Consider the following 43,595-nt stretch of genomic DNA (forward strand, 5'->3'; position numbering starts at 1 on the left):
GGCCAATCGACATTCAGAAGATGACGTGCCGAAAACGGTGGTTTTGTGTGACCCGGAGCGCAGCATACTAACGGTACGTGAGCACCGGAAGCACGCGAAACCGCCGTTTGCAGGCCGTCAGGACTGAATGTCGATTGGCCCTGAGGCGCGCGCCGGCGGTGCTGGCGACCGGGCCCTTGCGGGTCGCGCGTCACGGATCGCGCGACGGGTCCGCCTCCGCCGCACCGCGATCCGCCTCCCGCTTGTCCGCCTTGGCTTGCGCCTTCTTCGCGGATTCGGCGGCCTTGGCCCGTTCGCGCTCGCGGCGCTCGAAGTCGTAGTTCGGTTTGCGTGGTATGTCGGTCGCTCCGCAGGGGCATTGGGTCGCGCGGGGCGCGCGACCTCTGGAACCCTCGCCCACCGGCTACACCGATCCGCGCTGCGCGACCAGTATCGCAGCGCCCGATGCACGGTGCTGCCGCGACACCGCCCGGATGCGACGCTGCAAAGCATGTCGGCGCCTGCGCAGGGGCTGCATGCACCCGGCGCAAGACATGGCACGCGCGCTCACGCTGTTGGCGCACGAACTACAACCATAATGATTTATTAGGTATTTTTTAGCCCGATCCGCCGAAATTTCCGTGCGAGGGAGGAGCTTTATGGTTCCGAAGGACGGAACGCCAACTCTGTGCGCATGCTTGGGTACCCAATACGATACTGCCATCTCCCGCCCGATACGCAAGATATGGGCGGATCGGACCGGCGCCGTATTGATCGAATTCGCGATCCTGATCCCGATCCTGATGCTCTTCAGCTTCGGCATCATCTCCTATTCCTGGTGGTATCTTCTCGCCAACGGGGTGCAGCATGCCGCCAGCGACGGCGCGCGCGCGTCGATCGCGGGGCTGGACGCCGCCGAGCGGCAGACGATGGCGATCAACAAGGCGACCGACAATCTGAAGGCGATCGGTCGCTACGACATGCGGCAGGCGCAGGTGAGCGTCGTCGAACAGGCGAACCGGCTGACCGTCACCGTTACCTATGACGCGGGCAGCGACGCGAACCTGAGGCTGCCGTTCGTGCCCGCGCCGCCGTCGCGGATCGTCCAGCGCGCCAGCATCCTGCTGGGCGGATTGTGATGCGCCGCGACGCGCGCGGGCTTCTGGCGTCGCGAAAGGCCAGCGTTTCGGTTCTATCGGTCTTCCTCATCCTGATCTTCATGGGCGGCGCCGCCACCGCGGTCGATTACGGCTCGCTGGTGATGCGCAAGCAGCAGTTGCAGGGCCTCGCGGATCGCGCCGCGATGGTCAGCGTCGGCACCGCCAATGCGGCGACCACCGCCAGCCAGCTAATTGCGGTGGAGGGGGCGTCCGGCGTCACGCTCGTCACCGCGCAGCCCGGCAGCTATTCCGCGGATCGCAGCCTCGCCCCCGCGGCCCGGTTCCGGGCCGGCGCCGACGAACGCACCGCGGTGCGGGTGGTGCTCGGGCGGCGGGTGCCGCTGTTCTTCGCCGGCGTGCTGACCGGCCGGCGCTATCAGGACCTGCAGGCGACGGCGACCGCGGCCCGCACCGGCGAGGCGGCGATCAGCATCGGATCGCGGCTCGCCAGCGTGCAGGGCGGCGTGCCGGGCGCGTTGCTGTCGTCGCTCGCCGGGGTCGATCTCAACCTGTCGGTCGCCGACTATAACGCGCTGGTCGACGCCAATGTCGATATCCTCGCGCTGTCGCGGCTGTTGCAGACCCGCGCCGGCGTCAGCCTGGGATCGCAGGGTGGTACCGCGGCGGCCAGCGTCGAGCTGCCGACCCTGGTCACCGCGATGGCGGATGCGGCGACGTCGCCGGGTGCCGCCGCGGTGCTGCGGCGGGTCGCGCTGAAGGTGCCGGCGACGCGGGTCGACGTCCGCCGGCTGATCGACCTCGGCACCAGTGCGGCGCCGCCGCCGGTCAAGGTCGCCGCCGACGCGCTGCTGCGCGAGGCACTGATCGGCACCGGCGGCGACCGGCAGGTGACGCTCAACCTCGGCGCGCAGGTGCCGGGGCTCGCCTCGACCGGCGTCCGGATGGCGATCGGCAGCCGGTCGGCGACCTCGCCGTGGATCAAGGTCGGCCGCGACGCGTCGGTGACGGTGAGCACCGCGCAGATGCGGATCGGCGTGACCGCGCGGATCGACGTGCTCGGCATCGGCCTCGCCGCGGCGGAACTGCCGATCGTGATCGAAGGGGCGAGCGCGGAGGCGCGGCTGGCCGCGGTCACCTGTGGCAGCGACGGCGCGAGCGTCTCCGTCGATGCGCGCGCCTCGCCCGGGCGGGCGATGATCGCCTCGGTCGCCGATCCGGCCTTCTATGCCATGGAGACGCCGCTGCCGTCGCAATATGCCACGCTGCTGAACCTGCCGCTGACCAGCGTGAAGGGGCTGGCGGACATCCAGCTGGCCGGATCGACCTGGCAGCGGCTGCAATTCTCCGCCGCCGACATCACCGCCAATGCGGTGCGGACGGTCAACGCCTCGTCGCTGACCGGCGGGCTGGTGGCCTCGCTGTTGCAGCGGCTGGATCTGCGGATCACCGCGCTGGGGATTCCGATCAGCACCTCGCCGCTCACCACGCCGCTGCTCACCGCCTTGTTCGGCGCCACCCCGGCGCTCGACCTGCTGCTCGACCAGGTGCAGCAGGTGGCGGGCATCCGCGTCGGGCAGGCCGACGTGCGGGTGCCGGGTGCGCGCTGCGGCGTCGCCGCGCTGGTCGGCTGAACCGCGCCGACCGACCGGATCGCCGCACGATCGCGTCGCCGTACCCTGCCGGGCTGGACAGGGCGGTGCCGCATCCCTATCCAATGATACAACATATCATTGGAGACTGCCATGCAAGGCGACGCACGCCTGCCGGTAACAGTGCTGTCGGGCTTTCTGGGGGCCGGAAAGACGACGTTGCTCAATCACATCCTCGCCAACCGCGGCGGACGGCGCGTGGCGGTGATCGTCAACGACATGAGCGAGGTCAACATCGACGCCGATCTCGTCCGCGGCGGCGAGGCGGCGCTGTCGCGGAGCGAGGAGGCGCTGGTCGAGATGACCAACGGCTGCATCTGCTGCACGCTACGCGACGATTTGCTGGCCGAAGTGCGGCAACTCGCCGAGGCGGGCCGGTTCGACAGTCTGGTGATCGAAAGCACCGGCATTTCCGAACCCTTGCCGGTCGCCACCACCTTCTCGTTCCGCGACGAGGCCGGCGCCTGCCTCGGCGACGTCGCGCGGCTCGACACGATGGTGACGGTGGTCGACGCGCTCAACCTGCTGTCCGATTACTCGAGCAGGGATTTCCTCGCCGACCGGGGCGAGAGCCTGGGCGAGGACGATACTCGCAGCCTCGTCGGGCTGCTCGCCGAACAGATCGAGTTCGCCGACGTGATCGTGGTCAACAAGGCCTCGTCGGTGTCCGCCGAACAGCTCGCGACGGTGAAGAAGCTGGTCGCCAGCCTCAATGCCGATGCGCGGATCGTCGCCTGCGACCATGCGCAGGTGCCGCTCGACGCGATCCTCGACACCGGGCTGTTCGACGAGGAGCAGGCGAGCCGCCACCCGCTCTGGGCCAAGGAGCTGTACGGCTATGCGCAGCATCAGCCGGAAACCGACGAATATGGCATCGAAAGCTTCGTCTATCGCGCGCGCCGCCCGTTCGATCCCGCCCGGTTCCACGCCTTTCTAACCGATGGCGGCCTCGATCACGTCGTGCGCGCGAAGGGGCATTTCTGGCTGGCGACGCGGCCCGACTGGGTCGGCGAGCTGGCGGTCGCGGGCAGCGAGACGATGACCTCGCGCCTCGGCCGCTGGTGGGCGTCGATCCCGAAGCACCAATTGCCGGACGACGACGAGCGGTTCGAACGCTTCGTCGCGGGCCATTGGGATGCGATATGGGGCGACCGGCGGCAGGAGCTGGTCTTCATCGGCATCGGCATGGACGAGGCGCGCATCCGCCGCCGGCTCGACGCCTGTCTGGTCGGCGCGGCGGCGTTCACCCCGCAGCTGTGGACCGACATGCGCGATCCGTTCCCGACGTGGGGCGAGCGCGTGGCAGAGCCCGCGTGATGGCGACGACGCTCGCCGATCCGGTCGCGCGCGGCGATAGCGCGGACGTCCTGCAGACCATCCTCGCTCCCGATCGTGCGCTGGCAATCTGGGATCGCGCCCTCCCCGCGGCGCTAGTCGCCGACCTTGCGGCGCTGGACCCGGACAGCGTCGACGACATCGATGCGGTCGTCCACACCGACAGCGCGACGATCGCGGTCGCAGTGTTGCTCGGCGGGGCGGGCTACGACCAGGCGACCGCGCTGATGCTGGCGACCGAGATCGGCCTGTCGGCGGACCATCTCGCCCGCCTCGCGCCGGTCGAGCGGCTGCGGATCCGGCTGGAGATCGTGACGACGGATGCCTGCCGCTGCTTCCACGCCGACCGGGTGACGCTGCGGCTGCTGGTCACGCTCCACGGCCCGGGAACGCAATGGATCGGGACCGCCGATCCGGACGCGGTCGAGCAGGTGCCGACCGGCGCCGTCGCCGTCTTCAAGGGGCGGCTGCTGGTCGAAGACCCCGCGATCCTCCATCGCTCGCCGCCGATCGCGGGGACCGGCCGGCACCGGCTGATGCTTGCGATCGACCCCGTCTAGCGCCGCCGTCCGCTCAGGCCGCCGCCGCGTCGGCGGCGAGCGCGCGCCGCAACGCCGCCACCTCGCGGTTGAGCGCGGCGAGCCGGTCGGGCGTCATGCCGCTCCGCTCGACGATCATCGGCGCGAGGCATCCCGTTTCCGCCCAGCGCACCTTCCCCGCCTCGGTCAGGCGGACGCGCACCTGCCGTTCGTCGGCGGGATTGCGCAACCGCGTGACCAGCCCCGCCGCCTCCAGCCGCTTGGCGAGCGGGGTGATCGTGCTCGGCTCCAGCGCCAGCCGCTCGCCAATCTCGCCGATCGCGCAGCCCTCCTCGGCCCCGTTCAGCACCTGCAGCACCAGGAATTGCGGATAGGTGATGCCGAGCCGGTCGAGCAGCGGCTTGTAGGCGCGGTTGATCGCGATCGTGGCGGCGTACAGCGAGAAACAGAGCTGTTCGTCGAGTGGCAACGGTTCGGGCATCAGGGGTTCGGGCATCAGAGCTCTCCTAAGCGACCCATAGCACGCAAAAGATTATCGCGGCAAATAGCTGGACAAGCCGATCCGCCGCGTCTAGATGCTTATCGCGATAATCAATTGGAGACACCGCATGTCGATCGACGTCAAGTACAGCACGATGGCCACCGCGACGGGCGGCCGCGACGGCCACGCCCGGTCCGAGGATGGCCGTTTCGACGTGAAGCTCTCGACCCCGAAAGAGCTCGGCGGCGCCGGCGGCGACGGCAGCAATCCCGAGCAGCTGTTCGCGGCGGGCTATTCCGCCTGTTTCATCGGCGCGCTGAAGGTCGCCGGACAGCAATTGAAGGTAAAGCTGCCCGACGACGTCGCGGTCACCGCCAAGGTCGGCATCGGTCCGCGCGCGGCGGGCGGGTTCGGCATCACCGCCGACCTGACCGTGTCGCTGCCCGGCATCGAGCGCGAGGCGGCACAGCGGCTGGTCGATACCGCGCACCAGATCTGCCCCTATTCGAACGCGACGCGCGGCAATGTCGACGTGGGGCTGACGCTCGCCTGACGTCCCCGCATTCTCCTCGACCCGGCGCGCGCCGTCACGCGCGCGCCGCGGCCTTCGCGCCCGCCGCGGTGGCGAGGCCGAAGACGAGGTGATTGGCGGTGTGCATGCCGATCGTCGTCGCATCCGATTCCCATTCGGGCCGCTTCAGCCCGAGCAAAGGACCGGCGACCCAGTGCGCCACCGCGTAGAAGGCGAGGCCGAATGCGATGCCGCTGGGGAGGACGCCCGCATCCTCATTGACCGTCGCGGCATAGATCGCGCCCGCGGCTGCCGACAGCAGCAGATGCCCGCCCTGGATCACCGCCTGCTCGCCGGACGACGGCAGCGCATCGTCGGGCGGCACCGTCACCCCGAGGCCGCGCGCACCGGCGCGCTCCAGCATCGCGAGTTCCGACGGCGTCCCGCTCTTCCGCTCGCCCGCGATCAGCATCGCGGTGATGCCGAGCCCCGCGACCAGTCCGCCGGCGATCGCACCGGCCATCCGTCTGCCGTTCATATCCTGCCTCTCCCGGAATCGTCAGCTGAGCGGCGGCTGACCGTTCGACGCGCTCAGGCCGCCATCGACGGGCAGATTGACCCCCGTCACGAACCGCGCATCCTCGCTGGCGAGGAAGGCGATGACGCCGGCGATATCGTCGGGCTCGGCACCGCGGCCCATCGGAATGCGCTCCTCGAACTTGGTGATCAGCTCGGGCTGCTCCTTCATCCCCGCGGTCAGCGCGGTATAGGTCAGCGACGGATTGACCGCATTGACGCGGACGCCGTGCGCGGCCTCGTCCATCGCGAGCGCGCGGGTGAAATTGGTCACCGCACCCTTGGCCGCGCAATAGAAGCTGTGGTTCCAGTCGCCGCCGAGCCCCGACACCGACGAGACGTTGACGATACAGCCCTTCGCGGCACGCAGGGCGGCGATCGCCGCGCGGCTCATGTGGACGACGCCGTACAGGTCGGTTTCGATGACCTTGGTGAAGGCCGACAGATCGCCCTCGTCCAGCTTGCCGAGATGATCGACGCCGGCATCGTTGACCAGCACGTCGACGCGGCCGAACCGCGCGATCGCCTGCGCGACGAGCGCGTCGCAGGCCGCGGGATCCCGCACGTCGGTGACGCGCGTTTCGACATCGTCATCGAGGCCGGCGGCGACGCTGGCCAGCGCGTCGCCGTCGACATCGCCGAGGACCAGCGTCGCACCCTCGGCCGCGAAGCGTCGGGCGGCGCCCTCGCCGATCCCCGACGCCGCGCCGGTGATGAGGACGACCTTGTCCTGAAAGCGCCGGGGGGTGGCTGGATGGGTCATGCGTGTCTCTCGTCTGTAGGGGTCGGGATCATGGTCGATGCGATGGCGCGGCACCGCCATCAGGCAGAAGGTTCGTGATACGGGCAGGCGTTGACCCGCGCGCGGAAGTCCGCCGAATGGCGATAGGGTTCGTTGCGGGCGCGGTTGATGTTGCCGAGCGGCTGGTGCGCCGCGATCCCCGTCCAGATCGCGAACCGCGTCTCCTCGTTGATCTGCTGCACCTGCGCGGCATCCCAGCTGTCCTGCGCCGCGACGCGGACGGTGCCGACCTTGTGGAACGGCGCCTCCGCCTCGTCCCATTCGACCGTCGGGTCCTCGATCGGCTGCCGTTCGAGGTCGCGGCACAACTGGACGCGGAACTCCCATTCCGCGTCGATCCCGACCATTTCGCTGCGGACGTCCTCGCGGATCGCATCCTCGCGCCCGTCGACATGGATCGTCTCACCGGTCAGCGCGGTCATCGCCGGCGCGACCGGCTTCAGGCTGAACTTGGCGATATAGTCGCCGTAGCGGAACGGCGTGACGCTGTAATAGGTCTCGCCGAGCGGCTCAACATTCGGCGCACCGCCCAAAGAATTGATCGCCGCGCTCTCGATCCCGACCGCCTCCAGCACCCCGCGCACGCCGCGCAGCACCGAGGACATCACCGTCTTCGTGCCCTCGATCCGGTCCGTGGTCTTCGCCAGCAGCTTGAGGTTGCCGAGGAACTTGTCCGCGGTCTTCGCCTGAAAGACCGTACCGTTGACCATGACGAAGTCCTGCGCATTGCCTTCCGAACCGGGCAGGCGATCGCCGTCGACGTCGAACACCTTCATCGCCAGGCCGCGCGGCAGGCTGATCGCATCGGGCAGCAGATCGCCGGCATTGGTCGACAGGCGCAGCAGCACCTTGTGCGTGCCCGGCGCGGCGAACAGACCCTGCGCCAGTTCGGGCGACAGGCCGGCGTCCACCGTCAGCTCGCCGGACAGCACGCCATGCGCCTTGGCATGGACCGAGCGGACGGCATGGCCGTAATCCTCGGCGGTCCGTTCGAGGATCACGTCGAACGCGGAACAGAGCTGCTGCACCGTTTCGCGTTCGTCGGGCTGGATCGTCTCGACATCGGGGTGGTAGCGGACGGGGGCGTCGGTCATCGGAGCTATCCTTGTCTGGCAGGAGCGGGGTTCAGCGGCGCGCCGGCGGGCCGGCCAGCGCCGCCTTCAGCCGGGCGACCGCCAGATCGTTGGCATCCTTCGCGCCGCGCACGACCTGCGCCATGCCGAAGAATTCGTGCGTGACGCCCGGATAGGTCTTCTGCTCGACCCGGACGCCCGCCGACCGCATCGCCGCGGCCAGGGTTTCGCCATCGGAGCGGAGCGGGTCGATCTGCGCATTGATGATCGTCGTCGGCGGCAGGCCGCGCAGGTTGGCGGCGACGAGGTTGAGGCGCGGGTCCTGAGCGTCCACCTTGCTGGTCTGGTAGTAATAGCCGAACCAGCCGAGCATCGGGGTGTTGAGCGGCTTCGCATTCGCCGAATCGCGGCGCGACGGCAGCGTCATGCTGCTGTTGGCGATCGGATAGACCGAGACGATGTGACGCGGCACGGTCAGGCCGTTGTCGCGCGCATAGATGGCGGTCGCGACCGCCAGATTGCCGCCGGCGCTCTCGCCCGCGACCGCGATCTTCGCCGGATCGCCGCCCCAGCTCGCGGCGTTCTGCAGCGTCCAGCGATACGCGGCGGCGGCGTCGTCATGCTGCGCGGGAAACTTGAATTCGGGCGCGTGGCGATATTCGACCGAAACCACGATCGCGTTCAGCGCCTTCGCCATCGCGCGCGGCGCGGCGTCATAGGTCGCGACATCGGCGATTACCCAGCCGCCGCCGTGATAATAGACGACCACCGGCAGTTTCGCCCCAGCCGGTGCGGCCGCGAGCTTGTAGACGCGGGCGAACTGCTTGGCATCGGCGCCATAGGGTACGTCCTGCGTCGTCACCGTCGCGTCGGGCGTGGTCGGTAGGCCCTTGCTCGCCATCACCGCCTTGGCGCCGTCGGCGGCAGACGGCTGCGTGCGCGCCTCCGCCGGGGTCAGCGTCTCGATCGCCTTGCCCCCAAGCCCCGCGAGCGCGTCCAGCACCGCCTGCATGTCGGGCGACGCCTTGGCCGGCTGCACCGGGGTGGCCGGTGGCGCGGGCGGCGGCGGCGCGGCGGGCGACCGGGCCGACTGGGCGGACACGCCCGCCGAGGCGGTGAGCAGCGCGGCGGCGAACATCGCCCTCGGCATCGGGCGGCTGGACGGAATGGACATAGGCTCTCCTGTTGTATCGAAAGGTGAACAGACGGCCGCCCGCAACGTTTCTGTACGATACCGGGCAAAGTGCGCCCGGCGGCAGCGAGCGAGCGGAACGAAAGTCATGTCCAACGTCACCCCGATCACCGACCATGGCGGTCCCGACCCGGCGACCCCGGCGGCGGACCGGGTGGGCAACCGGCTGCTCGCCAGCCTGTCGGCGGCGGATCGCGCGCTGCTGACGCCGCATCTGGAACCGGTGTCGTTCGCGGTCGGCGACGTCATCACGCATGCGGGCGAGCCGATCGAGAGCCTGTGCTTCCTCGAACAGGGGATCGCCGGGGTGCTCGATTCGCTGGAGGACGACCGGCGCTATGCGATCGGGCTGGTCGGCGCGGAGGGATTCCTCGGCTGGCCGCTGCTGCTCGGCGACGACCGCTCGCCTTATGACGTGACGATGCGCGCCGAACGCGGCCAGGCGCTGCGCATCGCCGCGCCCGCCCTGCTCGACGCGGTCGAGGCCAGCGCGACGCTGCGGTCCGCATTGCTCCGCTTCGTCCACGTCTTCATGCTGCAGATGGGGCGGACGATCGTGTCGTCGCTGGCGCATCCGATCGAGCGGCGCATGGCACGCTGGATCCTGCTGTATCACGACCGCGTCCAGGCGGACGAGATCAACATGACGCACGAGGAATTCCGCCTGATGCTCGGCGTCCGCCGCAGCAGCGTCACCGATGCGATGCACCGCCTCGAGGAAGAGCGCGCCATCCGGGCGCTGCGCGCGAAGATCGTCGTCCACGATCGCGCCAAGCTGATGCAGCTGGCCAGCGATACCTATGGTCGCCCGGAACAGGAATATCGCCGGCTGATGCATGCGCCGGCCAGGGCGTAACGCTCCGGGGGTAGTCAGCCCTAGCCGTAGACGCTGGCCGTCGCCGCCCGGTCGTGGCGCGCGATGGCGCGGCGCAACGCCTGCCGGAAGCGCGACGCCTCGCGGGTCAGCGCCGCCTTGTCGAAGCACGCGGTCGCACCGCGCTTGATCGATTCCCGGGCGACCGCCGATCCCTTGGTGGTCGACGACGACAGCACGACGATGGGCGCGTGGCGCGGCCCGCCGAAATCGTCGAGGAACGCCAGCCCGCCGATGCCCGGCATATGCAGATCGAGGGTGATGACGTTGGGCTTGAGGGTGCGCAGCAGCACTTTCGCCTGCTCCGACGAGGCGGCGACGCCGACGATCTCGGCACCCGGATCCTGGATCACGATCTGTTCGATGATCGCCCGGGCGGTAGCGGAATCCTCGATAATCAGCAGCCGGATGCAACCCACCTGAACAATCCCGCGCTGTCGGCCCGCCATCGCGGCGAGCGGCCTCCACTTGGTATCGGGCGACAGCTAAGCATATGTAAAGTCATAATTTCCAATCCGACCTGCGCGCCGGCGCTTGCCGAACGGATCGCAATCCCCACCTCAGACGGATGAGCCCCGACGACCCGGACGACATCGCCTATCTGCGCCGGCGGGCGGCCGACGAGCGCGCCGCCGCCGACGCGGCCGCCTGTATGGCGCGCACCGCGCATGCGGATCTGGCGGATGATTATGCGGATCGCGCGGACATGCTGGCGGACGACGCCGCCGCGCGGGACGCGGACCTCGGGGCGCTGCTCGGCCGGATCGACTGAGAATGCGCCGCAGCCGGCGCCAAGACAGCCCCGATCACCGGATACGCGTGCGGTCGGGGCTGTCCTGCTGTCCGTGTGGCCTGATGGCTCACCCGTCGGGCATAGGCGCGATCTGGTTAACGTCCGGTAACGACGCGCGGGTCATCCCGCCCCCGCGGCTGCCATTCTCGCGTGTCGCGCGTTGGATAAGCCATGGATACATCGGCAGATAATCCCGGACTTCCGGAGCGGCTCGCGGCGGCCGAGGCGGCGCTCCAGCACAGCGAGGCGCGGCTTGCGGCGCTGCTCGCCAGCGTTCCCGTCGGGGTGGCGATGATCGATGCGGAGGGCCGGATCGTCACCTCCAACGCCGAATATCTGCGCTTCTGCCCGACCGGTGTGATGCCGTCGCGCGACCGGACGCGCGTCGCGCGCTGGCGCGGCTGGGATGCGGAGGGCCGCAGCCTGCTGCCGGCCGACTTCCCCGGCGCGCGCGCGCAACGGGGAGAGAGCGTCGTGCCGGGGCAGGAAATGCTCTACACCGATGACGATGGCGACGAACTGTGGGTGCGCGTCGCGACCGTGCCGGTCCGCGATGCCGCCGGCACCGTCACAGGACAGGCAAGCGTCATCAGCGATATCGACGCGCTCAAGCGCCTGTCGGAAGCGCGCCGCGAGGGCGAGCGGAGCCAGGCGCTGCTGTTGCAGCTGAGCGACGCGATCCGGCCGCTGGACGATCCCGCGGCGATCGCCGACTGCGCGGTCGACCTGCTCGGCGCCTATCTGGCGATCGATCGTTGCACCTATGTCGAATTCATCGAGGATGACGACCGGCACCATATCGTCGTCGCGGCGGAGTATCGCACCGCCGACACGGCCAGCTTCGTCGGGCTGCACGATGCCGGGCAGTTCGGCGACGACCTCACCCCGCTGCAGGCCGGGCAGGTGGTCGCGGTCGCCGACGTCGAGCAGGAGGCCGACGCGGACGCGCTGCGGGCGAAATGGCGGGATCTGGACATTCGCAGCCGCCTGGGCGTGCCGGTGATGAGGAACGGCCGGCTCGTCACCGCGCTGACGGTCCAGCACCATGCGCCGCGTGCCTGGAGCGCGGGCGACGTCCGCCTCGTCCGCGAGGCCGCGGAGCGGACGTGGGTCGCGGTCGAACATGCCCGGGCCAAGGCGCGGCTGCGCCGCAGGGATGCGGCGTTGCGCGAAGCGCAGGCGCGCGCGCAGCTGCTCGTCGACGGTATCGCGATCGCGACGTGGGAGGCGCCGAGGGACGGCAAAGTGACGGTCGACAGCCCGAGCTGGCGCCGCCTGACCGGGCAGAGCTACGAGGCGTTTCGCGGCTTCGGCTGGATGCAGGCGATCCACCCCGACGATCGGGCGCCGGTGACGGCGCAATGGCAGGACGCGCGCGACCATGATCGCAGCACCAACCTCGAATATCGGCTGCGGCTGCGCGACGGCACGTATCGCTGGGTCAATGCGCGCGCGATCCCCTTGCTGGACGCCACCGGCCATGTCGAGAAATGGGTCGGCATGAACATCGACATCGACGCGCGCAAACGGCTTGAACGCGCCGTGACCGACAACGAACGCCGGATGCGCGCGCTGGTCGACGGGGGGCCGCAGCTGCTCTGGCGCGCGTCCCCGGGCGGCATGTGGAACTGGGCGAGCCCGCAATGGGCGGCCTTCACCGGGCAACCGGAACGGGCCAGCCATGGCGCGGCGTGGCTGGCGATGCTCCACCCCGACGATCGCGCCGCCGCGGAGTGGGCGTGGGCGCAGGCGGAGGCGCGGGGCGGCTTCGACATCGAACACAGGCTGCGGCGCGCGGACGGCGTCTACCGCTGGTTCAGCACGCGCGCCGTGCCGGTGTGCGACGACCATGGCGCCATCGTCGAATGGCTCGGCACCTCGAACGACATCAACGCCCTGCGCGAGGCGCAGGACCGCCAGGACGTCATGGTCGTCGAGCTGCAGCACCGGACCCGCAACCTGATCGCCGTCATCCGGTCGATCGCGGACCGGATGATCGACGGCGCCCCCTCGCTCGCGGCGTTCGAGGCCGGGTTCGGCGAGCGGCTGTCGGCGCTGTCCCGGGTGCAGGCGCTGCTGTCCTGCACCGCGACCGGCCGCCGCGTGACGTTCGGGGAGCTGCTCGATGCCGAGCTGCTCGCGCATGGCGCCATCGGCAGGCACGGCGGCGACGCGCATCTGACGCTCAGCGGCCCGGCGGACGTACCGCTCCGCTCCGGTGCGGTGCAGAGCCTCGCGCTGGCGATCCACGAGCTGGCGACGAACGCGGTCAAATATGGCGCGCTGCGGGGCGGGCGGGGCCGGCTGGCGATCGCATGGCATGTCGCTCGCGAGGCCGACGGCGTGCCGTGGCTGCACGTCGACTGGCGGGAAAGCGACGTCGACCTGCCCGTCCCGACCGGCACGCCGCCGTCGGGGGGATACGGGCGCCAGCTCATTGAACGGGCGCTCCCCTACCAATTGGGCGCGCGCACCGAATATGCGTTCACCCGCGATGGCGTGCATTGTAGGATCGCCGTGCCGGTCGTCTCGACACGCACAGACAAGGACAATGAGGATGGCTGAAGCGCTGTTGCAGGATCGCTGCCTTCTGGTGGTGGAGGACGAATATACCGTCGCCGAGGCGATGGAACGCAGCCTGCGGCGCGCGGGCGCCATCGTCATCGGCCCGGTCCCGTCCGTCGCGCAGGCGCTGGCGCTGCTCGACCGCGAGAGCGCGATCGACGGCGCGCTGCTCGACATCAACCTCGGGCGGCACAAGGTCTATCCCGTCGTCGACCGGCTGCTCGCCAGGGGCACGCGATGCATCTTCACCACCGGCAACGATCCGGCGGACGTGCCGGCCGCCTATGCGCATGTCGCCCGCTGCGAAAAGCCCGTCGGCCTGTCCTGCGTCGTCGAGGCGCTGCAGGCGGGCGACGGCGCCCATGGCGCGACCGGGGCCACGACGCAGCATTTCCTCGTGCTGCAGCATATGCGCGACCAGCTGCTGGCGCAGATCCGGCTGGCGGAAGAGCACGACCAGACCCTGCTCGCCGCCAAATTGTGCGAGGCCGTCGACGTCGTCGAAGCGTCGTTGCAGAACTGACCGGAGCGACGGCATGCAGGATGCGTTCAGGGATCAGCGCCCCGTCGACGGCGACGAGGATGCCCTCGCCCGGGCTGCGCGTGCGATCCTGTGCAATCGCCGGCTGCGCCGCGCGCATTTGCCCGACGATCTGTTCGGCGAATGGGCGTGGGATGCGCTGTTGACGCTGTTCGTCGGCGACGCGGCGGGGCGGCGGTTTACCGGCGATCTGCTAGCCCGTGAGCTGGCCTGCCCTGCCCCGACCATGATGCGCTGGATCCAGCATCTGCTGACCGCGGGGCTGGTGACGTGCGACGGCCGGCGCGACCTGACGTCGCCGCTGACGCTTTCCGCACAGGCGATCACCGCGCTCGAAGGCTATCTGACGGCGACGCTCAGGGCCGCCGCCCGCCCGGTGTGACGGGGCACGCCCCTTACGTCACGCGTTCCGCATCGCGGATCAGGCCGCCGAGATAATCCTCCATCGGGCCGACCGCATCGTCGTGCAGCACGATATGCGGCCCCGCGTGCACGATCTGGTTCTTTTCGGCAAGATAGGCGAGCCAGCGCTGGCCGACCGCCGGCCGGCACCCGACCGTATCGAACACCGTCGCGGCATCCACATCGCTGCCGGACCCGCGGTTGATGTACAAAGCGAGCAGGATCTCCCACGCGAACTCGTCGAACAGCGCCGGCGGAAACAGAGCTTCGCGGCGATGACGCGCTTGCAGGATATCGGACGCGTATCGTGCATAATCGGTCATGTGATCGCATCCCGTTGATAACCCACCATCCTCCTTTTCGCGATGAGCACAAGGGAATCCTGTGGCGGGCGCCGCTCGCCCCCCGTCAGAACAATCCGTCGTCGTCGTCATCCTCGTCGTCGGCCACCGTGGGGCCGACGTCGTCCATACCGGGCAGCAGGAACGCCGCGTGGATCGCACGCTCCTGCGCCATCGTGTACATCGCGCCGACCCGGGGCAGCAGCTCGCGCAGCATGGCCTCGGCATCGGGGGTCATCGGCGCGGGCGGGGTGCGCCCGGCCAGCGTCCCGGCGGCGAGGCCCAGCGCGGCGGTGACGGCATCCTCCTTCGCCAGTTCCGCGGTCGTGGCCATCAGCAACGCCCCCAGATGCCGGGCGTCGTCGCTGCCCTCCATCGAGACCAGGCCGGTGCGCTGGCAGGCGTGACGGACGACCGCGAGCGCGGCGGCGAGCGTATCGCCCATGTCGCGTCCGTCCGACGCCTGCGCGTCCGCCTCGTCGAGCAGCGCCGCCTCGACCGCCTTGAGGTCCGCGATCACCTGCGCCACGCATTCGGTGGTGCCGGCCAGCCGACAGGCATAGACGTCCACCTCGACCGCGATCACCGCCACCGCCTTGCCAATCGTGCCGTGCCGGCGGCACAACAGCCGGGTGTTGGTGGCGATGTCCTGCACCTGCAACCGGATGCGCTGGACCCTGGCGAGACGCCGGGTCAGCCCGGCGACGGTGTCGGTGATGATCCCGACCATCGCGGTCGACTGCCGCTCGGCGTCGCGCAGCCGCCCGGTGACGCGTTCGACATCGGCGATGCCGCGTTCCAGCCGGTCGAGGAAATCGCGACCGCCGCCGTCGCCCTGTTCGACGATCAGCGCGAGCAGTTCGTCGGTCTCGGGCACCAGATCGGCGAGCGAGGCCAGCATCGCCGCGATGTCGCGCGCGAAATCGTCGCGGGCGCCCTCGATCTGCGCCGCCAGCAACCGGTCGATATGGCCGGCCACCGCCGGATCGGGCGGCGCATCGCCGCCGGATGCCTCGAGCAGCTGCAGCGCGGCGACGACATGCTCCAGCCGCTGCCGCGTGCTGTCGCCGACCTGCAGCGCACCGAGCACCACCGCGACCTTGCCCTGCACGCGGCGCGCGATGGCGGCGACGGTGCGCGCGACGACGGCGACCCCGGCCAGATGCGCGGCCAGCGCGGCGGCATCGCCGGCGAGGCGCGCGGGGATCTCCGGCACCACCGTCGCGCTCTCCGCGGCGAGCAGCCGGTCGGCCTGCTGCACGTCCGCGACCGAGCGCATCAGGTCCTTGAGCTGGGCGATGAAGCCGGCCAGTTCGCCTTCGCCGACCGACAATTTGCCCGCCATCCCCTCGACGAAATCGACGAACTGGTCGGCGCCGGACGCGGCGATCTTGATGTTGACGCCATAGATGTTCAGCACGCGCAGCGTCTGGTGCATGTCGAGGACATGCTCGCTGAGCTCGCGCGAGATCCGGCCGACCGCGGCCATGCGCCCGGCGCGTCCGGCCTGCCGCGCGGGCAGCGCGTTGAGGGCATCGGCGACGCGGCGCAGGTCGGTCACCGCCACTCCCGCGGTGCGCTCGTCGAGCGCGGCGACGACATCGTCGAGCCCGCCGATGACGCGATCGATCATCCCGACCGCATGGGCCAGCGCGGTGCCGGCGCGCAGGAAACGCGTGTCGAGCCCGGCGGCGAGCAGCGCCAGTTCGGTGCGGATCGGGCAATCGCCCGGCGCCGGCGCGGGATCGTCGCCGACCGGCACGGCGGAATCGATGGTGATGGTCTGGTGTAGCATGACGCCCCCTTCGTTCTGGCGCTATCGCGCCGCGGCGAGCAGCAGCTCGTGTGCGATGGTGCCGAGCGGCGCGATCCGGTCGGCGGCGCCGCGCGCGATCGCTTCCTTGGGCATGCCGAACACGACCGAGGTCGCCTCGTCCTGCGCGATCGTGCGCGCGCCCGCCTGCTTCATCTCGAGCAGCCCGCGCGCGCCGTCGTCGCCCATGCCGGTCATGATGACGCCCACCGCATTGGCGCCCGCATTGCGCGCCGCCGACCGGAACAGCACGTCGACCGACGGCCGGTGCCGCGACACCAGCGGCCCTTCCTTCACCGCGACGACATAGCGCGCGCCCTGCCGCTCCAGCATGGTGTGGCGCAGCCCGCCGGGCGCGATCAGCACGTGGCCGCGCATCACCGTGTCGCCATGCTCGGCTTCCTTGACGTCGACCTCGCACAGGCTGTTCAGCCGCCGCGCGAACGCCTTGGTGAAGCTTTCGGGCATATGCTGGACGACGACGATCCCCGGCGCGTTGGCGGGCAGCGCCTCCAGCACCGCGCGCAGCGCCTCCGTCCCCCCGGTCGAGGCGCCGATGCACACCACCATCTCGGTCGTGCGGCTCATCGCGCGGCCGGTGGGCGGCGGCAGCACGGCGTCGGCGGTCAGCTTCGCCGCGGGCGCCGCGATACCGCGCCCCGCCCGCCGCGCGCCCAGCCGCGCCGCCGCGGCGCCCTTCACCGTCTCGCAGATCTGCGCATGCGCCTCGGCGATATGGTCGGCGACGCCCATCCGGGGTTTCAGGATGATGTCGACCGCGCCGGCCTCCAGCGCCTGGAGCAGTGTTTCCGACCCCTCCTCGACCAGCGACGAACACATCACGACGGGAACCGGATGCTGGCTCATCAGCCGGCGCAGAAAGGTGATGCCGTCCATCCGCGGCATCTCGACGTCCAGCGTGATGACGTCGGGCACCTCGGCCTGGATGTAGCGCGCCGCGGCAAAGGGATCGGCGGCGGCGGCGATCACCTCGATCCCCGGATCGGCGGACAGGATCGCGGTCATCGCCTGGCGCACGCTGGCGCTGTCGTCGATGACGAGGACACGGACTGGCTTCATGGCATGGCGGTCCGTTGAAAGACGGTGTTGGCCACCGTCGTCAGGGGAAGGTCGAAACCGGCGATCGATTCCGAATGGCCGAGGAACAGGTAGCCGCCGGGGCGCAGGCATTCCGCCAGCCGCCGCACGACCTGTTCCTGCGTCGGCTTGTCGAAGTAGATGAGGACGTTGCGGCAGAAGATCAGGTCCATCGCCGCGCCGACGTCGTAACGCGTGTCCATCAGGTTGTGCCGCGCGAAGCCGATCCGCGCGCGCAGCGCCGGCGCCATCCGCACGTCGTCGCGCTTCGCCGCCTTCGCCGCCATGACGTAGCGCTGGCGCAGCACCGGCGGCACCGGGTCGACCGATGCCGCGGGAAAGATGCCGCGCTGCGCCACCGCCAGCACCTCGGTATCGAGGTCGGTGGCGAGGATCTCGTAATCCGGCCCGCCGGCCTGCGCGGCGAAGGCGTCCATCACCATCGCCATCGTATAGGGTTCCGCGCCGGTCGAGCAGGCCGCGCTCCACGCCCGCACCGGGCGCCGGCCGGCATCGCGCAGCGCCGGCAGCGCCGTGTCGCGCAGATAGTCGAAATGGCGCGGTTCGCGGAAGAAGTCGGTCTTGTTGGTCGTCACCGCATTGATCAGGTGGACCGCCTCCTCGTCGTTGCGGCCGCTGCCGAAGAACCATGCGCAATAGCCGCCGATCGTCCCGGTGCCGGTCGCCCGGACCCGGCGGCGCAGGCGCCCCTCCAACATGATGGTCTTGCTGCCGGGCATCTTGATCCCCGCCTCGTCGCGGATGAACTCCGCCAGCCGCTGGAAGTCGCGCGGCTCTAGCCGGTCGAGCGGTTCGGTGGCCGCCGCCGGTGCGGCGCGCGCGCCGCCCGGCCGGGTTCCGGTCGTGATCGTCATGGGAAAGGTCTTTCGGTTGCGCGAATCAGGCGGCGCGATCGAGCGCGACGAGGGCATCGTCGTCGCCCGAGAAGATCGGCCCCGCCGCCAGCAGCACGACGAAGCCGTCGGGCCGCCGCACGACGCCGTCGATATAGTCGGAGCGCCAGCGCACCCCGATATCGGGCGTCGTCTCGATCGACGCGGCGGGAAAGCTCGCGACGTCGAGCACGCGGTCGACGATCAGGCCCAGCGTCAGCTGGCGCACGCCGCCCTCGGCCCCGTCGCCAGCCATCCCGTCACCGGCCATCCCGTCGCCGGCCGCCCCCGCGCCGACCGGCACGTCGACGACCAGCACGCGGGTGGTGACGCCGATCGCAGCGGCGGCCATGCCGAGCCGGACGCGCAGGTCCACCATCGGGATCGCCTCGCCGCGCACCTCGATCAGCCCGGCGAGCCACGCCGGCCCCTGCGGCATGCGAAACGCGTCGCGATGGTCGAGGATCTCGCGCACCGTGCCCACCGGGAGGGCGAAGGTTTCGCCCCCCAGGTTGAACACGACGGCCTGCACGTCCCCGCGGGCGGACATCAGACCGGCGGCGGTCACGCCGCGCGGCCGAATTCGGCGTCTTCGCCGTCCGCCCCGCCCTGCGTCAGGTCGAGCGAGAAGCCGCGGACGCGGGCCTGCTGGTCGGCGACCGAGCCGGGCTTGGCCTTGGCGCGGGCGGGTGCGCGCACCGCGGCCTTCTTGGCGGCGGCCGGCTTGCGGGCCGCCGGCGTGGCGGTGCGAGCGGCGGGACGGACGCTGGCCGAGATCGCCTCGATCTGGAAGAAGGAGATGCCTTCCTGCAGCTCCTCCGCCTGGCCCGCCAGTTCCTCGGACGTGGACGAGATCTGCTCGGACGCCGACGCATTCTCCTGCGTCACCTTGTCGAGCTGCTGGATCGCCTCGTTGATCTGGCTGGAGCCGATATCCTGCTCGCGGCAGGCGGCGCTGATCTCGGACACCAGTTCCGCGGTGCGGCGGATGTCGGGGACCAGCTTGGTGAGCATCTCGCCGGCCTGTGCCGCCGCGGCGACGGTGTCGGACGAGACCGCGCTGATCTCGGCCGCCGCGGTCTGGCTGCGCTCGGCGAGCTTGCGCACCTCGGAAGCGACCACCGCGAAGCCCTTGCCATGTTCGCCGGCACGGGCCGCCTCGACCGCCGCGTTCAGCGCGAGCAGGTCGGTCTGGCGCGCGATTTCCTGCACGATGCCGATCTTCTCGGCGATGGTGCGCATCGCGCCGACCGCCTTGTCGACCGCCGCGCCGCTGGCCTCGGCATCCTTCGACGACTGGCGCGCGATCTTCTCGGTCTGCGCCGCATTGTCGGCATTCTGTTTGATGTTGGCGGTCATCTGCTCCATCGATGCCGATGCTTCCTCGGCGGCCGCGGCCTGTTCGGTCGCGCCCTGCGACACCTGGTCCGCGGTCGAGGACAGCTGCTGCGTGCCGGCGGCGACATTCTGTGCCGCCAGCGTGGCGTTGCCGAGGACGCCGCGCAGGCGCTCCACCATCGACACCAGCGAATGGCCCAGCTTGTCCTTGTCCGACAGCGGCTGATAGTCGACGGTCAGGTCGCCGCGCGCGATCATGTCGGCCAGCGCGGCCGATTTGCGCAGGTTCACGGTCATGTTACCGACCGTGTCGATCAGGTCCTTGATCTCGTCGTTCGACGTCACGGTCATCTCGCTGTCGAGATCGCCGATCGCGACCGCATCGAGCGCGGCACGGGCCCGGTTCAGGCCGACTGAGACGACGCGCGAGATCCAGATCGCACCGCCGATGGCGACCACCAGCGCGAGGCCGGCGACGAGGAGCAGCGTCGTGCGGGCGGAGGCGTAGAGGTCGTTCGTGCTGGCATCCGCTTCCTTCATGCGTTGCCGCTGGAGGCCGACGAGCTTCTGGGTGGCGGCGCCCATCGCCATCACCTCGACGCGCGCGTCACCCATCGACAGCCTCAGCGCCTCGTCGTTCCGGTTGGCGAGCGTGAGGATCCGGATGCGCTCGTTGATCGCCTTGTACGCGTTCCAGCGCGGAATGACTTCGGCCCAGATCGGCTTACCCCGCTCGGTCGCGCGGCCAAGGCCCTCGGCGATCTCGCGATCGACCTTCGCCCGCATCTCCACCATGCGATCGCCGAACTTCTGCTTTTCGGTCAGATCGGTCGTCGTCGCCATGTTCTTCTCGTTCCGCACGACCCGTCCCGAATCGGCGTCGATGGACAGCGCGGTATCCAGCTGCATGGCCGGATCCGCGATCACCTGGGTGATGGCGTTATTGAGCTCGTTCATCCGGCTGATGCCGACGCCGACGATGCCCAGCATCATCGCGACGAGGACGGCGAACGTCGCCCCCAGCTTCATTTTGATCGTGGCACGCATTGGTAAAGCCTCCCCGGCTCGTTGAAATCAGTGAAGGGTGGTGGCGCCGGCCCGGTCGGCCAGCGTCTGGAACACGGTCTGCAGGTCGGGCATCACGACGATGTCGTGCGCGCGCCGGACGAGGCAGCGGACATGGTCGCGCGGCCAGCGCATGCCGATCGCGGGCGGCTGCTCGCAGGCATCGGCGCTCAGCGTCGTCACCGCGTCGACGCGATCGGTGGTCAGCCCGATCAGCAGCGCCTCGCCGTCGATCGTCAGTTCGATCACGACGATGCGGCTGAGCGCGGTCGCCGCCGCCTGCTCCATCCCGAAGGCGGGACGCAGGTCGGCGAGCGGGATGACGCGGCCGCGGAAGTTGATGACGTGGCCGACCAGCGGGTCGGCGCCCGGCACCGCGGTGCGCGGCATGACGTCGAGGATCTCGCGGACCAGCACCGCGTCGAGCGCGAACACCTCGCCGCCCATGCCGAAGGTCAGCACCTCGAAGCTGGTGCCGGGCGGCGGCAGCTCGCCCGATGTGGAAGAGGGATGGGTCATGTCAGCTCGCGGCACGCAGCCGCTCCTCCCTGGGTTGGGCCGCCGCGACGAGCTGGCCGATGTCGAGGATCAGGGCGACGTTGCCGTCGCCGAGGATGGTCGCGCCCGCGAAGGCGGCGACGCCGCGGTGCAGCGCGGTCATCGACTTGATGACCGTCTGGTGGTTGCCGATGATCTGGTCGACCACCAGCCCGACGCGCTCGTTGCCGACCGCGACGACGACGATCTTCTGATAGGGATCGGCCGGCGTGCCGGTGGCGAACAGTTCGCGCAGGCGGACGAACGGCACCAGCCGCTCGCGCAGCGTGATGAGGTTCTGCCCGCGTGCGCGCCGATCGTCCTCGGGCGACAGTTCGAGGCACTCCTCCACCGCCGACAGCGGCATCACGTAGCGGCTGTCGCCGACGCGGACGAGCAGCCCCTCGATGATCGCCAGCGTCAGCGGGATGCGCAGCGTGATCGTCGACCCCTCGCCGTCGGTCGAGGCGATGTCGATCGTGCCGCGCAGGCTCTCGATCGTGCGCTTGACCACGTCCATGCCGACGCCGCGCCCCGACAGGCTGGTCACCGTCGCCGCGGTCGAGAAACCGGGGTGGAAGATCAGGTGGAGCAGTTCGCCGTCGGTCAGCGGCTGGCCGGCCTCGATCAGCCCGTTCGCCTCCGCCTTGGCGCGGACGCGGGCACGGTCGATGCCGCGGCCATCGTCGCGGATGGTGATGATGACCTCGCCGCCCGCCTGATGCGCCGACAGGCGGACGACGCCGCCCTCGGCCTTGCCCGCGGCGCGGCGCTGCTCCGGCGTTTCCAGCCCGTGATCGCAGCTGTTGCGGATCAGGTGGACGAGCGGATCGAACAGCCGTTCGATCACGGTCTTGTCGATCTCGGTCGCCTCGCCCTCGGTGACGAGCGCGATCGACTTGCCGGTCTCGCGCGCCAGATCGTGGATCAGGCGGCGGAAACGGCCAAACAGATGCCCGACCGGCACCATGCGCAGCACCATCATCGTGTCGCGCAATTCGCCGGCGAGCCGTTCGATCTCTTCGGAGATGGAGCGCATCGCGACGCCGCCGTCCTGATGCGCGAGCTGCGACAGGCGGCTCTGCGCGATGACGAGCTCGCCGACGCGGTCCATCAGCGCATCCAGCCGCTCGGCGGGGATGCGCACGCTCTCGCCGGCCGGCCGGCCCGCCTCGATCGCCACCGACGTCGCGTCCATCTCCGGCAGGTCGACGGCGACCGGCCCCATGTCGGGCGCCGGCATCGCCGCGGCCGCCTCGAGCGGCTCGATCGACAGGGTCATGTCGTCGATGACGAAGAGGAAGACGTCCTCGATATCCTCGCGCGACACGGCGCCGGTCAGCGTCACGTCCCAGCTGACATGCATTTCGGCGACGTTCAGGTCGGCGAGCGCCGGCACCGTGTCGGTGCGGGCGACCACCGTACAGTCCCCCAGTCCCCGCAATTCGTCGAGCAACGCCAGCGGATTGGTGCCGTTGACGACCGCGTCGGGCGGCAGCCGGAACGACAGGCGCCAGCCCGCCGCCGGCGCGTCGGACGCGGCAGCGGCGGCCGGTGCCGTGCCGCCGCGCGCTGCCTCCAGCGCCGTCGCCAGCCGCGCCAGGATCGCATCGCCCGCGGCCTTGGGCGCATCGCCGTCGACCAGCGCCCGCATATGGTCGCCCGCCGACAGGATGACCGCGACCATCTCTCCGGTCGCCGGGACGATGCCCTTGCGGACCTGGTCGAACACGCTCTCGCAATGGTGGGTGAAGCCGGCCAGCGCGTCGAAGCCGAACATCGCGCCCGACCCCTTCAGCGTGTGCAGCCCGCGGAACACCGCATTGACGAGGTTCGCATCGTCCAGCCGGTGGGTCAGGTCGAGCAGCCCCTGTTCGACCTGGTCGAGCAGCTCGCCCGCCTCCACCCGGAACGCGGCGATCGGATCGTCGAGGCTCATCGGCCGAGCACCTTGCGCGCGACCTTGACCAGCTGCTCGGGCACGAACGGCTTGACCAGCCAGCCGGTCGCGCCGGCCGCCTTGGCCTGCGCCTTCATGTCGGCGTCCGATTCCGTGGTCAGGAAGATGATCGGGATACCGGCCTGCGCGGGCTGGCTGCGCAGTTCGCGGATCATCGTCAGCCCGTCCATGTTGGGCATGTTGAGATCGGTGACGATCATGTCGAAACGGGTTTCGGCCGCCTTGGCCAGACCTTCGACGCCGTCGCCGGCCTCGGTGACGGTATAGCCCGCGCCGGTCAGCGCGATGCGGATCGCCATGCGCAGGCTCGCGCTGTCGTCGACCGTGAGGATCGAGGCGCTCATGACTGGATATCTCCTTGCCAGAATGCGATGTCGTCGGGGGATCCCGTCATGAAGCCACTCCGTTCGAGGACGGAGGTGAACGGCGGTGGCAGGGGCCCGACGAGCGAAAAGTCGATGCCGATGGCCAGGGCATGCCGGCGCGATGCGGCCATCAGCTGGATGACCAGCTGGGTGATGGACAGGTCGAATGTCCCTACGGACGACAGATCGACGCGAAGAGCTTGCCGTGACGTGAAGGCCTCGATCAACCTGTCCGCAAATTCACCGAGTGAATCGATCTTCAGATTGTATGGAACGGCCATGGTCAGTGACTTCATCTTTTCACCCGTGATAAGATTTCACACGATCATCCCGCGGACGCATGACGCATCCAACGGTGCCTCCACGCACCCCGCTCCCGATTATGTGTTATATTTCAATCGACAAACTTGCCGCAGGCTGTCATCCCAGCGTCGAATGCTTGGGAAACCCTGTTGTCGTTGAGACAGCCGCTAGAATGTAAGAATGAAAGTTACATTAATCAGGGAGAGTTGAAGCTTGCCAACGAGCACGCGTTTTGCCGTATCCGTCCATGCTCTGGTCCTGCTCGCCCGCCACGACGGACGGCCGGTGCGGTCGGAAACGATAGCGGCCGATGTCGGCACCAATCCGGCGGTCATTCGCGCGCTGTTCTCGCGCCTGTCGGCGGCGGGGCTGGTCGCGTCGCATCGCGGCAACGGCGGTGGCACGGTACTGGGCCGGGCGGCGTCGGAAATCCGCCTGCTCGACGCCTATCTGGCGGTCGAGGACCATGAAATCTTCAGCGTCCATCGCGCGATGTCGCAGGATACCGCCGCGATCGGGCGGTTCGTCGTGGCCAGCCTCAGCGCACCGCTGCGGCAGGCGCGTCAGGCGCTGGAGGACGAGCTGGCCGCGGTGTCGATCGCGGACATCGCCGCCAGCATGACCCGGCTGCAGGCGGACGATTCCGCGCCGGGTGAATCCGCCACGGGAGGGCGGCGGGACGACCCCCTCGCCCAGGGCCGATCGACATTCAGATGATGACGTGCCGAAACCGCCGTTTGCAGGCCGTCAGGGCTGCATGGCGATCCGGCCTAGCCTGCAATACCACCCGCCGGCGCGACGATCGCCTCGGCCACCTCGACCACCGAATCGGGCGGGACGTCGCGGCGCAGCCAGACGTTGCCGCCGATTCGGGTGCGCGCGCCGATCGTGATCGGGCCGAGCAGGACCGCACCGGCGAAAATGACCACGTCGTCGCCGATCGCGGGGTGGCGGCGCACGAACGCCTCGCCCGCATCGCGGGCCGCGCCCGTCACCGACGGCTCGCCGCCCAGCGTCACCCCCTGATAGAGCCGCACGCGGTCGCCGATCGTCGCGGTCGCGCCGATGACGATGCCGGTGCCATGGTCGACGAAGAAGCTGCGCCCGATCCGCGCGGCGGGATGGATGTCGATCCCCGTCTCGGCATGCGCGACCTCCGCGATCACCCGCGCGACCAGTTCCGCGCCGAGCCGGTGCAGCCGATGCGCGAGCCGGTGATGGATGATCGCCGCGACCGACGGATAGGACAGCAGCACCTCGTCGACGCTGCGCGCCGCGGGATCGTTGGCGTAGCCCGCCTGGATATCCTCGTCGAGCAGCCGCCGGATCGCGGGCAGGCTCGCCGCGAAATCGCCGACGATCCGCTCGGCGCGCACGCCCTCCTCGACGCTGTCGATCGCCGGCGAGACGATCCGCAATTCGAGCGCGATCTGCGCCGCGAGCTGCGACAGCGTCGATTCGAGCGTCGCCTCGACCCAGCGATTCTCGTTCTCCGCGGTCAGTTCGGGCGGCCCCAGCCGCAGCGGGAACAGCGCCGCGCCCAGCTCGCGCAGGATACGCGCCAGCGCCTGCCGCGAGGGGAAGCGGATGCCGCGCTCGGCATGGCGGGCATGCCCCGTCCGCCAGTCGCGCCGCGCCCGCTGGAGGCCGTCGACGACACGGCCCAGTTCGCCCGGAAACGCGATCGTCGGCACGTCCTGGAGATGGTCGGTCATAAGGGAAATCCTGTCCGTTCGGGTCTTTGGCGGTCCGGCACGGCGGTTTGCACCGCCTCCGGCCGATCGGTGCGATCATCCACCAGCGCGCTCGGAATTCCCGCGAAGAAAAGATAGCCCGCGGCAAAAGGCGGCTTGCGCCCAGTCGCTCCCCGCCCCCCGGGTCACAGGCGGAACGAACCCATCCGGCTGCGGTTCTCGGGGAAAGGGGATATTGCTCGGCGTCATGGCGGCCGGCTTGCTGGCCTACGGCATCTGGCGGGTCGCCGACGCCACGTTCGATATCGAGTGCCACGGCAACGATCGCGGCGGTGTCATGGAACGGCTGGCCGCGGGCGCCAGCGGCATCGTCCATTTCGTGCTCGCGTGGCAGGCGGTCCGGCTGATGCGGGGGGCGGCGCTGTCCGGCGACAGCCCGCACGAGGGAACGGAGGCGGCGCTGCAACTCCCCAGTGGCTGGGCGCTGGTCCTGCTCGGGGCCGGGCTGTTGTTCGTCCTCGGCGCAGTACAGCTCGTCAAATCGGTAAAGGCGTCGTTCCTGCGCTATCTCGATCCCGCAGTCGCGCAGCGCCGATGGGTGCAATGGAGGGGCCGGGCCGGCTATGCCGCCCGCGGGCTGGTGTTCCTCATCAGCGGCTATCTGCTCCTGCGGGCCGGCATGGACGAGGAGGCGCGCGAGGGCGGCGGGATGGCGCATGTCCTGTCGTGGCTGACCGAACCCTTCGACCTAATCGTCGGCGCCGGACTGCTGGCGTTCGGCCTGTTCAGCCTCGTCGAGGCTCGTTATCGCCAGCTGCACGACGTGCCGGTCGACGAGGCCGTCCGCCGCGCGACGAGCGGGCACCAGTGATAGCGACCGTGAGCCGCGGGGCACCGATTCGCTTTCTGCGTTCACGCCGGCCCGCGACCGCGATGACGCCCTTTTTTACGATCGTCGCGCCCGCAACCGGCGCCGGCGCGTTGTCACGGCTCCTTATCGAACGGGGTCCGACCTGACATGACGCACGAAAAGCTCGACCCCGACTTTGCCGATCTGCCTCCGGTCGAGCGCGCGGAGATCGAGGGCCTGTCTGGAATCGGCCTGCATCATGCGCCTCCCGTCGGGGAGCGATCGGCCGATGCGTCGTTCCAGCATCCCGAGCAGGACGTCGCGGGTACGGTGTGGGAACCCGACTGGGAGCCGATCGAAACCTGCCCGGACGACATCGTCGTCATGCTCGACGACGGCGATTGCCAGATGCTCGGCCGGCGCGAGATGGGCATGTGGATGGAGCTGACGAACGGCGAAGAGGTCGCACGACCCGACTTTCTGCCGATGCTCTGGTCCTGTGCGCCCGAACAGGTTAAGTACGACCTGATGTGATGGGCAGGCCCGCGTACGATCGTCGTCATGATATCGTGCGGGGTCGTCCCTCAGCCTTTTCTTGGCAACCGAGCCATCTGGCGGTAGGTGCCGCAGCCACCGATAGTCCGAGGCCGATTTCCCATGTTGATTACCGTACGCGACAACAACGTCGATCAGGCGTTGCGCGCCCTGAAGAAGAAGCTGCAGCGCGAGGGCGTCTATCGCGAGATGAAGCTGCGCCGCCATTACGAGAAGCCCTCGGAAAAGCGCGCGCGCGAGCATGCCGCCGCCGTCAGCCGTGCGCGAAAGGCCGATCGCAAGCGCCTCGAGCGCGATCGCTGATCGACTCCGCACGCGAGCGGCAGGATCGGGCGGCACGTGGCGACCATCGGGACCCGGGTCGACGAGACCGGCACCCTGATTCGCGACGGCGGCGCCTTTTACCTGCGCCGCGACGCGGGCGGACGCTACCAGCTCGAACTGCCGCGGACGCCCGTCGACCTCGTCGAGAAACGGGTGAGGCTGGTCGGTACGCTGATCGGCGCCGCGCTCGTCGATGCCGACGGGGTCGCACCCGCATAAGGCGGGCGCGACTCGCGCGCGTCCCGTCCGGTCACGCCGCCGGCAGCGCGTCCAGCGTCGCCATGACGCGCGTGCGCAACGCCGGCTCGCGCGTGATCTCCAGCATCGCGCCGAGGCTGGCGCGCGCCGCGGCGACGTCATGGTCGACCAGCTCGAGCCGGGCGCGCTGCCACCAGGCATGCGGGTGGAAGGGCGCCATCGCCGTCATCCGGACGTAGAGCGAAAGCGCGCGGCGCCCCTGCCCTGCCTGTTCGGCGCGCGACGCCTGGTTCTGGAGCAGGCGGACCAGCACCGCCCGGTTGGGCATCGCCGTGACGTGCGTCGCTGCCCGCCCGGTCCCGGCATGGGCGTCGATCAGCGTCGCGAGCCGCTCGGCGCCGACGCGGACGCCGCCGGCGAACGGGTCGACGATCACCGGCGTCGCCTCCGCACCGACGACGACCAGCACGTGCCCCGGCACGTCGAGGACGTCGGCGCGCCAGCCGAGCCGCCGCGCCATCGCGACCCAGAGGATCGACAGGCTCACCGGCAGTCCGCGGCGCCGCTCCAGCACGCGGATGAGGTCGGCATTGGCGGGATCGTCATAGGTGTCGGCGTCGCCAGCGAACCCGAACGCACCGCCGAGCACCGCGGCGAGCGCATCGGCCCGCGTCGCCGCCGTCTCCGCATCGCCGCCGACCGATTCGAGCCACGTTGCCATTGCGTCCAGCAGGTCGTGGCAGGGCGTGAGATCCACGCCGGGGTGGTCGAGCAGCGCCAGCGTCAGAGCCGCCTCGTCGAGGGCGATCTCCTCCTCGTCGATCAGGCCGAGGCGATTGAGGTCTTCATCCATGCCGCCTAGATGGGAAGCGCCGGCCCGTATGGAAAGCGCATCCGCCGGCCCCTTGTCGGCACTCCCGATTCGAAGGTGGAAAGCATCATGAGCGGTTCGGCAGACGCATGGGACGGCGAACGCGTCCGTACCTGGCTGGACAGCCGCCTGCAGGCGGCACGCCTCGATCAGGCGGCCGCCGACCGGCGCGGCTATGCGGCAGCGGACGATTACGACAAGGCCGCCGCCGAGGAATGGGCCTGCCGCGCGCTCAGAACCGCGGACAGCGCCGACGATCGCGCGGCGTTCGCAGCGCAGATCAAGGACCTGCTCGCCCGCGACGAATACCGGACCACCGGCATCCACGACGACCAGCGCTTCGACCGCCACGTCCGCGCTACCCTGCGAAAGATCGGCAAGATGACCAAGGCGAACGAGGGCTTCGCGAACAGGCTGCGATACCAGGACTGACGCCCGGCCGGTCGGACGCGGCACCGCGCGCACCCGACCGTTACCGCAACCGGGCCGTTTGGACAGCGCGCCGGCGGGGCTGTATGCCCCGGCGCATGGTCCCTCCCGCCCCCCGTCCCGCCATGGCCACCACGCCGGTCGCGGACGCGCCCGACTTCGTCGTCATCGACGTCGAAACCGCCTGTTCCCGGGTCAGCAGCATCTGCCAGATCGGGATCGTCGGCTTCCGCGACGGCCGGATCCAGTTCGAATATGAGACGCTGATCGATCCGCGCGACCGGTTCAGCAGCTTCAACACCCGCATCCACGGCATCGCCGCGGCGCATGTCGTTGGGCGACCGTGCTTCGCCGAGGTGCACGAGGCAGTCTGCGGCCATCTGGCCGGCCGCGTCACCGTCGCGCACTCCAGTTTCGACAAGGGCGCGGTCGCCGCTGCCTGTCGCGTCCACGACCGGGCGATGGTCGACACGGTCTGGCTCGACAGCGTGCGGGTCGCGCGACGCGCCTGGCCCGAACTGCCGAACCACAAGCTGAACGTCGTGTCCCATCATCTCGGCATTCCGCTGCGGCACCACGACGCCCTCAGCGATGCGCGCGCCGCGGGGATGATCGTGGTCAGGGCGATCGAGCATACCGGTCTGTCGCTGGCGGAATGGCTGACGCCCGTCACGCGCCAGCGGCTCCGCCCGGTCCCGCCACCGGCGGTCGGCGCGCCCTTTGCCGCGCTAGCCGGGCCCGCCTGACGGCGGCGCGTCCGGCGACCAGGGGGTCGCCCGCTGCATGATCCCGGCAAAGAGGTCCGAGGCGAGGTGGCGCGCGAGCCACGCCTGCAACCGCGGCAGCGGCTGCGCGTCGAACCATTGCCGGTCGACCGCCGCGAACTGCCGGACGAACGGCAGGATCGCGGCATCGGTCATCCCGCGCGCCGCGCCGCCCAACTGATCGGCCCCGGTCAGCCGCGCCTCGAGATCGCGCAGGAAGCGGAGGCCGTCGTCGCGATGCGCGTCGGGGTCCGAACCATGGCGATCGGGATATTTGTACCGGTCGAGGTGATGCTTGAACATGCCGTCGTTGGCGGCGATCAGCGCCGCGTCGTCGCGCGCCAGCCAGCCCTCGGGGTCGCACGCGGCCAGCGCCCAGCGCATGATCTCCAGGCTTTCGTCGATGACTGTTCCCTCAGCCGTCTGCAGCACGGGCACGGTGCCCTTGGGCGATGCCGCCAGCAATGCGGCCGGCTTGTCGGCGAGCCGCACCTCGCGAAGCGCGTAGCGGGTATGGCTCGCCGCCAGCGCCAGCCGCGCCCGCATCGCATAGGGGCAGCGGCGGAAACTGTAGAGGATAGGATCGGCCATGACCGCGCTATGCGCCGCCGCCCGCCCGCGCGATAGGCCGCGCATCGCCGGGGCTGCGCCCGCGAGCGCGCCTCCGCACTCCACGCGCCGACCCCGGACTGCAACACTGCGCGCCTAAGGGCTGCTGCGATGACGCACCCCGCGCCCGCTTCAACGCCCGCTTCGACGCTTCGCCGACTCGCGCTGACCGAGGCGTGGGAGCGCTTCTCCCTCCACGGCGTGAAGGCGCTGCTGACGCTGTACCTGCTCACCGTGGTGCTGCCCGGCGGCGTCGAGCGGGTCGTCGGGCTCGCGACGCTGCGCCGCGCGGTCGAGGCCGCGACCGGGACGGGCGGCGACCTCGCCTTCGCATCGCAGCTCTACGGCCTCTACGGCGCGCTGACCTATCTCGCTTTGCCCTTCGGCGGGTTGCTCGCGGACCGGCTGCGCTCGCGCCGGGCGACGATCGTCGCCGGCGGCGTGCTGATGACCGCGGGGCATATCTGCCTGATCTACCCTGCCGCGCTGCTCGCCGGGCTGGCACTGCTGATCGTCGGCACCGGGTGCCTCAAGGGCAATCTGGCCGCCGCGGTCGGTGCGGGGCATCCGCCGGGCGATTCGCGCCGCGACCGCGCCTTCCTCGTCTATCTCGGCTTCCTCAACGTCGGCGCGATGCTCGGTCCGCTCGTCTGCGGGCTGATCGCCGCGCGGCTCGGCTTTTCCTATGCCTTCGGCGCCGCGGCGGCGGGGATGATCGTCGCGCTGGCCGTCTTCCACACCGTCCCGGCGACGCCCGCCGCCATGGACGATCCCGCACCCGCCGGCGGCGGACCGGGCCTCGCGCGCGCCTGGCTGGCGGTGGTGTCGGTGACGCTGTGCTTCAGCGCCTACGAACAGCTCACCAACATCTTTCTCGTCTGGGCGAACGCGCATGTCGACCTGCATGTCGGCGGCTTCGCGGTGCCGCCGGCGTGGTTCGCCGCGGCGGACGGGCTGTTCACGATCCTGCTGGTCGTCGCCGGCGCCCTTACTTGGCCACGGCTGGCACGCCGCGGGTGGGAGCCGCCCGCCACCGCGAAGCTCGCGCTCGGCTGCGTCGCGGTCGCGACCGGCTATGCGCTCACCGCGCTGCTCGCGCTGTCCGGTGCGCGGCTCGGGCTGGCGGGGCCGGTCGTCGTCGTGCTGCTGCTCGACATCGGCATCGTCCTCGCCTGGCCCGCCGCGCTCGCGCTCATCACCGCCGCCGCCCCGCGCGGCCGCGGCGGGATGATGGTCGGCATCTTCTATCTCCACGGCTTCGTCGCGCATCTGGTCGTCGGCCGCCTCGGCGCCGCTTATGCGACGATGCCCGCGCCGCGCTTCTGGCTGCTGCATGTCGCCATCGCGACGGCGGGCGCGCTGGTCGCGCTGCCGCTGCTGCGCCGTCAGGCGACGACGAGCTCGATCCCCGCCAGCGCCTTGCGATAATCGTCCGACGGGGCGGCATCGGTCACCAGGACGTCGACCGCGTCGAATCCGGCGACCCGGATCGTGCCATAGCGTCCGAACTTGGTCGCGTCCGCCGCGACCAGCACCCGCCCCGATTGCGCGATCATCCGCCGGCACGTCGCCGCCTCGCCGACGTGATAATCGGTGAAGCCGTGGTCCGGATGGACCGATTCGACCGACAGGATCGCGAGCGACGGCGTGAACAGCGCCAGATAGTCGAGCGCGGTCGGATCGAAGCAGGCGCGATAGTCGTAATCCAGCTCGCCGCCCGCCAGCAGCACGCGATTGCCCGCGCGGCCGCCCAGTTCGGTGGCGACCCCGATCGCATTGGTGACGACGGTCAGCTCGCGATGGTCGCGCAGCGCGCGCGCGACATAATGGCCAGTCGTGCTCGCATCGAGGAACAGCGTCTGCCCGTCCGCCACGTAGCGCGCTGCGGCGGCGGCGATCCGCTGCTTCGCTGCCGCATTGCGTTGCAGCCGCGTCGCGAACGACCCCTCCACCTCGACCCGGGCGAGGCGCACCGCGCCGTGGCTGCGCACCACTGTCCCGTCCGCCTCCAGCACGCGCAATTCGCGCCGCACCGTCTCGTCGGACACGCCCAGCGCCAGCGCCAGTTCGGTGATGCCATGCGCATCCCCCGCGCCCAGCCGTTCGACGATCGCATCCTGCCGGCGTTGGCGCTTCATCACGTGACCCATCTCCCTCGCGTCGTCGTAGCAGCCAGCACCATCCGGTCAACAATCCCGCACTTTACACGCGAATGTCATCAATCTGCCGCAAGCGAACCGGATGCGAAGCCCCATCGTCCACCGCCGCGCCTTCCTCGCCGGCACCGCCCTGTCCACTACCCTGTCCGCCGCCGCCCGGGCCACCGGTCGCGTCCCGCGCGCGCCGGCCGGTTCGCTCGCGGATGTCGAACATGTCGTCATCCTGATGCAGGAGAACCGCTCCTTCGATCATTATTTCGGCACGTTGCGCGGCGTCCGCGGCTTCGGCGATCCGCGCCCCGCCACATCACCCGCCGGCACGAGCGTGTGGGAGCAGGCGCAGGACGCCACGGCCGGCGGCGCGACCGTCCGCCCGTTCCGGCTCGACACGCGCACCACCGGCGCGGGCTGCATGCAGGGCCTCGACCACAGCTGGAAGGGCAGCCACGCGCGCTGGCGCAACTGGGACGTGTGGGTCCCGGAAAAGGGGCCGTTCGCCATGGGATATCTGACCCGCGACGATCTCGCTTATTATCACGCGCTGGCGGACCAGTTCACGATCGGCGACGCCTATCACGCCTCCGTCCATGGCCCGACCGGGCCGAACCGCCTCTATCACTGGACCGGCACCAGCGGGCTGACCGTCGGGCGCGAGGGCGCGTTCAACGTCACCAACGACGGCGTCGATCCCAATCCCGGTGCCGACATGGCAAAGGACGATGCCAGCGCCGGGCTCGGCTGGACGCCCTATGCTGCGCGGCTCGACGCCGCCGGGGTGACGTGGCGCGTCTATCAGGAATATGACAATTACTCGGACAACCCGCTGGGCTATTTCGCCGAGTATCGCGGGCTCGACCCCGCCTCCACCGCGTATGCCCGCGCCCGCGCCTGGGTGCCGGGATCGACCGCGGCGAACGCCGATGCGTCGCGCGGCGAGCACCTCGTCCGCGCCTTCGCCGCCGATGTCGCGGCGGACCGCCTGCCGCAGGTGTCGTGGATCGTCGCGCCGTTCCACATGTCCGAACATCCCGACGCGCCGCCCGCCTATGGCCAGGCGCTCACCGCCGCGCTGGTCGCCGCGCTCGCGGCCCATCCCGACGTCTGGGCGAAGACCGCGTTCATCCTCAACTATGACGAGAACGACGGCTTCTTCGATCACATGACGCCGCCGCTGCCCGCGACGCTGCCCGGCATGGGCGCGAGCACCGTCGCGTTGCGCGGCGAGATCCATGCCGGCGAACCGGTCGGGCTCGGCGTGCGCGTGCCGCTGATCGTCGTGTCGCCGTGGACGCGCGGCGGCTGGGTGAATTCGCAGCTGTTCGATCACACCTCGGTGCTGCGCTTCCTCGAACGACGCTTCGGCGTGATGGAGCCCAATATCAGCCCGTGGCGTCGTACCGTCTGCGGCGACCTGACCTCGCTGTTCGACTTCGCGGTGGCGCCCGACGCGCGCCGCGACACCGGCTGGCTCGCCGCGCTGCCCGCCGCGACCGGCTATGTCGCCGCCAGCGATGCCGCATGCCGGCAGGCGCCACCCAGGGTCGCGACCGCCCCGCCGCCCGCGCGGCAGGAACCCGGCACCCGCCCCGCCCGCGCCCTGCCCTACGACCTCGACGTCGTGCCGGCGTGGGCGGGCGATACGCTGTCGCTCGCCTTCCACAATCGCGGCCCGCAGGGCGCGGTGTTCGGCGTCGCGGGCGCCGCCGACGACGGCAGCCCGCGCCACTATACCGTCGGCGCCCGCCGCAGCCTGACCGATCGCTGGCACGCCCCGCGCCCGCTCGTCGTCAGCGGCCCCAACGGCTTCCACCGCAGCTACGCCGGCCCCGCGCGGATCGAGAGCCGCATCGCCTTCGAGGGCGAGCGCACGGTCCTGCGCCTGCGCAATCGCGGCACCGCCACCGCGACGATCGCGCTGCATTCCGCTTATGCCGAGCCGGATGTCGATCGCATCACGCTCGCCGCGGGCGCCCGCGCGACGATCGCCCTCGCGCGCCAGCCGGCGCACCGCTGGTACGACGTCACCGTCACCGCCGGCGATTCGACGCACCGGCTCGCCGGCCATTGGGAGACCGGCGCGCCCGGCATCAGCGAACCCGCCCTGAGCGGTGCGGCATGATCCGCACGCTCGCGCTCCTCGCCGGGCTCGCCACCGCGGCGACGCCAATGCCCGGCTTGCGCCTCGATCAGGTGCAGCTGCTCGGCTCGCACAACAGCTACCGCCCCTATCCCTCGCCCGCCGCCCGCGCGCGGATCGCCGCCGCGCTGCCCGCCGAATGGCCCGCCCTCGCTTATGGCCATCCCCCGCTCGAGACGCAGCTCGCACTCGGCCTGCGCCAGATCGAACTCGACGTCGCACCCGATCCGCACGGCGGCGCCCATGCCGCGCCTTATGCCGACGCCGATGCGGACACCCGCGCTGCGATGGCCGCGCCGGGCGCGAAGGTCCTCCACATCGCCGGGATCGATACCGACGCGCATTGCCCGACGTTCCGCGCCTGCCTGTCGGTGTTGCGCCGCTGGTCGGACGCGCATGCCGGCCACACGCCGGTGATCGTGCTGGTCAACACCGGCGATGCGGGCGGCACGCGGTTCGACGCCGCCGCGCTCGATGCGCTCGACGCCGACATCCGCACGACGATCGGCAGCGCGCGGCTGATTGCCCCCGACTCCGTTCGCGGCACCGCCCCGACGCTGCGCGCCGCCGTCCGCGCGCACCGCTGGCCGACGCTCGCGCAGGCCGCGGGCCGCTTCCTGTTCGTGCTCGACGGCTCGTCCGCGCATGAGGACGCCTATCGCGCCGGCCATCCCGCGCTCGCCGGCCGCGCGATGTTCGGCTTCTACGACGAAACCGCGGCGGAGGCCGCGGTCTTCAACATCCAGGATCCGATTGCCGAAGGCGACCGCATCCGCCGCCTCGTCCGGGCCGGTTTCCTCGTCCGCACCCGCGCCGACGCGGGCATGGCGGAGGTCCGCACCGGCGACCGGCGCCGGCTCGACGCCGCGGTCGCATCGGGTGCGCAATGGATCAGCACCGATGCCTATGACGGCATTCCCGATCCGGTCGGCTATGCCTATCGCGCCGCATTGCCCGGCGGCGCCTTCGCCCGCTGCGATCCGGCGACCGCGCACTGCCGATAAGGAAAAAGGGGGCGCTTCCCGACCGGAAAGCGCCCCCCTTCGCCGGTCAGAACCGGTAGGCGAGGTTCATCATATAGACGCGGCCGGTTTCGACATAGCCGCCCTTGCGATCGTTCGACAGATACGCCTGCCGCTCGCTCGTCGTCGCCCAGTAATTGTGCGCATCGAGCACGTTCTCGACCGAGACGCCCGCGGTCAGTCCGTCGCTGAACACATAGGACAGGACCGCATTCATCTTGGCGACCGGCTGGATATAGGTGTCCGGCCGGCTCGACCGCAGGTCGTACAGGCGGTTGCCGGTGTAATTGTAATTCACCGCCGCCTGGATCGGGCCGCGCGCATAAAACAGCTCGGCATTGTACATCAGCCGCGGCGCCTGGGTCAGCCGCTGGTCGCGCATCTGGCCGTTGACCAGCACCCGCGCGTTCGCCCGCTGGACGGTGACGTTGCCGCTGACGCCCAGCCCGTCGAACACGCCCGGCAGCCCCTTGAAGCTGTACCGCGCGAAGCCCTCGATGCCATAGACCTTGCCCTTGGCGCTGGTGTCGAGCGTCGAGACCTCGACCCCGTCGATCGACGTCGGCGTCGTGTTCGACCAGACGTTATAATCGCCGCCGGCGTTGGTCGTGCCCGTCGCGAACAGCACGTGGTTCAGCCGCTTGTAGAAGAGGCCGAGCGAGAAGAAGTCGGTGCCCTCGCCCTTGTATTCCGCCGACGCATCGACGTTCCACGATTCCACCGCGTCGAGATTGGGGTTGGGGATGAACACCGAATCGATCTGGCCCGCATCGTTGCGCCCGATCTCCGTCGGCCCGAGCAGCAGGTCGAACGCCGGCCGCGAATAGCTCTTGCGGACCGAGGCACGATACACCGTCCGGTCGTTCGGGCGCAGCGACGCGATCACGCTCGGCAGCCACTGGCTGTAGTTCCGGGCGCTGGTGACGAACGCGCGGCCCGTCCCCTGATCCTGCGAATAGGTCCCCTCGAACCGGTTGAATTCGTACCGGACGCCCGGGATCACCGACAGGTCGCCGAAGGCGAGGTTGGCGAGCACATAGGTGCCGATCCGCTGCTCGCTGCCGTCCAGCCGGTTCTCGTCGAACAGCACCGGGTTCACCCCCGGCAGCTTCGACAGCGACAGCCGGCGCACCTGCTCCTCGATATACGCGCGGTCGAGCAGCTTGATCGGCACCTGCGCGCCATTGTGCATGAAGCCGTTCATCACCGTGCCCGGCGTGTCGGCGACGCTGGGGCCGGTCGCGGCATAGCGCGGCGAATTGGCGCCATTGGCGAGCGGGAAGGTATATTGCAGCGCGCCGTCGTCGCCGAGGCTGTTCGAATAGCGCTTCGATCCTTCCACCTTGGCACCCGCCGACAGCGACACCAGCCCCTCGTCGGCCAGCTTCCAGTTGCCGTCGAACTGCCCTTCCAGGCGGCGTTCCCACGCATTCTCGAACTGCGCGGTGACATACCATTGCCTGATCTTCGCAAGATCGATCAGCGCCGTCTTCGCACCGTTCGACAGCACCACCTGCGGCGTGGTGCGGTCGCCGATGCTGGTCACCAGCCGCTCGGTCGCGATGCCGGTGCCGGCCGCATTGACGTAGGGCGGCGTCGCGAAGCCCGACTGGATGCGCAGCGGATAATCCTGCTCGCCGCGCGAATAGGCGACATGATAGTCGAAGGTCAGCGCCCCGGCGCGCGACTGCCCGCCGAGCTTGGTCGAGAACAGCTGCTGGTTCGAATGTTCGGTGCGGTGATAGGCGGTCGCGGTCACGCCGTAATCGGCACGGAAGCCCGCCGCGTCATAGCTGCCGCGCCCGCCCGGATTGGGATTGACCTGCCCCGGCGCCAGATCGGTCTGGCGCAGCGCGGTCTGGTCCATGTAGCTCTTCAGCTTGTAGCGGCCATAGGTCGTGCGCGAATAGAGGTCGAGATCGTCGCCCTTCCAGTCGAGGTTCAGCGTGCCGCCGACGCGTTCGATCCGGTTGCGGAACACGTTCCACTGCACGCCGCGCGGCGCAATATTGTCCAGATTGTCGCGGATCATGCCGGGAATGGCGTTGTTATACTTTTCCCAGTCGTGCTGCATCGCGGTCGATTCACCGAGGATGCTCTTCCGGCCGTAATAAGCCGAGGCATAGACGCCGATGTTGCCGAGGCGCTGCGCGGTCTCGGCCTGCACCGTCCCGCCCCACGGGTCCTGGTCGCGCGCCGCGGCGCGGCCCGCCACCTGACCCTGCGCGCGGATCTGGACGTGATGCTCGGGCAGCGCGAAGGCCGATGCGGTGCGCAGGTCGATCACGCCTGCGATCGCATCGCCGTCGAGCGCCGCGGTCGGCGCCTTGTCGACGCGCACCTCGGCGAGCGCGAAGGGCGACAGCAGGTTCATCGAAATGGCGCGCGTCCGCGCATCGGTCTGCGCCAGCCGGACGCCGTCGAACATATAGGCGTTATAGGCATTGTCGAGGCCGCGGATCGACAGATACTGCGCCTCGCCGGTGCCGGCCGCGTTGCGCGACTGGTCGACCGCCGACGACAGGCCGGGCAGCCGGGTCAGCAGATCCGCGAGATTCTGCTGCGGCTGTGCGCGCAGTTCCTCGCCCGACACGATCGTCGCGAACGACTGGCTCTTCAGCTGGTCGTCCTGCGCGGTGGCGATCGCCCGGCGGCGGCCGCTGACGACGATGTCGCCCTGCTGCGGATCCTCGTCGGCGGCGACGGGACCGGCGGCCAGCGGCGCGGCGGTCACGAGCGGATCGGCGACCGGATCGGCGGGCGCCGCCCATGCCGGGGCGCAGGCGAGCAGGCCGATCGCCGATGTGCACAGAAGATGGAGTGCGCGAACGCGCACGGTCGAAACGGTCATGAAGTCCCCCTGGATGCGGAAATGCGAGCCTTGCCGGCTCCGCTGCGACGGGCCGCTAGAGACGCCGCATGACAGGGTGATGACTATTTGAGTGTATTCTGATGATATCCGTGGCCGACCGATGATTCTGGCGGTTTGAGATATATTTGTGTGCGAGTGTCATCAAACCGTCGAATCGATGCGCCATCGCGCGACGATGACCCATCATCCGATCCTCCTGCGCCTCGCCGCGATCCTCGCGGCCGCCCTCGCGCCGGCACCGTCAGCAGCCGCGTCGCCGCAGGCCGGGTCGACGCTGGTGCTCGACAAGGCGGTTGTGCTGATGCGCCACGGGGTACGCGCGCCGCTCGACGGCGAGGTCCCCGCGGCGACGCGGACCGCGCAGCCATGGCCGCGCTGGCCGGTCGCGGAAAGCCGGCTGACCGGTCGCGGCGCGCAGGCGATGGCGTTGCTCGGCGCGTTCGACCGGCACCGCTGGTCGCGGCTGGCGCTGGTGCCGCGCACCGGCTGCCCGGCGGTGCGAATCCGCGCCAACACCGCGGTCCGCACGATCGACAGCGGCGCGGCCTTCGCGCGCGGCTTCGCGCCGGGATGCACGATCGCGGTCGCGCATCGGACCGATCCCGACGTCGATCCCATCTTCGAACCGCTCCGCGCCGGCGCGACCGACTTCGACGCCGCCACCGCCATCGCCGCGATCGAGCGCCATACGGGGGGCGTCGACACGCTGGCCCGCCGCCGTGCCGGCGCCATCCGCCTGCTCGACCGCGTCATGGGCTGCGGCACAACCATCGCCTGCGCTGACTGGGGCGCCTCGCGGGTGACGCCGTCGCGCGACGGCCGCGGCATCGATCTCGCCGGCCCGATCCGCGCGACCTCCGGCATCGCGCAGGTGCTGCTGCTGCAACAGGCGGAAGGGTTCGCGCCCCAGCAGGTCGGCTGGGGCCGCGCCGATCCCGCGACGTTGCGCCGCGTCGGCGCGCTCCACGCCGCGCTGTTCGACGTCTTCACCCGCCCGCCCTACATGGCCGCACACCAGTCCGCCGTCCTCGCCCGCCACATGCTCGCCGCCCTCGCGGACCGGCAGGGCCCCGCCCTCGACCTGCTCGTCGGCCACGATACCAACGTCACTGCGTTCGCCGCCACGCTGGGCGTCGATCTCGTCGCGCCCGGCTATGCCGTGAACGACGTCGCCCCGGGCGGCGCGATCGTCGTCGAGCGACTGCGCCATCGCAAGTCGGGCGTCCGCTACGTCCGCCTCTTCTATCAGGCGCAGCCGCTCGCGACGCTGCGCACGCTCGCGCCACAGGTCACGCTCGCACCGCTCAAGATCCGCGGATGCCCCCGCCTGTGCCCGCTGACGACGTTCGATCGCCTCGTCCGCACGCGCCTCGCACCGATGCGCGTTCGGTAACAACCCGACACGGCGAGCGGGCGGCCCACAGCCAGCCGATCGGCGGTCAGAGGGTGGCGAGGAAGTCGAGCAGCGCGGCGTTGACCGGCGCGGGCCGTTCCTGCTGGATCCAGTGGCCGCACTGTGGGACGACGATCCGGCCACGCAGGTCCGCGACCCGCTCCGGCGCGCGGCGGATCGCCTCCTGCGCCCAGATCGTGACGATATCGCGGTCGCCGCCGATGTAGAGCGCCGGCACGGTGATCGGCCGATCGCCGAACGCGCCGAGCGTCTCCCAGTCGATCTCGCCATTGTGATAATGATTGAGCGGCCCCGCCAGCCCGCCATATTCGAGCTCGGCGACCGCATGGTCGAGCACCGCGGCGGTCAGCCACGCGGGCAAGGCCGCGGGCAGGTCGATGATCGCATCGATCGTACCGGGACGCGGTATGCTCATCGCGGCACGGACGAATGCGAGCAGGGCCGGCGCCGGCAGGGTGGTGAGATCGACCCCGGCGAGCTCGGGCGGCAACGGCCGGTCCGCGGACATTGAATAGAGCGCCGCGGTCAGCCAGCGGCGGATGTCCCGCTCCGCCTCGATCGCGGCGATGCCGCCCGCCTGCGCGAAATATTCGTGGTAGAACATGCGGTCGGGCCCGGCGATGTCCGCCTGCACCGCATGCGGGCGCCGCTCGCCGAAGGGCGCGCCCGGCAGCGCGGCGAGGCCGCGTCCGCCGAACGGCACGCTCATCCCCGCCACCGCGCGGAACACGTCGGGGCGGGTCCAGGCGGCGCTCCACGCGACGGTCGCGCCGAGGTCGTGGCCGTCGAGGCTTTGCGGGGTGCAGCCGACGCTCCTGCCGCCGAACAGGCCGATGCCGCTGGGGTCGAGCGCCGACTGGCAGACGCTGCCGGCAGCGCCGTTGGGGATCAGGCGCGATCGCACCGCCCCGAGGAAGGCATAGGGCGAGCCCGGTCGCGCCAGGGTGTCGAGCGCGACCAGCCCGGCATTGCCCGCGAGCGGCCGTTGCGTGGAAAGGTACAGATCCGCAGTGGAGGCGAGCGTGTCCGAACTGTAGCCGCCGGTGACGGTCAGCGCGATCCTGCCGAGATCCTGGCGCAGCTTCATCACATATTGCTGCTCGGTCGCGCGATAGGTCGGCGCGACGTCGACATCGACCGTCCGCGGATCTGCCGGATTCGACAGGCCGAGATTGGGATCGCTGCCGTAGACGCTGGCCAGCGCGAAGGGGACGAGCGGCGGGGCCGCCAGCGACAGGAATTCGCGGCTGGTCGCGATCGTATTGATGAGTGCGTTGCCGTTGGGCACGTCGTTACCCAACCGGTCGGGCAGGCAGCCGAGGATTCCGGTCGGATCGCGATGACACAATTGCTTCTGGACGCGCGCGCGATCGTCGTTCTCGCGCGAATAATAGGCCATCACGTCGATCCGCGTGCTGGCGCCCGGCTGCCACGACACGGTGCCGCGCACGCCGTAGAGGTCGCGGCCATCGATGTCGCGTCCGTCGAACCGGTTGCGCGTGAAGCCGTCGCGATTCAGATACGTGCCCGCGACGCGGACGGCGATCGTGTCCGACAGCGGCAGATTGAGCATGCCGCGTACCCGCTTCGAATCGAAATTGCCGTATTCGACCTCGCCCGCCGCCCCGATCGCGGCGAAGCCCGGCCGGGCGGTGATGAAATTGACCACGCCCGACGTCGCATTGCGCCCGAACAACGTCCCCTGCGGGCCGCGCAGTACCTCGATCCGCTCCATATCGAAGAATTCGGCGTCGAACATGCGCGTGTCCTGCAACGGCATGTCGTTGACATGGGCGGCGGTGGCCTGGTCGCAGGTGACGCCGACGCACAGGTCGCCGATGCCGCGGATCGTGAAGCTGCCGCCGCTGAAGTTGGTCTTCGTGAACGTCACCGATGGCAGCGTTTGCTGCAACGCCAGCGGATTGACGATCTGTTGCTGGGTCAAGGTCTCGGCGGTGAAGGCGGACACCGCGATCGGCACTTTCTGCAGGCCCTGCGACTGGCGCTGGGCGGTGACGATGATGTCGCCTTCGGTGACGCCCGTCGTCGCATCCGGCATCGGGGGCGCCTCCTGCGCACCGGCGGATGCGGGCGCGGGCGCCGTCTGCGCATGCACCGCCGTCGGCAGCAGGATCAGCGCGGCCAGCACGCCATATGAGCAATTATGCCGATTGAGCATGTCGTCTCCCCCTTGTCGTTGTGCGAATGTCGGTTTCGATCTGGGGCCGGGCGCGGCGCGCGCGGGCGGCAGTCCGACGGGGGGCATCGCCCGATGCGACGGGGCATGCGCCGATCGGCGGCGGTCCTGCGGCTCCCCCCGCAGCGGCGCGCCGATGGACGTCCGTGCGCGTGGCACGGGTCATCGATTGCATCTCTCCACCCTCTCCGCCGGTTATTATGTCCGGTCCGGCTCGGATGATGACGCAGCGCCGAGTAGCTGACTTGCCATTAGGCGATTATTGTTTATCTTTTGGCGACTATGGCCGATCTGATCGCCGGAACCGCGCTGTTGCACTTCGCACCGCTCGTCAGGAGCCTCGGCGGCGATCCCGACCGGCTCATGCAGGCGCATGGCATCGATCCGGCGGCCGCGGGCGACGGCCGTCGCCTCATCTCGTACCGGGGGGTCGCCGCGGTGATCGGTGCGGCGACGACGGAGCTGCACCGGCAGGATTTCGGCCTGCTCCTCGCGGTGAAGCAGGGGATCGACATCCTCGGGCCGGTCGCGGTCCTGATCCGCAATGCGGAAACGGTATCGGGTGCGATCGATGGCGTGTGCCGCTACCTCCACCATTGCGCGCCGCCCGATGTCGCGACGCTCAAGCGGGGCACGCATAGCGCCGTCTTCACCTATGACATCGCGCTGCGTCAGGTCGCACATCGTGCGCAGATCATCGAGAAGAGCCTGGCGGTGACTTTGGGCGCATTCCGGCTGATGATCGGCGACGACTTCCTGCCGTTGCGCATCACCATGCAGCACCAGCGCCTCTCCTCCCCCGAACGCTATCGCACGTTCTTCGGCTGTCCGGTGGAATTCGGGGCGCCCGAGAACGCCTTCCATTTCGCCGCGCACCTGCTCGAACAGCCGATCCGTGGCCGTGATGCCGCCGCGCTGGAACTGGCGGAAAACTATCTGGCACAGAGCGGCCACGATCTGCCGCTGGTCGATTATGTGCGCGAGACGATCCACCGCCTGATGCGGCTGGGGCATGCCGCGCTGATCCCCACCGCCGACGCGATCGGGCTGCACCCGCGCGTGCTGCAACGCAGGCTGGCGGAGGCGGGCATGCCGTTCGAGGCGATCCTCGACGATGTCCGGCGCGAACTGGCATGGGAATTGTCCGCGACCGCGTTGCAGGTGTCGCAGATCTCGACGATGCTCGGCTATGCCGAACAGAGCAGCTATGCCCGCGCCTGCCGCCGCTGGCACGCTTTGTCGCCGCGACAGCTGATCCGGAACAGGCATGCCATGCCCGACGAGCGCGGTGCCGGTTCCGACATGGGGGTCACCGCACCGGCGCCGCCCGTAGCCGCCTAAGCGGCGCGGACCG

Annotated in this window: 45 protein-coding genes; 22 read left to right on the top strand and 23 right to left on the bottom strand. The window is 70.0% G+C overall.

Annotated features, from left to right (window positions below):
- Positions 1-190: 190 nt before the first annotated feature.
- On the bottom strand, positions 191-400 hold the full coding sequence (locus AC1RTO_RS18895) for a hypothetical protein (RefSeq protein ID WP_493162386.1): 210 nt from the start codon (positions 398-400) through the stop codon (positions 191-193).
- 349 nt (positions 401-749) lie between these two features.
- Between AC1RTO_RS18895 and AC1RTO_RS18900 the strand changes: the two genes are divergently transcribed.
- The 4 genes from AC1RTO_RS18900 to AC1RTO_RS18915 all read left to right on the top strand — a co-directional run bounded on the left by AC1RTO_RS18900 (position 750) and on the right by AC1RTO_RS18915 (position 4,644).
- Positions 750-1,118, top strand: coding sequence for a TadE/TadG family type IV pilus assembly protein (locus AC1RTO_RS18900; protein ID WP_493162387.1), 369 nt, complete (start codon positions 750-752; stop codon positions 1,116-1,118).
- Entirely contained in the window at positions 1,118-2,731 is a 1,614-nt protein-coding gene (locus AC1RTO_RS18905) for a TadG family pilus assembly protein (protein WP_493162388.1), read from the top strand. The genes AC1RTO_RS18900 and AC1RTO_RS18905 overlap by 1 nt, the downstream gene beginning before the upstream one ends.
- Before the next feature lie 111 nt (positions 2,732-2,842).
- Complete coding sequence (locus tag AC1RTO_RS18910; protein WP_493162389.1) at positions 2,843-4,066, top strand: GTP-binding protein; 1,224 nt, start codon at positions 2,843-2,845, stop codon at positions 4,064-4,066.
- Positions 4,066-4,644, top strand: coding sequence for a DUF1826 domain-containing protein (locus AC1RTO_RS18915; protein WP_493162390.1), 579 nt, complete (start codon positions 4,066-4,068; stop codon positions 4,642-4,644). The genes AC1RTO_RS18910 and AC1RTO_RS18915 overlap by 1 nt, the downstream gene beginning before the upstream one ends.
- Before the next feature lie 13 nt (positions 4,645-4,657).
- Here the strand turns inward: AC1RTO_RS18915 and AC1RTO_RS18920 are convergent, their stop codons facing one another.
- The gene (locus AC1RTO_RS18920; protein ID WP_493162431.1) at positions 4,658-5,104 is read right to left on the bottom strand and encodes a MarR family winged helix-turn-helix transcriptional regulator; all 447 of its coding nucleotides are present in this window, start codon (positions 5,102-5,104) and stop codon (positions 4,658-4,660) included.
- A 127-nt stretch (positions 5,105-5,231) separates the two neighbouring features.
- Here AC1RTO_RS18920 and AC1RTO_RS18925 point away from each other — a divergent pair, with 127 nt between their 5' ends.
- Positions 5,232-5,657, top strand: a complete 426-nt coding sequence (locus tag AC1RTO_RS18925) for an organic hydroperoxide resistance protein (protein WP_493162391.1) — start codon at positions 5,232-5,234, stop codon at positions 5,655-5,657.
- A 34-nt stretch (positions 5,658-5,691) separates the two neighbouring features.
- Here the strand turns inward: AC1RTO_RS18925 and AC1RTO_RS18930 are convergent, their stop codons facing one another.
- From AC1RTO_RS18930 to AC1RTO_RS18945, 4 genes are read right to left on the bottom strand one after another with little or no spacing between them, the layout of a single operon-like run.
- Complete coding sequence (locus AC1RTO_RS18930; protein ID WP_493162392.1) at positions 5,692-6,153, bottom strand: hypothetical protein; 462 nt, start codon at positions 6,151-6,153, stop codon at positions 5,692-5,694.
- 21 nt (positions 6,154-6,174) lie between these two features.
- A complete protein-coding gene (gene budC, locus AC1RTO_RS18935) occupies positions 6,175-6,954 on the bottom strand; it encodes a meso-2,3-butanediol dehydrogenase (RefSeq protein ID WP_493162393.1) in 780 nt (259 codons plus the stop codon).
- Positions 6,955-7,013: 59 nt separating this feature from the next.
- Complete coding sequence (locus tag AC1RTO_RS18940; protein WP_493162394.1) at positions 7,014-8,087, bottom strand: catalase family protein; 1,074 nt, start codon at positions 8,085-8,087, stop codon at positions 7,014-7,016.
- 31 nt (positions 8,088-8,118) lie between these two features.
- Positions 8,119-9,240, bottom strand: a complete 1,122-nt coding sequence (locus tag AC1RTO_RS18945; RefSeq protein ID WP_493162395.1) for an alpha/beta hydrolase — start codon at positions 9,238-9,240, stop codon at positions 8,119-8,121.
- A gap of 106 nt (positions 9,241-9,346) precedes the next feature.
- Between AC1RTO_RS18945 and AC1RTO_RS18950 the strand changes: the two genes are divergently transcribed.
- Entirely contained in the window at positions 9,347-10,114 is a 768-nt protein-coding gene (locus AC1RTO_RS18950; RefSeq protein ID WP_493162396.1) for a Crp/Fnr family transcriptional regulator, read from the top strand.
- 20 nt (positions 10,115-10,134) lie between these two features.
- Here the strand turns inward: AC1RTO_RS18950 and AC1RTO_RS18955 are convergent, their stop codons facing one another.
- Positions 10,135-10,551, bottom strand: a complete 417-nt coding sequence (locus AC1RTO_RS18955) for a response regulator (protein ID WP_493162397.1) — start codon at positions 10,549-10,551, stop codon at positions 10,135-10,137.
- A 149-nt stretch (positions 10,552-10,700) separates the two neighbouring features.
- Here AC1RTO_RS18955 and AC1RTO_RS18960 point away from each other — a divergent pair, with 149 nt between their 5' ends.
- The 4 genes from AC1RTO_RS18960 (at position 10,701) to AC1RTO_RS18975 (ending at position 14,413) form a co-directional block, all read left to right on the top strand.
- Positions 10,701-10,904, top strand: coding sequence for a hypothetical protein (locus AC1RTO_RS18960; protein WP_493162398.1), 204 nt, complete (start codon positions 10,701-10,703; stop codon positions 10,902-10,904).
- Between the two features lie 192 nt (positions 10,905-11,096).
- Positions 11,097-13,490 (top strand): PAS domain-containing protein, encoded by a 2,394-nt coding sequence (locus AC1RTO_RS18965; RefSeq protein WP_493162400.1) that lies wholly within the window; start codon positions 11,097-11,099, stop codon positions 13,488-13,490.
- A complete protein-coding gene (locus AC1RTO_RS18970; protein WP_493162401.1) occupies positions 13,483-14,013 on the top strand; it encodes a response regulator in 531 nt (176 codons plus the stop codon). Before AC1RTO_RS18965 ends, AC1RTO_RS18970 begins: the two co-directional genes overlap by 8 nt.
- Before the next feature lie 13 nt (positions 14,014-14,026).
- Positions 14,027-14,413 (top strand): hypothetical protein, encoded by a 387-nt coding sequence (locus AC1RTO_RS18975; protein ID WP_493162402.1) that lies wholly within the window; start codon positions 14,027-14,029, stop codon positions 14,411-14,413.
- A 13-nt stretch (positions 14,414-14,426) separates the two neighbouring features.
- On the opposite strand, the gene AC1RTO_RS18980 is transcribed toward AC1RTO_RS18975, so the two are convergent.
- The 10 genes from AC1RTO_RS18980 to AC1RTO_RS19025 form a co-directional block, all read right to left on the bottom strand.
- A complete protein-coding gene (locus AC1RTO_RS18980) occupies positions 14,427-14,756 on the bottom strand; it encodes a hypothetical protein (protein WP_493162403.1) in 330 nt (109 codons plus the stop codon).
- A gap of 85 nt (positions 14,757-14,841) precedes the next feature.
- Complete coding sequence (locus AC1RTO_RS18985) at positions 14,842-16,569, bottom strand: hypothetical protein (protein WP_493162404.1); 1,728 nt, start codon at positions 16,567-16,569, stop codon at positions 14,842-14,844.
- 21 nt (positions 16,570-16,590) lie between these two features.
- Positions 16,591-17,667 (bottom strand): protein-glutamate methylesterase/protein-glutamine glutaminase, encoded by a 1,077-nt coding sequence (locus AC1RTO_RS18990; protein ID WP_493162405.1) that lies wholly within the window; start codon positions 17,665-17,667, stop codon positions 16,591-16,593.
- Positions 17,664-18,560 (bottom strand): CheR family methyltransferase, encoded by an 897-nt coding sequence (locus tag AC1RTO_RS18995; RefSeq protein WP_493162406.1) that lies wholly within the window; start codon positions 18,558-18,560, stop codon positions 17,664-17,666. Before AC1RTO_RS18995 ends, AC1RTO_RS18990 begins: the two co-directional genes overlap by 4 nt.
- Positions 18,561-18,585: 25 nt before the next feature.
- Complete coding sequence (locus AC1RTO_RS19000) at positions 18,586-19,128, bottom strand: chemotaxis protein CheW (protein ID WP_493162407.1); 543 nt, start codon at positions 19,126-19,128, stop codon at positions 18,586-18,588.
- A gap of 14 nt (positions 19,129-19,142) precedes the next feature.
- Positions 19,143-20,963, bottom strand: coding sequence for a methyl-accepting chemotaxis protein (locus tag AC1RTO_RS19005; RefSeq protein ID WP_493162408.1), 1,821 nt, complete (start codon positions 20,961-20,963; stop codon positions 19,143-19,145).
- A 27-nt stretch (positions 20,964-20,990) separates the two neighbouring features.
- Entirely contained in the window at positions 20,991-21,500 is a 510-nt protein-coding gene (locus tag AC1RTO_RS19010; RefSeq protein ID WP_493162409.1) for a chemotaxis protein CheW, read from the bottom strand.
- Between the two features lies 1 nt (position 21,501).
- Positions 21,502-23,457, bottom strand: a complete 1,956-nt coding sequence (locus AC1RTO_RS19015) for a chemotaxis protein CheA (protein ID WP_493162410.1) — start codon at positions 23,455-23,457, stop codon at positions 21,502-21,504.
- Positions 23,454-23,822, bottom strand: coding sequence for a response regulator (locus AC1RTO_RS19020; RefSeq protein ID WP_493162411.1), 369 nt, complete (start codon positions 23,820-23,822; stop codon positions 23,454-23,456). Before AC1RTO_RS19020 ends, AC1RTO_RS19015 begins: the two co-directional genes overlap by 4 nt.
- Positions 23,819-24,139, bottom strand: coding sequence for an STAS domain-containing protein (locus AC1RTO_RS19025; protein WP_493162412.1), 321 nt, complete (start codon positions 24,137-24,139; stop codon positions 23,819-23,821). The genes AC1RTO_RS19020 and AC1RTO_RS19025 overlap by 4 nt, the downstream gene beginning before the upstream one ends.
- A gap of 220 nt (positions 24,140-24,359) precedes the next feature.
- Here AC1RTO_RS19025 and AC1RTO_RS19030 point away from each other — a divergent pair, with 220 nt between their 5' ends.
- Positions 24,360-24,863: an Rrf2 family transcriptional regulator gene (locus AC1RTO_RS19030; protein ID WP_493162413.1), complete on the top strand. Its 504-nt coding sequence runs from the start codon at positions 24,360-24,362 to the stop codon at positions 24,861-24,863.
- 53 nt (positions 24,864-24,916) lie between these two features.
- On the opposite strand, the gene epsC is transcribed toward AC1RTO_RS19030, so the two are convergent.
- Complete coding sequence (gene epsC / locus AC1RTO_RS19035; protein ID WP_493162414.1) at positions 24,917-25,861, bottom strand: serine O-acetyltransferase EpsC; 945 nt, start codon at positions 25,859-25,861, stop codon at positions 24,917-24,919.
- Positions 25,862-26,087: 226 nt separating this feature from the next.
- Between epsC and AC1RTO_RS19040 the strand changes: the two genes are divergently transcribed.
- From AC1RTO_RS19040 to AC1RTO_RS19055, 4 genes are all read left to right on the top strand, one after another.
- Positions 26,088-26,711: a DUF1206 domain-containing protein gene (locus tag AC1RTO_RS19040; protein ID WP_493162415.1), complete on the top strand. Its 624-nt coding sequence runs from the start codon at positions 26,088-26,090 to the stop codon at positions 26,709-26,711.
- Between the two features lie 147 nt (positions 26,712-26,858).
- Positions 26,859-27,224, top strand: a complete 366-nt coding sequence (locus tag AC1RTO_RS19045; RefSeq protein WP_493162416.1) for a hypothetical protein — start codon at positions 26,859-26,861, stop codon at positions 27,222-27,224.
- Between the two features lie 123 nt (positions 27,225-27,347).
- Complete coding sequence (gene rpsU / locus AC1RTO_RS19050) at positions 27,348-27,548, top strand: 30S ribosomal protein S21 (protein ID WP_293874394.1); 201 nt, start codon at positions 27,348-27,350, stop codon at positions 27,546-27,548.
- Positions 27,549-27,584: 36 nt separating this feature from the next.
- Positions 27,585-27,788, top strand: coding sequence for a DUF5818 domain-containing protein (locus AC1RTO_RS19055; protein WP_493162417.1), 204 nt, complete (start codon positions 27,585-27,587; stop codon positions 27,786-27,788).
- Positions 27,789-27,819: 31 nt separating this feature from the next.
- On the opposite strand, the gene AC1RTO_RS19060 is transcribed toward AC1RTO_RS19055, so the two are convergent.
- Entirely contained in the window at positions 27,820-28,620 is an 801-nt protein-coding gene (locus AC1RTO_RS19060) for a SirB1 family protein (RefSeq protein ID WP_493162418.1), read from the bottom strand.
- Positions 28,621-28,707: 87 nt separating this feature from the next.
- Between AC1RTO_RS19060 and AC1RTO_RS19065 the strand changes: the two genes are divergently transcribed.
- Positions 28,708-29,070: a hypothetical protein gene (locus AC1RTO_RS19065; RefSeq protein WP_493162419.1), complete on the top strand. Its 363-nt coding sequence runs from the start codon at positions 28,708-28,710 to the stop codon at positions 29,068-29,070.
- A gap of 95 nt (positions 29,071-29,165) precedes the next feature.
- Complete coding sequence (locus AC1RTO_RS19070; protein WP_493162420.1) at positions 29,166-29,813, top strand: 3'-5' exonuclease; 648 nt, start codon at positions 29,166-29,168, stop codon at positions 29,811-29,813.
- Here AC1RTO_RS19070 and AC1RTO_RS19075 read toward each other — a convergent pair.
- Positions 29,796-30,422: a glutathione S-transferase gene (locus tag AC1RTO_RS19075; protein WP_493162421.1), complete on the bottom strand. Its 627-nt coding sequence runs from the start codon at positions 30,420-30,422 to the stop codon at positions 29,796-29,798. The two genes, AC1RTO_RS19070 and AC1RTO_RS19075, sit on opposite strands and share 18 nt — an antisense overlap.
- A 129-nt stretch (positions 30,423-30,551) precedes the next feature.
- On the opposite strand from AC1RTO_RS19075, the gene AC1RTO_RS19080 reads away from it, so the two are divergent.
- Entirely contained in the window at positions 30,552-31,868 is a 1,317-nt protein-coding gene (locus AC1RTO_RS19080) for a POT-type proton-dependent oligopeptide transporter (RefSeq protein ID WP_493162423.1), read from the top strand.
- Here AC1RTO_RS19080 and AC1RTO_RS19085 read toward each other — a convergent pair.
- Positions 31,826-32,578, bottom strand: a complete 753-nt coding sequence (locus AC1RTO_RS19085) for a DeoR/GlpR family DNA-binding transcription regulator (RefSeq protein WP_493162424.1) — start codon at positions 32,576-32,578, stop codon at positions 31,826-31,828. The genes AC1RTO_RS19080 and AC1RTO_RS19085 overlap by 43 nt on opposite strands.
- Positions 32,579-32,681: 103 nt before the next feature.
- Between AC1RTO_RS19085 and AC1RTO_RS19090 the strand changes: the two genes are divergently transcribed.
- Positions 32,682-34,718 (top strand): phosphocholine-specific phospholipase C, encoded by a 2,037-nt coding sequence (locus AC1RTO_RS19090; RefSeq protein ID WP_493162425.1) that lies wholly within the window; start codon positions 32,682-32,684, stop codon positions 34,716-34,718.
- Positions 34,715-35,740 (top strand): Ca2+-dependent phosphoinositide-specific phospholipase C, encoded by a 1,026-nt coding sequence (locus AC1RTO_RS19095; protein ID WP_493162426.1) that lies wholly within the window; start codon positions 34,715-34,717, stop codon positions 35,738-35,740. The genes AC1RTO_RS19090 and AC1RTO_RS19095 overlap by 4 nt, the downstream gene beginning before the upstream one ends.
- Before the next feature lie 46 nt (positions 35,741-35,786).
- On the opposite strand, the gene AC1RTO_RS19100 is transcribed toward AC1RTO_RS19095, so the two are convergent.
- A complete protein-coding gene (locus AC1RTO_RS19100) occupies positions 35,787-38,609 on the bottom strand; it encodes a TonB-dependent receptor (protein ID WP_493162427.1) in 2,823 nt (940 codons plus the stop codon).
- A 196-nt stretch (positions 38,610-38,805) separates the two neighbouring features.
- On the opposite strand from AC1RTO_RS19100, the gene AC1RTO_RS19105 reads away from it, so the two are divergent.
- Positions 38,806-40,023, top strand: a complete 1,218-nt coding sequence (locus AC1RTO_RS19105; protein ID WP_493162428.1) for a histidine-type phosphatase — start codon at positions 38,806-38,808, stop codon at positions 40,021-40,023.
- Positions 40,024-40,069: 46 nt separating this feature from the next.
- On the opposite strand, the gene AC1RTO_RS19110 is transcribed toward AC1RTO_RS19105, so the two are convergent.
- Entirely contained in the window at positions 40,070-42,223 is a 2,154-nt protein-coding gene (locus AC1RTO_RS19110) for a TonB-dependent receptor plug domain-containing protein (RefSeq protein WP_493162429.1), read from the bottom strand.
- Between the two features lie 300 nt (positions 42,224-42,523).
- On the opposite strand from AC1RTO_RS19110, the gene AC1RTO_RS19115 reads away from it, so the two are divergent.
- Positions 42,524-43,582: an AraC family transcriptional regulator gene (locus AC1RTO_RS19115; protein ID WP_493162430.1), complete on the top strand. Its 1,059-nt coding sequence runs from the start codon at positions 42,524-42,526 to the stop codon at positions 43,580-43,582.
- Positions 43,583-43,595 lie beyond the last annotated feature (13 nt).

It is taken from the genome of Sphingomonas sp. GW821-FHT10F09 (genome assembly GCF_058809195.1).

Excerpts from the sequence above, each read along its gene's own strand:
- AC1RTO_RS18905 (WP_493162388.1), top strand. The coding sequence starts at position 1,118 with ATGCGCCGCGACGCGCGCGGGCTTCTGGCGTCGCGAAAGGCCAGCGTT.
- AC1RTO_RS18910 (WP_493162389.1), top strand. The coding sequence starts at position 2,843 with ATGCAAGGCGACGCACGCCTGCCGGTAACAGTGCTGTCGGGCTTTCTG.
- AC1RTO_RS18915 (WP_493162390.1), top strand. The coding sequence starts at position 4,066 with ATGGCGACGACGCTCGCCGATCCGGTCGCGCGCGGCGATAGCGCGGAC.
- AC1RTO_RS18920 (WP_493162431.1), bottom strand. The coding sequence starts at position 5,104 with ATGCCCGAACCGTTGCCACTCGACGAACAGCTCTGTTTCTCGCTGTAC.
- AC1RTO_RS18925 (WP_493162391.1), top strand. The coding sequence starts at position 5,232 with ATGTCGATCGACGTCAAGTACAGCACGATGGCCACCGCGACGGGCGGC.
- AC1RTO_RS18930 (WP_493162392.1), bottom strand. The coding sequence starts at position 6,153 with ATGAACGGCAGACGGATGGCCGGTGCGATCGCCGGCGGACTGGTCGCG.
- budC (WP_493162393.1), bottom strand. The coding sequence starts at position 6,954 with ATGACCCATCCAGCCACCCCCCGGCGCTTTCAGGACAAGGTCGTCCTC.
- AC1RTO_RS18940 (WP_493162394.1), bottom strand. The coding sequence starts at position 8,087 with ATGACCGACGCCCCCGTCCGCTACCACCCCGATGTCGAGACGATCCAG.
- AC1RTO_RS18945 (WP_493162395.1), bottom strand. The coding sequence starts at position 9,240 with ATGTCCATTCCGTCCAGCCGCCCGATGCCGAGGGCGATGTTCGCCGCC.
- AC1RTO_RS18950 (WP_493162396.1), top strand. The coding sequence starts at position 9,347 with ATGTCCAACGTCACCCCGATCACCGACCATGGCGGTCCCGACCCGGCG.
- AC1RTO_RS18960 (WP_493162398.1), top strand. The coding sequence starts at position 10,701 with ATGAGCCCCGACGACCCGGACGACATCGCCTATCTGCGCCGGCGGGCG.
- AC1RTO_RS18965 (WP_493162400.1), top strand. The coding sequence starts at position 11,097 with ATGGATACATCGGCAGATAATCCCGGACTTCCGGAGCGGCTCGCGGCG.
- AC1RTO_RS18970 (WP_493162401.1), top strand. The coding sequence starts at position 13,483 with ATGGCTGAAGCGCTGTTGCAGGATCGCTGCCTTCTGGTGGTGGAGGAC.
- AC1RTO_RS18975 (WP_493162402.1), top strand. The coding sequence starts at position 14,027 with ATGCAGGATGCGTTCAGGGATCAGCGCCCCGTCGACGGCGACGAGGAT.
- AC1RTO_RS18980 (WP_493162403.1), bottom strand. The coding sequence starts at position 14,756 with ATGACCGATTATGCACGATACGCGTCCGATATCCTGCAAGCGCGTCAT.
- AC1RTO_RS18985 (WP_493162404.1), bottom strand. The coding sequence starts at position 16,569 with ATGCTACACCAGACCATCACCATCGATTCCGCCGTGCCGGTCGGCGAC.
- AC1RTO_RS18990 (WP_493162405.1), bottom strand. The coding sequence starts at position 17,667 with ATGAAGCCAGTCCGTGTCCTCGTCATCGACGACAGCGCCAGCGTGCGC.
- AC1RTO_RS18995 (WP_493162406.1), bottom strand. The coding sequence starts at position 18,560 with ATGACGATCACGACCGGAACCCGGCCGGGCGGCGCGCGCGCCGCACCG.
- AC1RTO_RS19000 (WP_493162407.1), bottom strand. The coding sequence starts at position 19,128 with ATGTCCGCCCGCGGGGACGTGCAGGCCGTCGTGTTCAACCTGGGGGGC.
- AC1RTO_RS19005 (WP_493162408.1), bottom strand. The coding sequence starts at position 20,963 with ATGCGTGCCACGATCAAAATGAAGCTGGGGGCGACGTTCGCCGTCCTC.
- AC1RTO_RS19010 (WP_493162409.1), bottom strand. The coding sequence starts at position 21,500 with ATGACCCATCCCTCTTCCACATCGGGCGAGCTGCCGCCGCCCGGCACC.
- AC1RTO_RS19015 (WP_493162410.1), bottom strand. The coding sequence starts at position 23,457 with ATGAGCCTCGACGATCCGATCGCCGCGTTCCGGGTGGAGGCGGGCGAG.
- AC1RTO_RS19020 (WP_493162411.1), bottom strand. The coding sequence starts at position 23,822 with ATGAGCGCCTCGATCCTCACGGTCGACGACAGCGCGAGCCTGCGCATG.
- AC1RTO_RS19025 (WP_493162412.1), bottom strand. The coding sequence starts at position 24,139 with ATGAAGTCACTGACCATGGCCGTTCCATACAATCTGAAGATCGATTCA.
- epsC (WP_493162414.1), bottom strand. The coding sequence starts at position 25,861 with ATGACCGACCATCTCCAGGACGTGCCGACGATCGCGTTTCCGGGCGAA.
- AC1RTO_RS19040 (WP_493162415.1), top strand. The coding sequence starts at position 26,088 with ATGGCGGCCGGCTTGCTGGCCTACGGCATCTGGCGGGTCGCCGACGCC.
- AC1RTO_RS19045 (WP_493162416.1), top strand. The coding sequence starts at position 26,859 with ATGACGCACGAAAAGCTCGACCCCGACTTTGCCGATCTGCCTCCGGTC.
- rpsU (WP_293874394.1), top strand. The coding sequence starts at position 27,348 with ATGTTGATTACCGTACGCGACAACAACGTCGATCAGGCGTTGCGCGCC.
- AC1RTO_RS19060 (WP_493162418.1), bottom strand. The coding sequence starts at position 28,620 with ATGGATGAAGACCTCAATCGCCTCGGCCTGATCGACGAGGAGGAGATC.
- AC1RTO_RS19065 (WP_493162419.1), top strand. The coding sequence starts at position 28,708 with ATGAGCGGTTCGGCAGACGCATGGGACGGCGAACGCGTCCGTACCTGG.
- AC1RTO_RS19070 (WP_493162420.1), top strand. The coding sequence starts at position 29,166 with ATGGTCCCTCCCGCCCCCCGTCCCGCCATGGCCACCACGCCGGTCGCG.
- AC1RTO_RS19075 (WP_493162421.1), bottom strand. The coding sequence starts at position 30,422 with ATGGCCGATCCTATCCTCTACAGTTTCCGCCGCTGCCCCTATGCGATG.
- AC1RTO_RS19080 (WP_493162423.1), top strand. The coding sequence starts at position 30,552 with ATGACGCACCCCGCGCCCGCTTCAACGCCCGCTTCGACGCTTCGCCGA.
- AC1RTO_RS19085 (WP_493162424.1), bottom strand. The coding sequence starts at position 32,578 with ATGAAGCGCCAACGCCGGCAGGATGCGATCGTCGAACGGCTGGGCGCG.
- AC1RTO_RS19090 (WP_493162425.1), top strand. The coding sequence starts at position 32,682 with ATGCGAAGCCCCATCGTCCACCGCCGCGCCTTCCTCGCCGGCACCGCC.
- AC1RTO_RS19095 (WP_493162426.1), top strand. The coding sequence starts at position 34,715 with ATGATCCGCACGCTCGCGCTCCTCGCCGGGCTCGCCACCGCGGCGACG.
- AC1RTO_RS19100 (WP_493162427.1), bottom strand. The coding sequence starts at position 38,609 with ATGACCGTTTCGACCGTGCGCGTTCGCGCACTCCATCTTCTGTGCACA.
- AC1RTO_RS19105 (WP_493162428.1), top strand. The coding sequence starts at position 38,806 with ATGACCCATCATCCGATCCTCCTGCGCCTCGCCGCGATCCTCGCGGCC.
- AC1RTO_RS19110 (WP_493162429.1), bottom strand. The coding sequence starts at position 42,223 with ATGCTCAATCGGCATAATTGCTCATATGGCGTGCTGGCCGCGCTGATC.
- AC1RTO_RS19115 (WP_493162430.1), top strand. The coding sequence starts at position 42,524 with ATGGCCGATCTGATCGCCGGAACCGCGCTGTTGCACTTCGCACCGCTC.